We start from the raw sequence: 55,659 nt of genomic DNA, 5'->3' as shown, positions 1-55,659 counted from the left end.
GAATATCCACGACATCCCCATTATTTATTATGAAAATGGACTCGAAATCAACGCCGACGGATTCAGCCAACTGACGATGTTGATGGAGCATCCGATACTCGCCGTGAATGGGGATGAAGTATTGTGGCTTCATGAGAGTGAGCATGAGCTTCAACTCTTCCTGGAAGCCATGACCGGATACATGCATGCCAGTTCCAGAGCCATATATAACGTTGGCTCCCATAATAAACAAGTTGTCGACGATGCGCGCTACATTTCGTTCGTTCCCTGGAATGGGGGAAGAAGAGAGGATGACGGTATCGCCACGTTCTACTTTTACGTGCCGATACCCGGAGGTCGACAACCGTGATAAAGCAGCCATGGGTTCGCCTTGACTTCCAGTGCATAGAATAGCGACACGGGCCGGATCGAGCTCGCCCACTTCTTCTATTTCCACCAGCATGCCTTCTGGTATATGCAAATAGCCTTGTTCCGAAGCGATTTTGACCACATTGACCATGCTTCGACCCAATAATGCCAGCTTTCGATTCGTCGCTTCTACGGCATCAATGACTTGTTGAAGCCGGTATACATTGGAGGCAAACGTCGAGACAAATATTTTCTGCTGTGCCTTACTGAAGGCTTCTAACAGACGATCGCCCACGTGTTTTTCTGATGGAGTAAAGCCTGGGCGCTCCGCATTGGTACTCTCCGACAACAAGGCCAATACACCTTTCTGCCCGATTTCAGCCATTCTGTGCAAATCGGGGGATTGCTTATGCACTGGAGTTAAATCAAATTTAAAATCGCCCGTATGCACAATAGCGCCTGCTTTTGTTTCAAATACAACACCCAAGCAATCTGGAATGCTATGGTTCGTCTGAAAAAAGCTGATTGTGAGCGAGCCAAATGAAATGGTAGAGTCACGATCGATGGAGATGAGGGTGGACTGACGAAGCAAATTATGCTCCTTCAGCTTTAATTCGATAAGACCTAACGTTAAGCGGGTACCGTAAACAGGGACGTTTAATTGTCGCAAAAAATATGGGATACCCCCGATGTGATCCTCATGCCCATGCGTGACGATCAAGGCACGTACTTTTTCTTGATTTTCTAGCAGATAACTAATGTCCGGTATGATCAGATCAATTCCTAAATAACTCTCATCCGGAAACTTCGAGCCACAATCGATGAGGACAATTTCATCCCCATATTGAATGCCATACATGTTTTTGCCGATTTCATATACTCCTCCTAAAGCAAAAATAGAAAGAGTTTCATTCCATGCATTCATACGCAGTAATGACCTCCCTAAAGGATCTTGTGGTTACTTTTACCTATTGGAATGCTGAGTATGTATCGATAACAGGTGAGATCAAGAGGTAAAAATGGATGAATGAAGCAATCAGGAGTCGGGCACACTGGGGTAAGACTCATTTTGGAAGGGAGCAGCTCCGGTGAAAACCAAACGATTTCTTTTCCGCTTGTTTTTATTGATTGCCATTGCGGCTGGTGTGGAATGGTTTGTGTACGCGAACCAACAAGCGCAAACCGAAGCGGTAGCAAACGAGTCGCACGCTCATCATGCAGCGCCGACACTCGCTGTGACGCATACCCTTGTAAAAGATGATTTGCAACTCAAATTGGCTGTAACGAACTTTTCTTTTTCCCTCGAAAACATGGGGAAAGAAAACAAGCACGGGGAAGGCCATGTTCATTTGTACCTCGATGGCAAAAAAATCGCCAAAGTATTTGAGCCTAGCTATGTCATGAAGGATATCCCTGCTGGGAAGCATGAGGTCAAGGTAGAATTGGCACATAATAACCACGAGTCGTATGGTGTAGCAGAGAGCTTTTCCATTGAGGTAAAGCCCTGATAAGCAAGGGTAACTGTTGGGAAAAGGAAAAAAGCCGACTTCGATGCGCCTTGTGGCTTTCGAACTGTCGGCTTTTTTCGTGAATAGACTAGCGCATGAGCACGCTGACTTTTGCTTGCTGGTCTGGCAGGGCAATTACCAAGGTCGGGTAGCTGATGACTTGGATTTTCATCGAACCTGGAGCTGGTGCTTGTACCCGAACGTGTACGGCGAAGTCATGAGGGCCAGTCCGCTTGACTTGGTCCGCCACTAAACGATATCCTCCTGTAGGGCGCTGTCCTGCACCCACGACTACATAGGATTTTCCATTGGCACGAACAATAGTGTGTCCGCCATTTTTTCGAACTGTCTTCAAAGCTTCCTGAACAGCCGGTGGATAGGGAGCAGCAACGGCCTCATAACCAGCTTTGACTTGTACAGCCTCTTTCGCCACAGGCTCAGATACGATAGGATGTTGAGGTGACAAGACTTGTGTACCGGTTACTGCCAAGGTTGCGGTTAAGAGTAAGCTAGGAAATACTTGCAACATCAAGATCCCTCCAATTGATAAAAGTAATGAATCGATCATCATATAGACTGAGGTGACAGGCGTGCGTGTGAAGGATTCGCTGGAATACCTGTCCGAATCAACGCGACAAGCGATTCTACATGAACAAACCAAACGATATCAGATTGCCGAAGAGCAAGATTTAACAGCGAGATTATTGGACCCCGTTTTTATTGGCAAAGCATGGGAACAGGCAGATGAACTGGAACGAACCGTTATCCGGCTTTTCGTAACCAAAGCGACGAGAGGCTTTTTTAGCAAACGAACGTGGGAACGCGAAACGGCAAAAGAGCACAGGCATCTGTCAGTCGGCTTGACGAAATTGCGACGGCTTGGACTGATCTTGACTGTACGGAAAATGTGGAGTGAAATCGGCTATTTGATGCCACAAGAGGTTCGGGAACAGTTGACGAATCAAATGCTGCCGGAAGCCTCTCAGGCTTTCGTTTCTCTTTCAAAAACGCTCCCTTATTATATATCAGCAGGCAGAGGGATACAGCTGGATCTTTTTGGGCTTTTGTTGTTTGTTCGAGACAACCACATTCCCATTACGCAAAAAGGAAGCATTCATCGCAGGATGTCGCAAAAAATGCTGCCGCTACTCTCGTTTACAGACGAGCATGTAAAAGGAATCGTGATTCCGCCGCTCGATCAGGAACAAAGAGAGGGCTTATCCTTGACGGTTGTTCTGGATATTGCGCTTAGACTTGGCTTGGTGTATAGGGAGGAGCGAGAACTCGTACTCGATCTCCATCGAACGAAGCAATGGCTGCATCAACCGCCGCTCGTACGTTGGGAAGAGTTGTATCAACTCGTCATGGAACAATTTTTGCCGCACGGTGACTGGTGGGAATTTTTCATTCAATTGATGAAACAGGTTCCTGTCGAGCAGTGGTGTTCCATTCATGAACAATTACGCATGCTAAAAGAAGTAGGATTTCCTTTGCCAGACAATGCAGAGGAGCTGATTGTGGAGCAATGGTTGCATATACTGTTAGGCATGGGATGGATTCAGCTCGGAATGGACGAGGAGCGCGGGATTTTTTGGCGTTGGAGCAGCTTGCCGCGATTATCGTCGGAGGAAGGCTGGTTTGTGGACCCCACAGGTGCCATTACAATCCCTCCGCTTGTCCCGTTGCTGGATGTATGGGAGATCAGTCAATTTTGCCAGCTCCAATTTGATGGGCAATTGATTCGGGGTGAATTGCAAGCAAGGCTGTTGCAAGCGTATTTGGCTCAAGGAGGGACGGAGGAGCAAGTCATTGAAAAGCTCCGGGCCTCCTGTGTTCATCCGTTGCCTGAGAGCTTGGTTGAGGTTGTAAGCCAATGGGCGAGAACAGCGAGGCAGATTCAAATGGAGCCGTACTTCCTCGTGCGGACAGCACATGCCGGATTTCTGGAGGAATGGCGCGAAATACCTGACTTTCGTCCATTTCTTACCCAAATAGTCACGCCAACTACTTTTTTGATTCCGTTCTCGCAGGAAAAAGAATTAATCCGTTTACTACGACAGTTCGGTTATGAGCCGCAAGTGCTATCACATATTGCTAGTGCAAGTAAAGAGCTCCAGCCACTCCCAAACAGTCACACGGGGAATAAGGGCTTGCTACTCATCGAACGGCCTTGGGACGGTTATGCTATAGAAAACACGTTCCCTGAGCAAAATGAGCAAATCGCAGCTCTTCCCAAAATGTGGACGAAGCATTTTCAATCGTACCATCCACAATCCATGCGGGATTTGTTTAAGCGCGCAATCGAACTGAAGCTGGAAGTCGAGATTCAGCAAGGTGGAAAAGATAAGCTGCGTGGGCTACCGACAGAAGTACGCCTGGAAATGGGGTACTGGATGGTTACGATTGCTGGACAGGGAGGCAAACAGTGTTACCGTCTCGATAGCATCGAGCGAGTGCGCATTGTAGTGCCCGAATATCTGTACTAAGGGTGTGCATCGTGATACAATCAGGAATGACGTAAAGTTTCAAGCTTTGCGGCGAAAGGAGGTCTCGCTTTATGGAAACATTGGAAGCAGTGGATATGACGCAGTTGATCATGGGTTCTCATGAGCTGTCCACAATGATTAACCAATCGCGCGAGGTCTCGGAGTATCTGGAGGCCAAACGCCAAATGGAAGCAGATGAGGAAGTGCAACGTCTGCTCGTCGTGTTCGAGGCTAAGAAGGAACAGTACGAAGATGTGCAACGGTTCGGGAAGTATCACCCGGATTACAATCATATATCCAAAGAAGTACGGGAACTGAAGCGCAACATTGAACTGAGGGATTCCGTACAGGCGTTCAAGCGAGCAGAGGATGCTCTGGATGAGCTCTTGTATCAGGTGAGTAGAACCATTGCTCATTCCGTCTCGGAAACGATCAAGGTTCCAAGCAACAATCCATTTTTAGAGGCGCAGGGCAGCGGTTGCGGAACAGGCGGAAGCTGTGGATGTAGCGTGAAAAAGCCATCGTAATTTACGCTGTTCCCGATTCATTTTGGCGTAGCAGAAAGCAGTCTTCACAAAGATTGCCGCAGCAAAACTGTTTTTCGTCAGGTACGCGAAAGCGGAAGCGATATACATGCTGCACGTCATCAGAACGCACGTAAATGCATTCTGGCTGTAATTTGGTATCAGTGGTCAGGCGCTCTCCTGTTTCCATGAGCTGGTTTGTAAGCAGAGGAGCAGGGAGCGTACTGCATACATAGAAAAAGAGCTGGCCCGCATAGGTTTGCCAACTGCTATGGGTCACGATTTTTTCGCGGTGAAGCGCTTCCTCGAATTGTTGATAAAACGTAGCCAGCATAGACCACGATTCCTTTCTGTATAAGCTTTCACCAGTAAGTATACCACGATTAGGAAGGAGACCGACGGCAAAACATGAGAGAGCGACGTCTGGGGGTCGCCGTGTGGGTGAAAAACACGCGTGCCGCCAAAAATTTACGCAAATTTGGCACCATTCATTACATCTCCAAGCGATTAAATTACGTTTCGATGTATGTGGATGCCAATTTGTTGGACGAAACGATTCGCATTATGGAGAAGCTGCACTTTGTAACGAAAATTGAACGTTCCCATCGCCATGAGATCCCGGTAGAGTACAACAATGCCAGACCGGATAAGGCAAAGGAATACGATTATAAACAAGAAAAGAACCAGGTAATGGCACTAGCAGAGACCTTACAGACAGAAGAAAGCAGTCAAGCAACCGTTGGTTCGACATAGTTGTTCATAAGCTGCCATTTTTCGGCAGCTTTTTTGCTTTTGTTAAACTGGCGTACATGGTATGCTAAAGTGGAAGAAAACGAGAAGCCACGCGTATGAATGCGTTTTCAAAAGATAGAGTAGCGAAAGAAAGGTGAGCATACATGATTCATCTGGATATTAACTGCGATATGGCAGAGGGCTTCAGCAGAGGTCGACAATCAGAGGATTTGGGGATTATGAAATGGATCACCTCCGTTAATATTGCTTGCGGATTGCATGCAGGGGATCCCCATATTATTTGCAGAACAATCGAAGCTGCACTCAAGCATGATGTGAAAATCGGGGCACATCCCGGCTATGCAGATATTCAAGGCTTCGGACGTCGTTCGATGAACTTGTCTGTCAATGAAGTGTATGAGCTGGTGTTGTATCAAATTGCAGCCTTGGCAGGCACTACAAAAGCACTCGGCGGAGAGCTTCACCATGTGAAATTGCATGGCGCGCTATATAACGAAGCGGCCGAACGGCCAGAGCTCGCCGAAGCGGTTGTCCAAGCCATTGCGGATATTGATGAAGATCTGATCCTCTATGCACTCTCAGGCAGTAAGCTTGTAGAGGCTGGCTTGGAACACGGGCTTCAGGTGGCAGAGGAAGTATTTGCAGAGCGGGCTTATTTGCCGAATGGTCGATTGGCCCCGCGTGATCTGGAAGGAAGCGTGCTGATCAGCAAGGAAGAACGCATGGAGCAGACACGTCAGCTCGTTTTAAAACAAAGAGTAATGACGGTCAATGGCGAGCACATTGACTTGGCGGCCGATACCCTTTGTGTCCATCACGAGAGCCATGACGTCCTGCAATTCCTCGGCGAAGTACATAAGTGGGCAAAACAAAACGATGTGAAGATTGAACCAATCACAGCTCGATAGGTAAAAAGCCATCCAGCAATGCCATCCCATTATCGGGAAATGGACGTTGCTGAATGGCTTTTTTCATTTTTTCGTTCTTTGATTGTGCCATTATCGATCAGGAAAATGACATCAGCGAGCTTCTCGGCTTCTTCACGATCATGGGTGACCAGCAGAAAAGGGATGTTCCACATGGCGTGAAGGCGAAGCAACTCATCCTGGCATTGTTTACGCGTATCCGCGTCCAGCGCCGATAACGGCTCATCAAGGAGCAGAATGTCTGGTTCAGTCGCAAGTGCACGTACGAGTGCCACCCGTTGTTTTTGTCCCCCGGATAACTGGTGAGGATATTTTTGCATCAGATGATCGATTCCCACTGAGGACAACAATGGAGCCAAATTCAGTTCATGCCCCTTTTTTAAGCCGTATCGAACATTTTGCTCGACGGTCATGTGAGGGAACAGTGCATAATCTTGAAATAAATACCCGATGCTGCGTTTTTGTACAGGAAGCGGCTTCTGTCCTTCGCGATAAAAGATGTTCTCGTTTAATTGGATCTCGCCAGTATCGGGATGAACCAGACCTGCAATACTGTTCAATATCGTTGTTTTGCCAGAGCCGGATGGTCCAAACAGCACAGCAATTTCCTTTTGCACCGTAAAGGACACATCCAAAATAAAATCAGGCAAACGCTTCTGTATATCGAGAAAGAGCAATTCCCATTCACCTGCCTTACTTTTGATTGGCGTACCTGCGCACATTGCGACGACTCCACCAATTCAGCCAGAGAGTCGTACCCATCCCCAAGGAAACAATAATGACGACCCAAAACAATGCCTTATCCATTTGACCAGCCTCAACAGCAAAATAAATGGCGACGGGAATCGTATCGGTTTTTCCAGGGATGTAGCCTGCGAGCATCAGCGTAGCACCAAACTCCCCTAAGCCACGGGCAAAAGAAAGAACAAACCCAGCCAACAGGCCAGGCCAAGCCAAGGGAAAGGTAACGGTCCAGAATAAGCGCCATTCCGAAGCTCCCATCGTGCGTGCCGCATTCTCCAAACGACGATCCACTCCTGTGAAGGCAGCGACTGCACTTTGATACATCAGCGGAAAGGAAACGACAATCGAGGCAATAACGGCTCCTGTCAGCGTAAAGACGACGGTAATATTGAACCAATCATGCAGAACCTGACCGAGAAAACCGTTTTTCCCAAAAAGCAGCAACAGACCGAAGCCAACAACAGTGGGGGGGAGAACAAGCGGAAGCAAAAAGAAGGACTCCAGCACATTCTTCCCCCAAAAATCCTTTTGTGTCATCCACCTTGCAGAAACCATCCCGAGGATAAAAACAAAGGAGGTGGAGAGCGCAGCTACTTTAAGGGAGAGCATCAATGGAGTAAGATTGGTTTCAATCACGCTTGCCACCTCCCATTCCATTCCGTTGGTTTATTGAAACCCGTACTTCTGTAAGATCGCTTTTCCTTTGTCGCTTGTCAAGTAGGCTAGAAAAGCTTTTGCTGCATCTTGGTTCTTCGATGCGCTGACGACCGCACCTGGATAAACGATCGGCTTGTGCCATTCAGGCTTGGCTGTCGCCAATATCTTAACATCTTTCGAAGCGGCAGCATCACTGGAATAGACAATACCGACATCGGCGTTACCGGATTCTACGAAGGTCAAAACTTGGCGAACATCGCTGCCAAATACCATTTGTGCGGAAAGAGAATCCCACATTTTCAGTGTATCTAATGTTTCTTTCGCATATCGCCCAGCGGGGACTGTCTCAGGCTCGCCGACGGCAATATGCTTGATCGCTGCGTTGTTCAGTTCTTCAAAAGAAGAGATAGCGACAGCACTTTTGTTACCTGCAATGAGCACAAGCGAGTTTTTCGTGAAGTCTTGGCGTGTGTCTTTGGCGATCAGTTGCTGTTCCTCTAGACCGTCCATGTCTTTTTTACTAGCAGACAAAAATACGTCAGACGGAGCACCTTGCGTAATTTGTGTGGCGAGTTTGCCCGAGCCTCCGAAGTTAAAGGTGAGGGTCGTTCCCGGGTGTTCGGTTTCGTATTGCGATTTCAACTCATTCAAGGCATCCGTCAAGCTAGCAGCAGCAGAAATCATCAGTTCTACCTTTGCTGCATCGGTTTTGGCTGGCTCACTTGCTTGTGGTGCGGTTTGTGTTGTCGAGCAAGCAGTTAGCATCAAGCAAAATGCTGTCAATATGGCAAACCAGTGCTTCTTCATAAAAAAAACCTCCATAATTATATTTAGTTATAAGTAATTATAACTGGACATAACTAGATTATATGGATTCGTAATGAATAATCAATTGCGATTTTACGACACTTGTTTGACAATAGAGCAAAGGAGATAACGGAGGCGGGACATGAGTCAACAAAATTCTTACACCACCGAAGAAATAGCGAAAATTTTACGTATTTCCAAGCTGACGGTCTACGATCTCATAAAAAAAGGAGAGCTGCCCGCATATCGCGTCGGTCGGCAAATGCGCGTAGACGAAAGTGATCTGGAAGCGTACAAGGCGAAGGCAAAGGGAGTATACAGACAAGCCTCAGCCGTCAGCATCCCGCAGACAGAACAAGCCCAACAATCGGCACGATATGAGCAGACTGGTACAGGCCGCAATATCATTATTAGCGGGCAGGATGTGAGCTTGGACCTACTGGCGGGGCATTTGGAGAAAAAGGATGAGGCATACCGACCGCTTCGCTCGTACGTGGGCTCACTGAACAGCCTCGTGGCAATGTATACGGGTAAGGCTGATATCGTCAGCACGCACTTGTACGATGGGGATACCAATGAATACAATGTCCCGTATATTCGTCGCATTTTGTGTGGACATCGTTTTGTTGTCATCAATATGTTGTCACGTTGGGCGGGATTCTACGTTCAGGCAGGCAATCCAAAACAGATCAAAGCATGGAGTGATTTTACGAAGCCGGGCATTCGCATGGTCAATCGGGAAAAAGGGTCCGGTGCACGTACGTTGATTGAAGAGCAGTTTCGACTGGCAAAGATAGCGGGGAGTGACGTGATTGGCTATGAACGGGAAGAGTCCAATCATCTGGCAGTCGCAGGAGTAGTGGCCCGGCGCGAAGCAGATGTAGGAGTGGGCATTGAAAAGGCGGCTTCACTCGTGGGAGTGGAGTTTATCCCAACTGTGCGTGAGCAATATGACCTCGTCTTGTTGAAAAACAAGGACAACGAGCAGCTCATTCAGGCTGTTCTTGATGTTCTTGGGTCGCGTCCATTTCAAAAGGAATTGGAAGCAGTCGGGGGCTATGATCTTAGCCAGACCGGAAAAATTATGTACGAAACCTGGTAAATACTAAAGAAAGCTGCCAATCATTACGATACAATGAGTGGCGGCTTTTTTTTTTCAGCAGATACAGATCATTGTCAAATATGGCGGTTTCTCTACAGAATCTCCTGAATTTCTACTCAGTTTGACTTATATTTGCTACAATGAAACAAAAACATTTAGCGCCTGCCGCCGGGCGGTTTATTATTTGGGGGCTGTCATGAAATCACTACATAAAACGAGCTTACTAGTATGTGTGACGATCCTCATTTTTTTTGGCTCAGTTGGAGTCGTCGCGTATTGGCCAGCTATTTCTCAAATCATTGCCATGAATCATTCATCTGAGGAGGCGCAAAAGTTCGTTGATCCATTTTCTTATGATCCGCCTCTGCCGTCTTATGTTAAGGATTTGAACCCTGTCTATAAGATTCAAGCTGAATTACATACGTCCGAAGCAAAAATAACCGGAAACATGACCTTGGAGTTCGACAATCCGAAAACGCCAGATGTACGATTGTATATTTACGATTACCTTTGGAACAAAATGACGGTGAAGTCGATTCGCTACAAGGACAAGCCGCTTTCTTTTGAACGTGGTCAATCGCTGGTGAAGCTGGCAAATCCGCTTGGTAAGGAGCTTCGTGGCGCTTTAACCATTGAATTCGAGAACCCGGTTCCACGCAGGGGCACACGTTTTGGGGTGAAAGACGATATTTGGACGTTGACGACATGGTACCCGATGCTCGGTGCCCAAAACCAAAAAGGCGTTTGGTATGACCCACCGCAACGAGTTGATTTTGGTGATCCATTCGTTTACCACTATGGAGATTATGATGTGTCATTTACTTCTCCACAAGGCTACAAATGGGTCAGTTCATGGGGCAGAGGGCAAACGAAGTCAATCGGTGGCAATAAGCAGCAAGTCCATTATCAAGCAAAAAAACTGTTGAACTTTGGACTGGTGGGAAGTCCTCTTTATCACATTGAAACGATTCAATTTGCTCCGAATTTAACGGTTGACATTGCTTCCGTTGATAAAGGCAACATTGAAAGAATCAAAACCATTGCTCAATCGGTCTTTCCTACTTTCATCGATATGTATGGGCCGTTGCCTTATCCGAACGTGGCGATTGCGGAAACAAGTACGGGGACGACGTACGCCATGGAATACGCAAACCTCGCCGTATTTAAAAGAGACATGCATTACAACAATCTGATTGATCATTGGCTGCCGCATGAGGTGGGGCATCTTTGGTGGTACAACAGTGTGGCTACATTGGAGTCCTCGCATGGGTGGCTTGATGAGGGTCTGGTGGAGCTGGGTGTGTCCCATTACTTGCAGAAGCGTTATGGTGCCCAATCAGCTACGACTCTGCTGGATACGTACAACCGGGATGTCAAACGTTTACAAGAGCGTTATCCAAATGGAAAGCTCGACAAGCCATTGCAGAAGTTTTCTACCGAAGAAGAGTTTAAGCTGACCTGGTATTCACGAGGAGCACTCCTGTTCGACAACCTGCGCCGCAAAATCGGTGACGATGCCTATAAGCGATTCTTACAGCGCGTCCAGCAAAATTATCATGGCAGTGTCATTGGTGCAGAGCATCTCGATCAAGCGCTTGGGCAAACCTTGCAAGGGGAAGCCAAATACTTCACCCTGTATACCTATAGTGCAAATAAGAATGGCTTTGGTGCCGTACAACTGGAACCTTATATCACCACAATCATCAATAACATGAGCTTTTATCCAGCGATTCCTGCTCGGGTCACCCACAATACGGTTTATATTCCGTTGCGTGAGCTTGGCGAGAAAATGGGAGTAGCGATTAGCTGGGACGACAAGAAACAAATGATCCGCGTAAAAGGAAATGGACGCGAAGTATTTATAAAGGAGCGGGAGCGCTTTGCTGAAGTTGATGGCAAGCGAATAGATTTAGGCAGCCCGCTAATCGAAATCAAAGAACGTACAATGGTTCCACTGTCCTTTTTTGAAAAAGCATTGGGATATGAGACGGAGTATAATCAACAACAAAAAACGGTGAAGATTAATACCTACCCAACGATTGGAAAGGGGCAGTAATGAAATGAAAAACCTGGTGTTAGTCGGATTTATGGGAACGGGAAAAACCACGGTTGGCGCCGCACTCGCTGCCTCTTTAGAAATGAAGCATACGGACTTGGATGATGCAATCGTAGAATGGGAAGGTCGCAGTATTCCAGAAATCTTCACGGATCAAGGTGAAGCGTATTTCCGAGACGTCGAGACGAAACGTCTGGCGCAATTACTGGCAGTAGGATCTCAGGTAGTAACAACTGGGGGAGGAGCTGTATTACGGAAGCAAAACGTAGAGATGATGTTGGAGCATGGCATCGTAATCGCGCTGCATGCTACGGAAGAAGAGCTCATCAAGCGTTTGGAAAAGGATACAGGCCGTCCGTTGTTGGCAGGAGGAGTCGCGACAAGGGTAAAAACCTTAATGGCGGAGCGCGCAGGTGTATACGATTTCGCGCCCATTCAGGTGGATACGACAGGAAAGAGCCTTTCCGATATTGTACTGGAAATTAAGAGGCAAGTGGTTGAAAGAACACAGGACGGGGAACAATAGAGGGGACAGCGCTTGCGCCGTGGTGTGAACCGCGAGTAAGAAGGAGGTCAAGTGCGATGTCCTTTCAGGAATATTTAAAGTACCTGACGAAACTGTTTGTGCAGTACATGGATACTCCAAAAGATGAACGCCGTTTACGTAAGACTCCACGCGAGTCCTGGTCGTCACGCTGGTTTGGTGCCATTCCTATGTCCATACGACTGTTGTGGCGCAAATAAAATTCGTGGAACCTATCATGAACGAGACGGAGGGTGCATATGGCGAGAGTAGCGGTAGAAAATTCCCTGTCTGAAGTGTGCAAGATGCTGCGTCAAAATGGTTACGAAGTTGTTGATTTAGGCAACTGGCAGCAGGTGGTAGATGCGATTGTCATTACAGGACAGGATATCAACGTACTGGGTGATCAAAACAAAACGATTACAGGAGCTCCCGTCATTAATGCAGAGGGAATGACCGCCCATGAAATTTTTCATGCCGTTCATGAGCGTCTCTCTCCTACAGAACATCGGTGAATAGAAAACGTAAAAAACAAGCTCTCCAACCGGTTATTCGGCAGGAGAGCTTGTTTCGTTTACGAAAAATCGTCCGACGCGATGGGCATAGGAATACGGGACAAAGCGCAGACCCTCATCCCATACACCGACATAAGCATTTTGGTCATTCCATAAATGCAGGGACCCAACGACAAAGGGGGCCAAAACCTGTGACTGGTGAATCGGGACGGCTAATGTTACCGGTGAGGCATAATCTTGTTTCCACAATTGGTTCCAGGACACGTCTGTGTCCGCTGTACTCAATTGGCTGACCCACCCAATATGATCAAAAGGATCAGACTCGGCTGCGCTTAAAATTCTCATTTGAGTCAGGCGTTGACCATTTTGTATGAGCTGCTCGCCTGCAAAAGCATCGATAGCGGGCTCGCTAATTTGAAAGGAAGTGGGATACATTTCTCCTGTTTTTGCATTGACCATTTGTGTATCTGACTTCTGGGTGATCAGCCAGTAGGAAGCGAACCCGTCATAAACGGGCTCCGCCGCGATTTCCTTCGGAGCAAAGGCGTCATCGAACAAGATGTACTCCCCGACACCGTATTCCAGTAGAACAAATTTCTCATGGGAAGTGGAATCAGGTGATTCTCCTATCACCAAATACCCTACCTGCTTGTCCGCTTTTTTTATACTTACTAGCCATTGATGCTGCCCTGCACCAAGTGTTTGCACATCCGTTTTGGCGTCCTGCCATTGCTTGAATTGAGGGTCTCGGCTTGCGATTGCATCCATCCATTCTCGAATTTGTTTTTGGAACTGCTTGTCCCAGCTTGCTTCGTCTTGCGCATATGCTAGTGAGGAAAGTAGCATGAGAGACAAAAGAGCAGCGATAAAAGGGAGAAATCGTCTGGTCACAACTATGCACCACCTTTTGTAAAGGCTTAACCTATTCCTATTGTAACCAGCTATGACAAAAAGATTTGTTGCAACGTGTCTTTTCTGTTTCACATTTTCTCGTTGATCTTTTACATGATTCGCCCTGATGCGGGGAGATGTCGCATGCTTTTTGCTTTCGAAGACCGTATGAGCGGAGGAACGGAAGATAAATAGAATAAACCACCGTTGATGAACGAAACCTCGATCCGCGGCTCGTATTGCCATACCAGCTCGTCTTTGCGGCGTTGTCTCTCCTCATCTGGCGTGCTCTTTTTCCACTCTGCTAGATGAATCTCTGCACGTGGGGTGGTTTGGATTCCGTTTGTACGTAAAAAGTCGAGGATTCGTCCGCCAGACGCCCGGTATTCGTCAAAAGATGTGGGCTGTTCGACAGAAGCTGGTCCAGTTGGATCAGGCTCAGGGTGGAGGGCTTCTTGCTCGAGTGACGGCTGCGCTTCTGTCTGCTCTGCTTCTTCTTCGGTTTCGTCTGCTTTTGCCTGCTCCTTTTCTGGTTCTCGCCTTGCCAATTCTTCATAGTACGCTTCCAAGATAGCCAATTCTTCGTTCAAACGTGTGCGCGCTTCCTCTGCCCAATGCTGATCTTCTTGTTCCAATGTATGTTCGACTTCCTGTTGTGCCATTTGGAGGGCTTCCTGTATGGTTACCTTTCGATCCAACGTGTAATAGTAGTCAGGGATCGCAGGGGTCAAGGAAAGTGAAAATAAAAACGAAGTGAAATCCGTCACCAACCGCGGCTGATGCAAATTAATCCCCAGGTACAATAAAATGTCACGTCGCTTGTCACAGAGCAGAGAAACCTTCAAGTTCATCCCGAGCCAAGGAACGAGAGGGGTTGACCGACGCTTGCCAGCATTGCCTAAAAGCCCCCCTTGTTGCTCGTACATACAGACAAAGCTGCCATGCTTTTTGGTTGAAGCGAAAATTTGTTGCATACGGGTAGCCCCTAAATGCAGATGCTCGGATCGCAATCCTTCAGGCGTGCAATCCGGATGAAAAGCAAAGGTGAGCACCAATGGCTGATAAGCCAAGTTCATTTTATCCACCCAGCTCCAGTAAAAAGGGCGATTGCCGATATCTTTGTCCACCTCGACAGGGAGTTTGACTGTGAAATAATCCGGGTGAGATTCGACGATATGGGCAGAAAAAGTCGCCAAATAGCGCTCGACAAATTGTCTGACCTGTTGTTGCTGCATCAGGAGACCTCATTTCTTTTTCGTTTCCAACAAGAGTTATTGGTCAGCCGCCTCAGAAAGCGGGACGTCTTCTTTTGTTATTTTGCTTGCTCGAATCGCGTGTCCAATGTTATCGAGCTTTAGCGCCATTTCTTTGGAGGATCGAGAATCCATAATGATTTGAATCAGATTATCTTCCAAGGAGTGATTTAGATTCAGGCGTTCCACAATATCATCGAGTTCACCGATGACCATTTCAAACAGGTCGATTTTTTCATACAGTAGTTTGAGAATATGCTCCTCGATCGTTCCTGTTGTCGATAAATTGTAAATGTCCACATCCCTTTTTTGTCCCAGCCGATGGACGCGTCCGATTCGTTGCTCCACTCGCATGGGATTCCAAGGCATATCGTAATTGATGACTTGATTGCAGAACTGCAAATTGATCCCTTCGCCGCCCGCTTCCGTCGCGATCAGGACTTGTGCACGATTTTGGAAAAGATCCGTCATCCAGTCCTTTTTGCTTCGTTTAAAGCCACCGCGGAAGGGGACGGAAGTGATCCCGTGGTCGTGCAAATACTTTTGTAGATAGTTTTGTGTTGCTCGGTACTCTGTAAAAATGATCACCTTGTCGTTGATTTGTTGAATGAGCTCAACTGTTTTGGCGGCCTTGGAATGCGTCTCTATTTGTTTGATCATCTCAACTAGCTCAAGAATTTGCGCGCGCAAAGGAGAGTCCTCGCCAGTACGCTGATGCATGTTATACAGTGTCATAAACGCAGCTTCCTTACTGGAGCAGACCTCACGCTGCAAGGTAATCAGAGCGAGAGAGTTGAAGCCACCAACCCCAAATCCTGTTTGGTATTGCTCGCGGACAAAGCGGGTCACCCCTTCGTACAAGGTCATTTCCTCAGGGGTTAGGTCAATCGGGATCGACTGAACACGACGGCTGGTGAATTGGATACCGCCATCACTTCGTTTGTTGCGAATCATGACCTTTTCAATTTCTTCCCGCAATTTCTCGCTGTTTTTGGATTGGCGTTTGCCCTCTACGTAATTGGTAGAGAAGGTGGATGTATGGCCGAGGTGACCTGGCTTTAACAAATTGATGAGGTTGTACAGCTCGTCCATCTCGTTTTGAATGGGAGTGGCAGTAAGGAGCAGGCAATATTTTTTGCGGATCTCTTTGACGAATTGATAGTTGCGTGTCCGTTTATTTTTGAGTTTATGGGCCTCGTCGATGATGAGCATGTCGTAATCGATGTCGAGCACGTGACGTCTGTGCGGATCGCGTTTTGCTGTATCTATGGATGCGACAACGACTTCGTGCTGCCGCCACATATATTCTTTTTTTTGCGCGACTGCTGCAATGCCGAATTTTTGATGGAGCTCTTTTGTCCATTGAATCACGAGAGAGGCCGGAACCAGGACGAGAATTTTTTTAGCCAAGCCGCGAACCATATACTCCTTCATGATCAACCCTGCTTCGATCGTCTTTCCCAGACCGACCTCATCTGCGAGAATGGCACGACCGCGCATCTCTAACAGGACGCGTTTGGCTGTCTCCAGCTGGTGAGGAAATGGCGATAAGAGTGGAAGATATTTCAGACATTGTAGCTGGTCAAAATCGTGAACAGCCATCGCTTCCTCGGCTTCCAATGAGAGCTTGAACAGCTCCCACTTATCCCAAGGACCATCTTCTTGCATTCGTTCTGTAAGCGGATTGATCCAACTCGTATCAAATGAAATAGGAACATTCGGCATATAAGATACTCCTTTTCATAGCTCTGCCATAACTTTCATGGTTAATGCCAAAAAACTGAACGTTTATCTATTGTCAATGTGTTTTGTTAAGTTTTTCTGAATCTGACTGTTAATTTGTATATTTTCAACTTTGGACTCTCATGGTAGGATAAAGAGGTAGTACATCCACTAGTATGGAAATGTTAGCAAAAACTTATGTATGACCATGAAACAACCGCGAATGAAGGTAGTAGGGAGAGACTGCTGGAACGTTTGGCAGCGCCGAAGGAGCAAGCCGGTAACGGTGAATCTCTCAGGCAAAAGTACCTCTACTGGACGCAACTCTGGAGAGAGCTCACATTCATATGAGCCACCAAAGGGGAAACTTGCAAGTGGGAGCGATGTACCCCCACCTGATTCGCAAGGTAACTCTCAGGTACCAAGGACAGAGGAGGAGAAATGGGCACCATTATTTTGGTGTACCCGTTTTTCCCCCTCTGTTTTGTTTTGGATTCTTATTGTTCACAGGAGGTGCCACATGTCCAATTTGAAACGTACGCCACTATTTGATTCTTATGCAAAGTATGGCGCGAAAACCATCGACTTCGGTGGTTGGGATCTGCCGGTGCAGTTTACAAGCATTGGTCAAGAGCATGAAGCCGTTCGGACAAAAGCTGGTCTATTTGATGTTTCCCATATGGGAGAAGTGGACGTAAAAGGGGAAAACGCTCTTACTTATCTCCAGCGTGTGACTACGAATGACGTGTCTAAGCTGGCAGTCGGGCAGGCGCAGTACAGTGTGCTTTGTTACCCAGATGGGGGAACGGTAGACGATCTGCTTGTTTACAAGTATGCAGATGATCATTACTTGCTCGTCATCAACGCGGGGAATATCGACAAAGACTATGCGTGGCTAGAAGAACATCTGATTCCAGGCGTAACGATTGAGAATATTTCGCCACAAACAGCACAAATCGCCATTCAAGGTCCTCTGGCAGAATCCATTCTGCAAAAGCTGACGACTACAGACTTGTCTCAAATCGGCTTTTTCCGTTTTGAGCGTGATGTGCAAGTGAGCGGTATTCCAGGTTTGGTCTCCCGCACTGGCTATACTGGCGAAGATGGCTTCGAGATTTATTTGGATGCCGATCGTGCAGCAGAGCTGTGGGACATCTTGCTGGATGCTGGAAAAGAAGAAGGTCTGTTGCCATGCGGTCTCGGTGCGCGCGATACGCTTCGTTTTGAAGCCAAGCTGCCACTCTACGGACAAGAGCTCAGCAAAGACATTACGCCGATCGAAGCGGGCATTGGCTTTGCTGTCAAGGTAGACAAAGAAGTGCCGTTCATCGGTCAAGAAGTGCTGAAGGCACAAAAAGAAAACGGTGCCCCACGCAAGCTCGTAGGGATCGAAATGATCGATCGTGGGATTCCGCGTACGCATTACCCTGTCTATGTGGGGGAAGAGCTCATTGGCGAAGTGACGACGGGAACACAATCTCCAACCTTGAAGAAAAACGTCGGTCTCGCTCTCGTAAAAACCGAGCATGCAGCGTTAGGTACACCAGTAGAAGTAGAAATTCGCGGAAAACGTCTGAAAGCAGAAGTTGTTGCCGCTCCATTTTATAAACGCCCAAAAAACTAAACGATACACCACATACATCCTTTTAGAGGAGGACAACGTCCGTGAAATACCGCTACCTGCCCCAAACTGATCAGGACAAGCGCGAAATGCTGGAAACGCTCGGCATTTCAAGTGTAGAAGAACTGTTTGCTGATATTCCGGAAGAAGTACGCTTCAAAGGTGCATTGAATATTCCAGAAGCACTTTCCGAGCCAGATTTGGTGAAGTATTTTACACACCTCGCAAATAAAAACGTAAATTTTAGCACACATGTTAACTTTCTAGGTGCGGGTGTTTATCAACATTACACGCCGAGCACAGTTAATCACATGCTGCTTCGCGGTGAATTCTTTACCGCTTATACACCGTACCAGCCAGAGATCAGCCAAGGTGAGCTGCAAGCTATTTTCGAGTTCCAAACGATGGTATGTGAGCTGACTGGCATGGAGGTAGCGAACTCCTCGATGTATGACGGCGCAACTTCTTTGGCAGAGGCAGCGATGATGGCTGCTGGACACACTGGCAAAAAGCGCGTAATCGTTTCCCGCGCTGTACATCCAGAAGCGCGTGGTGTTTTGAAAACATATGCGTATGGACAAAACGTTGAGCTGGTTGAGGTAGGTATCAACAGCGATGGCGTTACGGATACAGCGGCTCTGGAAGCGCTTGTTGATGAAAATACAGCAGCGATCATCGTGCAGTATCCGAACTTCTTCGGAAACGTTGAGGACTTGGGAGCGATTGAACCAATTGCGCACGGAAAAGGCGCACTGTTGATCACATCCTCCAATCCGCTTGCGCTAGGAGTACTGGAGGCGCCGGGCAAATTGGGCGCAGATATCGTAGTGGGTGACATGCAGCCATTCGGTATTCCAGCATCCTTTGGCGGACCACATTGCGGATACTTTGCTACCACAACCAAACTGATGCGCAAAATGCCAGGTCGTATCGTCGGTCAAACGAAGGACGAAAATGGCAAGCGCGGCTTCGTATTGACGCTGCAAGCGCGTGAACAACATATTCGTCGTGAAAAAGCGACTTCCAATATCTGCTCGAACCAAGCGCTGCTCGCATTGGCTGCTTCCATTGCCATGACAGCACTCGGCAAGCAGGGTGTACAAGAAATGGCAATGATGAACCTGCAAAAAGCTCATTACGCCAAGAATGCCCTGCAAGCAAAAGGCTTGGAGATCGTATTCACTTCTCCATTCTTCAACGAGTTTGTAGTGAAGCTGAACAAACCAGTTGCAGAAGTAAACAAAGGCCTGCTGGCTGCTGGAATCATTGGAGGCTATGATCTCGGTCTCGACTATCCAGAGTTTGCAAATCATACCTTGCTTGCAGTAACTGAGCTGCGTACCAAAGAAGAAATCGACATATTGGCGGCTGAATTGGAGGCGATCACACGTGCGTAACGACCAGGAGAAAGCACTGATCTTTGAAATGAGCAAACCAGGCCGTGTGGGCTACAATTTGCCGGCATTGGATGTTCCAGAAGTAGAAGTAGCAAGCCTTTTGCCAAAGCACCTCATCCGCGAAACGCCAGCTGAGCTGCCAGAGGTATCTGAGCTGCAATTGGTTCGTCACTATACCGAACTGTCTCGTCGCAACCACGGGGTAGACAATGGCTTCTATCCGCTTGGTTCTTGCACGATGAAATACAACCCGAAAATTAACGAAGACGTTGCCCGTTACGCAGGCTTTGCGCAGACACATCCGTACCAACCGGAAGAAACTGTACAGGGCGCTTTGGAGCTGTTGTACAACCTGCAAGAAGAGCTGGGTGAAATTACAGGCATGGACGCAGTTACCCTGCAACCAGCTGCTGGTGCTGCGGGTGAGTGGACAGGTTTGATGATGATCCGCGCTTACCACGAGAGCCGTGGGGAAGCGCACCGTACCAAAGTAATCGTGCCGAACTCCGCACACGGTACGAATCCGGCATCTGCTGCTGTAGCTGGCTTGGATACCGTAACCATTGCATCCGACGAGCGTGGATTGGTTGACATTCAAGCGCTGCGCGATGCAGTAGGACCTGACACAGCTGCTTTGATGCTGACGAACCCGAACACTCTCGGATTGTTTGAAGAAGATATCGTGGAAATGGCGAAAATTGTCCATGAAGCTGGCGGCCTCTTGTACTATGATGGTGCGAATGCGAACGCGATTTTGGGAATTGCCCGTCCAGGAGACATGGGCTTCGACGTAGTGCATCTGAACTTGCACAAAACGTTTACAGGCCCTCACGGCGGCGGTGGCCCAGGTGCTGGTCCGGTCGGCGTGAAAAAAATTCTCGAGCCATTCCTGCCTACACCAATCGTAGCGAAGAAGGAAGACGGAAGCTTCTACTGGGACAGCAATCGTCCGGCTTCCATCGGACGCGTAAAAGGCTACAACGGAAACTTCGGTATTCTCGTTCGTGCATACAGCTATATCCGCACGATGGGGCCAGAAGGCTTGCTGCAAGTTTCACAAAATGCGGTGCTCTCCGCCAATTACATGATGCGTCGACTGGCAACGGCTTATCATCTGCCATTTGATCGCGTCTGCAAGCACGAGTTCGTTCTGTCTGGAGTGAACCAGAAGAAGTTGGGCGTACGCACGCTCGATATCGCAAAACGCTTGCTCGACTTCGGTTATCACCCGCCAACGATCTACTTCCCATTGATCGTTGACGAGTGCCTCATGATCGAACCAACCGAAACCGAGACAAAAGAAACGCTTGATGAGTTCATCGACGTCATGCTGCAAATTGCCCGCGAGTGCGAGGAAACGCCAGAAATCGTTCAGGAAGCTCCTCATACCACTGTCGTCAAACGCTTGGATGAAGCGACAGCGGCGAGAAAGCCAATCCTACGTTATCAACCGCAAGCATAATTCTAGATTCCAGGAAAAGTCGCCTGTTGTTACGGGCGGCTTTTCTTTCTGATTGATGCTATCATGGGGGAAGAAGAGGTAGGGGAGGGTTCGAACCGAATGAAGAGAAGGATTGTTTTTACCGGTGGTGGTTCGGCAGGTCATGTTACTGTGAATCTTGCGCTCATCCCCCATTTTATCAAGCTGGGCTGGGAAGTCGCCTACATTGGTTCTGTGAATGGAATCGAACGTGAGCTTGTCGCCAACCGTCCAGATGTCCGCTATATTGGCATTTCTTCAGGAAAACTGCGACGTTACTTTGATTGGAAAAACATGAGTGACCCGCTGCGAGTCCTCAAAGGCATTTGGCAAGCTTTTCGCTTTCTCGGCAAATGGAAGCCGGATGTGATTTTTTCCAAAGGAGGCTTCGTTTCCGTACCGGTCGTATTTGGGGGGTGGCTAAACCGTCTTCCCGTTGTCATCCATGAATCTGATCTGACACCCGGTCTCGCAAACAAGCTGGCGGTCCCTTTTTCTAATAAAGTGTGCGTAACATTTTCGGATTCGCTTTCGAAAGTACCGAGAAACAAAGGGATTCACGTTGGCGCAGTCGTGAGAGAAGAGTTGAAGCAGGGGCGAAAAGAAGCAGGCTTGGCGTACTGCTCCTTTACCACAAAAAAGCCTGTCCTGCTTGTCATGGGAGGAAGCTTGGGAGCGCGCCGAATCAACGAAGCGGTACGTCGCACATTGGATAACTTGCTGGAGCATTTTTCCATTGTACATATTTGTGGCAAAAATCAAGTGGATGAAACGATTCAGGTAACAGGCTACAAGCAATTCGAGTATGTTCAGGAGGAGTTGCCTGATTTGCTAGCGATGGCAGATCTTGTTGTGTCTCGTGCTGGCTCCAATGCCATCTATGAGTTTTTAGCCCTCCAAAAGCCGATGCTCTTGATACCGTTGTCCCGTGAAGCAAGTCGGGGTGATCAGATTTTAAATGCACAGTCCTTTGAAAGGCAGGGCTTGTGTCATGTTCTGCTGGAAGAAGAGCTAACGGATGATCGCTTTTATCAAGCATTGAATGACTTGCAAACGAACAGGGAGTCCATCTTGCAGCGGATGCGCGAAGAGAATGAGAAGAAAACAGATGCATTGGCGCAGGTCATGGCGATTTTACAGGAGACAGCTCGCTCTAAATAGCCCATCAGAGGCTTGCCGTCCCTCGTGCCAGAAGCGTACAATGAAGGCGTTGTGAATGAGGAGGTACATAGATGGAACAGTGGCGCTATATCGTGACAGAAGCCATGTCACCCGCAATGAATATGGCAGTAGATGAAGCAATTTTGCAGTTGCACAGTGAGGGGAAGGTTCCCCCGACCGTTCGTTTTTACACGTGGGACCCAGCGACACTGTCAATTGGTTATTTCCAGAAGGCCATCAAGGAAATCAACCTGGAGGAAGTTCAAAATAGAGGATTGGGCTTTGTTCGCAGAGCGACAGGGGGGCGTGCTGTTCTCCACGATCAGGAGCTAACATACAGTGTCATCGTATCCGAAGACCATCCGAAAATGCCTTCGAGCGTGACGGAAGCCTACAAAATCATCAGCTTGGGATTGCTGCACGGATTCCAAAATCTTGGACTCTCGGCGGAAATGGTCTCCTTAGCAAGTGAAGAGGAGAAGGAAAAATACAATTCTCCAGGGTCATCGGCCTGCTTTGATTCTCCCTCCTGGTATGAACTCGTGGTAGAGGGGAAAAAAGTAGCGGGAAGCGCGCAGACCCGGCAAAAGGGTGTTATTCTTCAGCACGGCTCTATCCTACTTGATATGGATGTGGATTTGCTATTCTCACTCTTACATTTCCCGTCGGAGCGGGTAAAACAACGGATGATCGATAGCTTCCGACAAAAAGCAGTGACGATCAATGAAGTAAGCTCACGGCCAATCAGTCTCCAAGAATCGATCGAGGCGTTCTCGAAAGGTTTTGCATCTGGACTGGAAGTGGAGCTGATCCCTTCAACACTTACGGACGAAGAACTCGCTTTGGCAGAAGAACTTGTGCGTACGCGCTATGCTACAGACGAATGGAATCTGCGCCGTTAAAAAAGAGTAGCTCTCTCGGATTTATGCGTATACCGGGAGAGCTTTTTTCATTACACGAGTATGTCCAGTGAAAAAAATGTACGAAATCGAATTTACGGACAGGATGATCAAATTTTTGTAACGTGTCGTTACTCTATTTGTACTTGGAGTTCGGTTATAAAGTCTTTATGGTTGGAAGAAAAAATGACTTCGTTCATGGATTGACGAATAACAAAACGTGGAAATGGCACTTACAATGTATCGCGTTCTTGGTCCACAGACATTACATAGTCAGTAGCTGTGCCTTTCGTTGGGAGGAATGGATTTTCGATTCCAATTTTTTTCGCGACCAACAGAATATCGTTATAGTCCTTCAATGTCGAAGAGTGACAGGAACCATATAATAAACCTTTTGTTTTTGAGCGATTTTTAATACTATAAATACTATTGAATATAATTACTAAATAACGGTTGAGTTGTTATACATTACATGAGAAATGAGGGTATTCATATTCTATGACAACGATAGGTATTGATTTGGGAACCTCGAATAGTCTGGTAGCTTTTTGGTGTGATAACGGTCCCGAGCTAATACCGAATGCGTTGGGAGAATACCTTACTTCATCTGTTGTAAGCATCGATGACAATGGTGAAATTCTGGTTGGCCAAATTGCAAAAGAGCGTCTCATTACCCATCCCCATGCAACTGCAGCAGCCTTCAAACGGTATATGGGTACAGAAAAGCTGTTTAAGTTGGGGCAGTATTCATTTTCTCCTGAGGAGCTGGATACTATCATTCTCATCGGTGGTGCCACCAGAATGCCGATAATCAAGTCTACTGTTAGCAAAATGTTTGGACGCTTGCCCTACTCGCAAATCAACCCAGATGAATCGGTAGCGATTGGAGCTGCGATTCAAGTTGCACTCAAGGAGAGAAACGAAGCCTTAAAGGAGATTATTCTGACGGATGTATGCCCTTATACGCTTGGAACCGATATTGTGAAAAGAACGGCAAGCGGCTTTGAGGATGGACATTATCTGCCGATCATTGAACGTAACACGCCCATACCTGTGAGCAAAGTAAAGCGTCTGTATACAGTCAATGATGATCAGACTGCGATTCTCACCGAAATATACCAGGGGGGGAGCCGCCGTGTCGAGAACAACATCAAACTTGGGGAGCTCAAAGTAGAGGTGCCAAAAGGTCCCGCAGGCCAGGAGTCTATAGATATCCGCTATACCTATGATATTAATGGGATTTTGGAGGTGGAAGTTACCATTGTCAGTACTGGCTTGAAAAAGAACATGATTATCGAGAAAAACCCAGGAAGCCTGTCACCTGAGGAAATCGAAGCTCGTCTTAACGAATTGAGAGATATCAAAATCCATCCGCGTGACAGGGCCGAAAATAGACTGTTGCTTGCTCGGGGTGAACGGATGTATGAAGAATCCCTTGGGGACAAACGCACAGAAATTGCATATTTACTGGAAAAGTTCGAAGCTGTGTTAGCCACTCAAGATCAGCAACTGATTAAAAAGGCGACTTTAGCGTTTAAAAAGCAACTGGATCATTTGGAAGGGTGGTTCGACTACTAATGGGTGTGTGGGAAGTACTGGGGATTGAACCCACAGAAGATATTCCATCGATTAAAAAAGCCTACTCCCAAAAACTGAAGGTTCACCACCCAGAGGATGATCCGGAAGGCTATCAAAGGCTAAGAGAAGCATATGACCTTGCATTGAAGGTTGCGAAAAAGGGAGCCATCAAAGAAACTGGCCCGTCGTTAATCGATGAAAACAACATCCATATCTGGCCCAATCCTCTCAACACAGTCGAGCTAACAGTTGAAACTATAGACCGACCAGAAGAGATTGACCCAGTAGATGAATTCATGGAACAAGTTGAAGAGGTGTATTCTGATTTCTCTTCCCGTATCAGCCATGAACAATGGTCAAAGCTTTTAAATAACGATATTGTCTGGAATATAAGGCTCAAAGAAACAGTAGAAGTAACATTATTGGATTTCTTGCATGAACATCGGTTTCTCCCTAAAAGAGTTTGGGAATCCATCGAATACTGTTTTCGTTGGCGTGAACTAGCAACAGAAGATCCGGATGATCGAATGGAGCATTTCACCGAAGAGTTTTACCATTTTTATTGTAGACAATTGAATGAACCTGCTCTTCGTTATACCTTTATACAGCATGCAGCCGATTTAGACTACGATGTGTTTCTGAGCAAGCGGGAGACGGCATATCAGGCACTCAAGGAAAACAATCTTGAACTGGCAGGTCAATCGATCGATGAAGCCTATGCGATGTATTCAGATGATCCTGACTTGCTGCGGCTACAGGGTGAATACTTCCTTCGAATGGGTGAAAAGGAGTCTGCTCTTGCTGCAATGGAACACGGAATCCGTATTGATCCAGATGACATCGATTGGTATCTGATTCGATCTCGGATATGGTATGAAACCCATCAATTCGTAGAAGGAAAAGACGAATGTCTGTACATCCTCTCACGTATGCCTGCCAATATGGGTACCCTGCGTCTGTTGGGGAAATGCCTCATTCAACTTGGTGAGTTAGAGAAGGCAGAGGAGAACTACTTGAAGATATTGGAGAGTTTTCCGAATGATATTGATGCCATAACCAGCCTTGCACATATCCGTTCTGAGATGGTGGAGCGGGCCAAGCGGAGGCCCTTTTTCACCAGAAGATCAGTCATAAAGAGATTGTATAAAAAGCTTGGGAAGCCAAATTTTTTTGGCAGTGTGAAACTGTTTTGGATGCAGTTGCCCAAAGCAGGTGTCGTATTCATTCTATCCTTCATTCTTTTTCTACATGTTTTGTTATCTAATCCTTTCACTAATGATTCCGGATTAACACCTATCTCCTATCTAAAAAATAGGATTCATCCTGTAGAACTATCTTCCACTGAGGTGCTGAATCAACTGGATTATTCTGATATCGCCCAAATAAAGCTTCCCAGTGTTCATTTTCTAGGAATAACAGAGTATCATTTAAAAGCCCAAACCGGTGCTATCAGTACTCGATATAATTCTTCCTACAGTAAGCAACGTAATTGGGCTCGAAGCATTCTCCCCACAGGGTGGTTTTATGTTGCTAAGCTTGATAACTCATCAATCGTTTTATTGGTCTCAGATGCCAATCAGGCAGTGCAAATACAAAAAAGTAATTTCATTGATTCGCCAGGAACAATCGTGAAAATGCCGCAAGAGTTACCTGACTATGTATGGGAAGTTTTGCAGATTACAGACTTTGGATCCAAATACAAAGATTCCAAATTTGTTGTCGATAAACTAATTGTTGTACATAATGTTACTAATGTAGTTCCCGTTAAAGCAGTGATTTATTCCGTATTGCTACTAGTTCTCTATGCATTTTTGCTTCGACTGTTTGTCAGAACCTACAAAACGGTCCGATTCTAATAAGGAGGAACCGATGGCACCCACCGTTCTTACATATAATCAGAAGGGTCACAGATTATTTCTGCGAGCTCTTTCGTCTGTTTGCTTTAGCAAAAGTGGAGCCTACTATTATGCGTTATATCATGAAAATTTAAGTAGACGAACGTGCCTATTTCTTCTTAAGGAAAAACAGATTACAGATAAGACCGCACTAATTGATACAATAAAATGGCTCATATCGGAAGGGAAGAGGGAAGAATTCAATCGTCTCCGTCATTTCTTATTTGCTTTTTCTGAATCAGAACGAACGGCATACATTCAAGCGTTGCCCGAGGACCATCAATCGAAATCTCAGTTGATTCTTGTCGATTACTATTCGAGATGTCTACCTTCAGAGGGGATTGCTGCTCATGACTATGCTTGGTGTGTCCTTTTATCCAGAGCTGGTTTGAAACTGGGTTACTTGCAAAAGGATCAGGCAATCGAATATATGTTGAGTGCTGCTAGACTGGCACAACAAGCGTATTCCGGTTGGAGTGAATATATTGCCGGTTTTGTGGCAGGAATTGATTTTTTAATTCAGGATACGTCTTTCCAAACTGCTAAAGAAAATCGAAGTTTCTACACCAAGCTGCTCGCCTCCAGGCACAGTCCCATGCGTCAAGTTGATTGGAATGTAGCTCTCAACAGTAATAAATGATCTGACCTTCGTGAAATATCAGTCCTCAATCGTACCAAGAAGATGTAGGGCTGGCTTGATTTTGAGTAAACCAAACAAATGTTCACAACATAGAGTGGTTACCAACATGTCCTCGTCGATTAACACGAGGGCGTGTTTTTAAATAGAAGTATGGGATTATATAGGAGTATTGGAATGATATGCGACGCAAATAATTGCCCATCCGTCTTACCAGTGGTTGGATCGATACTCTAACCGGCAAAGTCATCGGGGAAGAAGCTGAACTGGCAGGGGAGGGTGTTCTTGTAAAAGGAGAAGGGAAAAGCATCAAAATAGCTTCCCGCGAACAAGGAGAAAAATGGCTGAAAACACAGTTTGGTATTGATGTTTCAGGTACGGCCTTTGAATACGATGATCACAAGGACAATCTTTTAGAAGGACTTCAGACAATCAAATCCTATCGTTGGATGAACGATTCAAATAAAGGTACGCCTGCATTTGAGCTGGTTAGCCTCACGACAGATGAACAGAGTGACCGGCTCATCGACTTCGATCTGAATTTGCCAGACCAACGAAAAACAGAGCAGAAAATCAGTGTAGAGGAAGCGAAGAAAAAAGAGATCGCAGCACTCGTACCTTATCTTGACCCTGCGTTAACGGAGCTATCGCTTATCGTAGAGACTCCTGAAGAAGATATTCCGGAGTGGGTAGACAAGAACATGCTGGATAAGGAAGAGGATAATGCGTATTCATTCACTTTCCTCGGAAAACGCAACGGGGTCGAAGTATCTGACTGACCTAGAACTGGTCTACGTGTGGGAGCAGTATGATGGTCAAAGAGCTCCCGAACCGCAGTTGGTCTATCTGCAAGAAAAGTATCCTGACATATACGCGGGTGTTGAGATCAAGTGGAATTTCACAAAATTTTTGATCGAACGGAACGGTCATGTATACGGAAGATACGAAACAACGACGGAACCATTGGAAGTAGTGCCAGTAATTAACTCACTGCTTTTAAAGTAAATGAATATTTTCGGCCATTCAATTCAACATCCCCTGCAAAGGCTAAGAAATGGCCTTTGCTAAAAAAGAAGAACTAACGAAGACGTTAGTTCATTCATAGGCCGAAACAGCAGCGGCAGTCTAAGACTTTATTTTTCACATCTTAGTCCGCGGCTGTTTCTTTTATTGCACCAGTCTTAAACTTATTTTGCGAAGACTGCCGAATATATATTTGAAAAACCCCGTTAGATCAATAACTCCAGACTAAAACGTTATTTTCATTACACGAGTACACTTGTGTTGATATGCTGTTCAAACAAGTCTTGTAGCGTAAGCACGACAGGTCCTGGTTGTCCGTTGCCGACAGCGACGCCATCTACCGAGATGAGCGGCATGATTTCCGCGGTCGTGCTTGTGAGGAAGACTTCATCTGCTTGCTTTAAGAAAGCAATGTCGAATGCTTCTTCATGGACAGTGATGCCATTGTTTCGAGCCAAATCAATGACCACTTGGCGAGTAATTCCGTGCAGGATCAGATTGTCAGCCTGATGCGTATACAACTCGCCATTTTTCACGACGAACAAATTGGAAGCGCTGCACTCTGTTATGACGCCGTTGCGGTGCAGAATCGATTCTTGGGCACCTGCATCCTTTGCGTATTGTTTGACTAGAACAGCACCTAGCAGGTTGAGTGTTTTGATATCACAACGCAGCCAGCGGATATCTTCAACGAGCTGAGCTGTCAAGCCTTTCTTCATATCGGCGACAGGGCGGTCCTTACGACGGACAAAGCCCATTATCACAGGCTGGATTCCGGAGGGAATATCGTGTACACGTGGAGCGGAGCCACGAGATACTTGCAAGTAAAGGCTAGCGTCGTCATTCTCCGTGATGTTATTCTTGGTGATCAGCTGATTCGCTAAGTCTGTCAGCTCTTCTGCGCTCCATGGAAGCTCCATTTTTATTTCTTTGGCACTTCGAAACAATCGGGTTAGATGTCCATCCCATTGATACATGCGCCCCTTATAAATGCGTACTACCTCATAGATGCCATCCCCAAAGTTATAACCGCGGTCTTCTGGATGAACTGCGACTTGCCCTTCTTCTACCCATTTCCCATCTACATAGAGCATGGTACTTCCCCCTCAATGGATTCCATTCCGTTTCTTTCAAACGGTTTTTTATTGATTCCACCTTAGCAAAAGGCAAGGACATCGGTCAATTTGAAAGTCGCCTTTTCTTTATCAATAATTTTACGGAGTAAAGCCCCTTTCTATTAAGATTTCATATGGAAGGAAGTCACGCGAAAAATCGACGTTTTGGGCAGAACAAAGCGAAAGCTGTCCAGGGATGGCGCAGGATGAAGTTATTTGACTAACTATTCTGACTAGACTCAGTTTGTCGTAAACGCCCATAATAAAGAGCAAAGAGCAAAGAGCAAAGAGCAAAGAGCAAAGAGCAAAGAGCGAAGGAAAGGGAGAATGCCATGCGATCTGTCCGTCATTACGCGCTATGTGCCCTGCTTGCCTGTGGAACGATATTGTCTATACCTTTCCTTTCCCATCGTGTTCATGCAGAGGAAGCTCAAGATTGGATCGATAGTGAACGCTTGTACAGCCATGTCGAGCAATTGGCAAGAACAGCCCGTCCACCTGCTACTGAAACGGAATTTGCGGCAGCTGTCTATGTGGAAAATACACTTCGCTCTTACGGGTACAAGACAAAGCTCGATCCTTTTTCTTATTATACGTACCGAAAGCCAACGACTCTATCCCTGACGATGGAAGAATGGCCGGGTCAAAAATGGACAATAAGTGGATTTACTTTTGGGATCAATGGAACTGCGACAGCAGAGGTGGTGGATGCAGGCTTGGGTAGGGCGGTTGATTTTGCGAATGATGCCTCCCGGGGAAAGATTGCCTTAGTCAAGAGAGGCGAGATTCCGTTCGGAGAAAAAGTACGCCAGGCAGCGGCTGCCGGAGCTGTTGGACTGATCATCTGGAATGATCGGGAGGAAGGCTGGAATGCTTCCCTGGGCGAACCCTTGGATATCGCTGTTCCTGTAATCGCTTTGTCCAAAGCGGATGGTACGAAGCTCCAAAAACGCATCATGGACAAGCGGCCCGTAAAGGGAACCGTCAAGGTAGAAGGAGCCGTAACGACCAAGCAAACCTCTTATAATATCGTGGCAAGCCGAAAGCCCAATCAAAATGACACCGGGCAGGTCGTCATGGTTTCTGCTCACCATGATTCCGCCGGGTTATCAGCTGGGGCAAATCACAATGGCTCCGGTGTAGCGGCCTTGCTTGAGATAGCTCGTAATATGGCTGACAAGCCGATTGATACGGAAGTGAGGTTCGTCAGCTTTGGCGCTGTTACTTCGGGAAGCAGAGGCCCAATTGCTTATGCGAATGCCTTATCAGCCAAAGAGCGACAAGCCATGATAGCAGCCTTCTATGTCGAGGGGGTGGGTAGCCAAAAGACAGAGCTCGTTGCAACCAATCCGCTGGGTAACGAAAATCTGCCAATCCAACTCCTAAGAGCAGCGGGGTTGTCTCCTAGTGATAAGGCTGGAACGCGTGAAGGAATCGGCGCAGCAAGCGCTTTAGCCGCCGCAGGTATTCCTACGGCACTTGTGACGAGTGCGGGGACGAGACAAGCAACAGATGACTCTATCGCACAAATGGATTGGGAACAAATTGCAAAGGCGACGAAGGCGGTCCTTTCAGCGATTCACAAAATGACAGAACAAACAACGCCAGCTTATCCGATGGGTTCTCCAAATGGGGGACAGCTGTGAGCGGAAAGTGAGGCCCTGCAGTAAACGTCTCCTTCGGGGGACGTTTTTCATTTGTGGTAAAATGAGGGAGAGAAACTATGGATAGAGGAGACCTACGTGACGATGAATCCGTTGAATATTTTGGTGGTTATCCTTGTGTTCTTGGTCGTGGTCGGAATAGTGAATTGGCTCCTATAGTGCGAAAAAAAGTGGCCAAGACTCTCTCTTGACCACAGGAGCTACGAGTAAACGATCAGGTCAATTCGGTTGCTTCCAAACGTACCAGCCCATTAAGAACATGCCGCAATAGGTCGCTGCACTGGCGATTGCAGACATACTCCAGGGAACAACGAGTGTGAGAAGAGAGAATACAAATACGGTAAGCAGCATGGCGACAATCAGCGGAAGCATTTGCAGATGTTGACGTGTCGCTATTGGATGTGACAACGAATAGAGTAGGGCGGCGATGATGACTCCGCCATGCACAAATGAGAGGATAGCGAGAAGCCAATCGCCACCTGGCATCATTTGAACTAAAATTTGTTTAATGGGCAGTACAGAAGCGTGGGAATCATGCCAGTGGGCAAGAAGAATAGCTTGACCTAACAGCGTGAACAAAAGGAAGATTCCAGCTCCGATCATTGCGCCCATCCGAACCGTTCGCTCATGGGACGCACGTACTGCCAGTGGTAAAGTCGTGGCCAAGCCGATGAGAAAATGCAAGGCTAGGAAAAATACGGCGTGAATCAGCCAGTTCACATTCAGTTGATAACCCAAGCTCGGTATTGGTACATGGGATTGTGCGCTGAAAATCAATCCGAATAATAATAAACCGCCGGATAGAGATATGGCTGTTGCAGTGACAATCCATCGCCAACGATTTAAGATAGAGAAGACGGCTGCAATGGTCAGAAGGATGAACCATAGAGGAGAGAACTCCTCCAAGAGGAAATCTGCCTGTTGGCCAAGCATGACTCCTGTATACCCCAATAGCAGAATGTGGGTGATGGCAGATAGGCTAGAAGCGAACGCTTCGCCAAACAATACGTAGTACAGCTCGTACAGGGAGCGAATTTGCTTGCGATGGCAAAAGGTCAACAGCTGGACGCCGAACCAGCCGAGGCCAAGAGCCGCAAGGGCAATGCCTATTGTCCCCCAGGAACCGAAATAAGTAAAAAAGCGTAACCATTCATATCCGCCCAAGTAGAATCCACCTAACGCAGACCCTGCAAAAAGCACGGCGATATACCAAGCGACTTTGTCCATAGGCATCATCCTCACTTGCAACTTGGTACAAGTGTATGAAGCAAACAGGCTTGTTCAGAACAGATGATATTAAATAAACATAAATGTTTACAAATTATACTTAATGGAATATAATGAGGAACATACCAGTATTTAGATTATCGATGGGGTGAAACCATGAAAATTGTAGGAATAGCCGGAAGCATGAATGCCAATTCTACGACAAAACAAGCAATTCATATTGTTCTTGAAGCCGCAAAGGCTGCAGGTGCCGATGTTGAAATGATTCATCTGGCGGACTGGAAGCTGCCGCTGTACGATGATCGTGACGATACCAGTACGTACCCTGAAATTGTCCATCGATTTGTCAAAGCGGTTTCTGAAGCAGATGGACTTGTGATCGGTTCGCCTGAATACCATGGCACAATGACAGGTGCTTTGAAAAACGCCATTGACTTCCTGGAAGGGCGCATTTTGCGTGACAAGCAGGTTGCCATCATTGGTGTCGCTGGTGGAAGCATGGGTGCTACGAATACGGTCAACACCTTGCAGTTAATCATGCGCAATTTGCATGCATGGCCGTTGCCATCTAGCCCTTCCATCCCAAGTGCTTACAATGCCTTTACTCCAGAAGGCAAGCTCAAGGATGAGCGATTGCAGGCGCGCATGGAGCAGTTGGGTCAACAGCTCGTACAATATGTCCAAATGATGAATCCAACAACAGAAAAACAGCTGCGATAGGTACTTTTCCCTTGCAAATGCTTCTCATTACGCGGTATCATATTTCTACGTGCCTTTTTTGGCAAGATGAAATAACGGTTTGGAAATGAGGGGTTCACAATGCCGCCGACGCCGAGTATGGAAGACTATTTGGAACGCATTTACAACTTAATTGAAGAAAAGGGCTATGCTCGTGTCTCCGATATTGCTGAAGCGTTGGAAGTACATCCCTCTTCGGTCACGAAAATGGTTCAGAAACTAGACAAAGACAAGTATCTCGTTTATGAAAAATACCGTGGGCTTGTCTTGACGCCAAAAGGGAAGAAAATCGGGAAACGCCTTGTGGACCGTCACGCTCTTCTAGAAGAATTTATGCGGATCATTGGCTTAGATGAAGAGCATATTTATCAGGATGTGGAAGGAATCGAGCATCACCTGAGCTGGGAATCGATTACATGTCTGGAGTATCTGGTTCAGTACTTCGAGGCAGATCCAAAGCGTATAGAAGAGCTTCGTAACATTCGTTTGTTAGATGAGCAAAAAGAGGAATAGTCTATATCGTTATCGTATTATAGCGCAAGCCGATCAGGCTTGCGTTTTTTTCTTTGTGGTAACGGAAAAGCTTTCGTCTTATACATGGAAAATGGGGAGGAATTTTAGGGAGGGGAAAACAAGGTGAAAGCGGATGCAGTCTTTGAAGGTGGCGGCGTAAAAGGAATCGCTTTTATCGGTGCCTTGCGAGTCATGGAGGAGAATGGATACACATGGGAAAGACTCGCAGGTACCTCGGCAGGCTCCATTGTTGCAGCTTTGCTCGGCGCAGGCTATTCCAGCCATGAGTTGAAACCGATCTTTGAAGAGCTGGATTACCTCCACTTTCTCAAACGCTCAGGGCTGGTCAGGCTCCCTCTCATCGGACCAATCTATGAACTAGTCGTGCGAGAAGGGATTTATCGAGCAGATCGAATCGAGTTGTTCATAGAGGAGTTGTTATTACGAAAAGGGGTGCGAACATTCGGAGATCTTCCTCCTGGTAAGCTGAAGGTTGTCGCATCTGATGTCACAAATGGAAAAATGCTTATCCTTCCCGATGATTTGGCACGGTATGGCGTAGAACCCGATCATTTCCCTGTGGCACGAGCTGTTCGTATGTCTTCCTCTATTCCGTTCTTTTTTCAGCCTGCAAAGCTGACAAGTGCTGGACATGTGCATTACATCGTCGATGGCGCATTATTGAGCAACTACCCCGTTTGGTTGTTTGATGTACCGGGGACTCCGCGGTGGCCGACGATCGGTTTTCGTCTGACTGATGATCAAGACAAGAGAGAAGCGACTAGAATCAAAGGTCTTTTTTCCTTCTCCCGGGGATTGCTGGCGACTATGCTCGATGCTCATGACCGCCTGTATGTGGAAAAGGCAAAAGCCGTTCGGACGATTTTCATCCATACATTAGGGGTGAGAACCACTCAATTTCAGCTGTCAAAAGAAATCAGGCAACAATTGTTTGAGTCAGGGGAGGCAGCGGCTCACAAATTTTTGGCACAATGGGATTTTGAAGATTACGTCAAAGTGTTTCGCAATCATTCACCGAAAATACTGGTCTAACAAAAAAACAGGTCGCCGATTCAGGCAACCTGTTTTTTAGTGGGAGATATTATTTTGCGATTTTTCGTCTGGTTTCTCTTTTTGCTTCCCTTTGCTGCCTTCGATCACACGAAACGGATGATCTTTTCTAGGAGGAGTCGACTGCTTTTTCACTGCTTGCCGAGCGATGGAGGGCTTTTGCTTCACCTTGACCTTCGGTTGTCTAGGTTTGCCTGCTCCAGCGCCTTGTGAAAAGAAGGAGCCGGTTTGTAAATAGTTGCGCACGACCAAGAAAAGGACAACGGATAATCCCAAGATGACAATCGTACTGATAGGATCATTGAAGAGGGTGACCAAAAATCCGTAAATCGCCAATACAATCACGATCAGAATCACTGGTGGAATGCGGCGTAACATAGGGCTTCACCTCTATGGGAATAAAAATGCCTCACGTTATCCGGTCGTAACCATTCTTTCCTGCACGTGCTTCTGATCAAGCTCCCGCATCTTTTGGAAGGAAGCGATGGCTACCTCGACTTGGCTGTCATCTGGTTCACGAGTTGTGATCTTTTGCAACCACAATCCTGGATAACCAAGGTAACGTAGGACGGGTACATCACGGAGCTTGTTTGTCCACTGCAAAACCTCATAAGAGACGCCGATTACCAGTGGCAAAAGAACAATGCGTTGTACGACCCTCTCCGTCAGGGAGTCATAACTAAACAGGGAGTAAATCACAACACCGACGAACACTGAAAAAATGAGAAAACTGCTCCCACAACGATAATGCAGGGCGGAAAATTTTTGCACATTGGCTACTGTTAATTCTACCCCGGATTCGAACGCGTTAATCACTTTATGCTCGGCTCCATGGTATTGAAAAAGCCTTTTAATCAACGGCGTTTGTGCAATCGCTGTAATGTAGCCGAGGAGGAGCAAAATTTTAAATCCGCCTTCAGCCAACGTTTGAGGAACGCCATCCGGTACCCATTTTCCAAGTAAAAAGTCTGCCAGGAAAACGGGAACCAGTGTAAATACGAATTTCCCGAACAGGAAGGAAAGTACTCCGACAACAGCAACACCTAAAATCATGGTGAGCTTCGATGGACTTTCGGAGGCTTCTTCTCCAGACTCCTTACTGTATTGTTCAGAGGCGAAGTTGAGATGTTTGGCCCCATTGGCGCTGGCTTCGACCAAACCAACAATCCCACGCAAAAACGGAATCTTTTTTAGCGTAGTAATCCATTTATATTCGGACCTTGGGGATTCAAAATACTCAATTTCATGATTTTTTTTGCGAACAGCTGTAACGGTCGTGGTTTTGCCACCGAACATAACACCTTCGATGACGGCCTGACCGCCGTAGCTAGGTACGTTTTGTTGCGCCAATTCAATCACCATCCTTACCACTATATTAACGGAAATGGCGACTTGAAGCTACAAGGAGTTCGTATTTTTCCAACAAATGTAAAGCGGAAGTGAAAAGCTTAGAGGAAGAGCATACTAGAGAACAGAGGTGATGGAAATGGAAATAAGCAAGACAGGACGAAGGCACAAGCAAGCACGCATATCCCATACAGAAGAAGGCAGGCAAGGGAGTAAAAGAGTGTCCTTCTCGAAGATTTTGGAGATGGCATTCTGGGGAACGATTATTTGGGGGCTCGTTCGATTGATGGCTCACTTTTTGCACATGACCCCGTACGGAGTCGGAGCATTTGCACGTCCCTTTATCGGTATCGAGGACGAAAATACGTTTGCGAGCGTGTGCCTTGGTGGTATCGTGCTGTTCGTTGAAACTTTCGTTGCTTCATTTGTATTCAGCTTGCTATTTAGCCGGATCCGTGCGTGGTGGTTGGGGCTCGTCTACGGGGCGGTCATGTTAGGGATAGCGGGTTTCTTCTTTCATATCGGAAATTGGGAGGTTGCCACCTTCAGTACGGAAGGCGCTTGGTATTTGACGTTTGGCTTGTTCATTGGGATGACAATCATGCTCGAGCAATCAGACGAGAATCATGCATGGAATGAGTACACAAGGTAGGAGGATTTCTCCGTTCCTTGTCAAAATGGATGTAACAATGTTCGAAATGTTGCTTTGGCGAATGACTACTTTGGATTCAGAGCGGCTTGTGGTAAAATGTTTCATTAATAAAAAAACTTTTATAGGGAGAGGGATGGTCGATGACTTCCGTCTTGTTATTGAACGGGCCCAACCTGAATTTATTGGGGACGAGGGAGCCGGATGTTTACGGAAGGGAAACGCTGGAGGATGTGGTGACAATCCTGACGGGTGTTATGGATGAGTTGGGCGGAAAGCTTGAGCATCTCCAATCGAATCATGAAGGTGTCCTCATCGACGCGATTCATCAAGCGAGAGGTGTCCATGACGGCATCCTGATCAATCCAGGCGCATTCACCCATTACAGCTATGCGATCCGAGACGCTTTGGCCAGTGTAGCTCTTCCGACGATTGAAGTACATATTTCCAATATTCATACACGGGAACCATTTCGCCATCACTCAGTCATCGCACCTATTACGATTGGACAAGTTGTCGGGTTGGGGATCGATGGATATGAATGGGCGTTAAGAGCGCTCGTCCGTAAAATCGAAAAAAAATAAAAGCTTTCAAAAAGGGGAAAAGGCTGCCATGAAACAACGTCTGCATAAATTGCGCGAGGCACTTACACAAGTGGGAGCAGAGGCGTTTATTACCGAAAAAACAGAGAATCGCTTCTACTTGAGCGGTTTCACCGGATCAACGGGATGGGTAATTGTCACGGAAACAGAAGCGTTTCTCGTCACTGATTTCCGCTATGTGGAACAAGCCCACGAACAAGCACCTGAATTTACAGTGATCAATAACGAAAGAAAAGCTGTGGAAGCGATGGCAAAGCTTTTGCAAGAAAAAGGGATCAAGCGCTTGGCATTCGAGAGCAGCGTGTCCTTTAGCACGTATCAGGAATGGAACAAAGGATTCAACGGAGTAGAGCTGGTGCCAACAAGCGGTCTGCTTGAAAAAATTCGCATGTTTAAAGACGAATCCGAGATGGTTATCATTCGTGAAGCGGTTCGTATCGCGGAAGCAGCATTTACGCATATTCAAGGCTACATCAAGCCAGGTGTGCGTGAATCCGATGTTGCCTTGGAATTGGAGTACTTCATGCGCAAGCAAGGTGCGACAGGCTCTGCTTTTGATATTATCGTAGCGTCAGGTGTGCGCGGCGCTCTGCCACATGGACGTGCGTCCGAGAAAGTGATTCAGGCAGGGGAAATGGTTACACTCGACTTTGGTGCTGCTTATCAGGGCTATCATTCCGATATCACACGCACATTGTCTGTGGGAGAGCCAGACCCGAAAATGCGTGAAATCTACGATATCGTTCTGCGTGCACAGCTGGCAGGTTTAGAAGCACTGAAGCCAGGTGTATCCGCAAAAGACGCTGACGCAGCAACGAGAGATCTCATCACAGCAGCAGGCTATGGGGATGCCTATGGACATAGCGCAGGTCATGGTCTCGGATTGGAAGTTCACGAGCTGCCAGGGCTGTCGACTGTGAGCACCTTCGTATTGGAGCCAGGTATGCTCGTAACGATGGAGCCAGGCATTTACGTGACAGGACTTGGTGGCGTTCGAATCGAAGACGATGTGTGGATTACAGCTGATGGCCATGAGAACCTGAACAAGTCTACGAAAGAGTTGCTCATTTTGCCTGTGTAATTTATACTTATTCTGTTATTGATTGATTTGGGAGGACTACCATGATCTCTGTAAACGATTTTCGTACCGGTTTGACAATCGAAGTGGATGGCAATATTTTTACCGTGCTAGAATTCCAACACGTAAAACCAGGTAAAGGTGCGGCATTCGTTCGCTCCAAACTGCGCAATCTGCGTAGCGGCAACACAACAGAAATGACCTTCCGCGGCGGTGAAAAAGTTAACCCTGCCCGCATCGAATCCAGCACGATGCAATACCTGTATGCGAGCGGAGACGAGTACACTTTCATGAATACTGAAACATATGAGCAAATGACGTTCACTCGCAACCAAATCGAGCGTGAGCTGCGTTTCCTCAAAGAAAACATGAACGTGCAAATCATGCAGTACAACGGAGAAACAATCGGTATTCAATTGCCGAATACGGTTGAACTCGTTGTAACTGAATGTGAGCCAGGTGTAAAAGGTGACACTGCTTCTAACGTAACAAAGAAAGCAACCTTGGAAACTGGTTTCGTAGTAAACGTTCCTCTCTTCGTAGAAGAAGGAGAGCGTCTGATCATCGATACTCGTACGGAAGCATACGTTTCCCGCGCGTAAAAGTACGGATTGCAAGAAAAAGCTGTGCCCAAATGGGTGCAGCTTTTTTTATTTGCTTCTCCTATCGATGTAGGATTGTAAAAATTATGCAATTCCACTACATTTAGTAGTACAGAGAAATAGTAATGTGGAGGGGCATGGCTTTGAGAACGGAACAAGAAATGATGAACATGCTGATTGATTTCGCTAGGAAGGATGATCGAATCCGCTTGGTAACCTTGGAAGGGTCACGCACGAACAAAAATATACCAGCTGATCCTTTCCAAGATTATGATGTTTCGTATTTTGTGACTGAGATGGCTTCTTTCAAGGAAAATGATCAATGGCTCGATGTTTTTGGGAATCGGATCATGATGCAAAAACCGGAGGATATGGAGCTTTTTCCGTCCGAGTTAGGGAATTGGTTTTCCTATCTCATGCTATTTGAGGATGGAAATAAAGTGGATCTGACGCTGATCCCGATAGACGAGACAGAGCAGTATTTTGCAGAAAGCGACGGTCTGGTTGAGATTTTGCTAGATAAAGACGAGCTTATCAAACACGAGGTGCTCCCTTCCGATCGCCAATATTGGACCCGGAAGCCAAGTGCCAGAGAGTTTGATGACTGCTGCAATGAATTTTGGATGGTATCTACTTATGTTGTCAAAGGTTTGGCGAGAAAAGAAATTCTGTTTGCGATTGACCATCTCAACGAAATTGCCCGACCAAATTTGCTCCGCATGATGGCTTGGCAAATCGGATGTGAGAAAGGATTTACCTTTAGTGTCGGGAAAAACTACAAATTTATCGATCGCTATCTTCCAAAAGAAGATTGGGAAGCGTTACTATCCAGCTATAACGAAAACGGCTACCCGCTGATGTGGGAATCGTTATTCACTTGCTATGAGCTATTTCGAAAGTACTCCAAAGCGGTGGCAGAAAATCTCGAATATCCGTATCCAGATTACGATGAAGCCATTACCAAGTACGCGGAACATATCTACCATTCATGGAAGTAATGGATGGAACCCGACCGCCTTATTCAGGGCGGTTTTCTTATGTTTTGTAGACGCTCGACCAACAAAGCTGGCGAGAAGAAAAAGCACAGAACTCGTAGACCTTGACAACGCCTACCCAGTCGGAACTTAAAAAAGGAGACCACGCTTGTCGAACACTTCTTCTTTGAAATTCTTCCGCCCGTAGGGTGGCTTTGGCTCGACGGTCCCCTTTTTTAAGTGTAGACGGCCAGTGAATCCCCCTTGCTGGCGTGTCAGAGTCGAAGAGCACTGTGCTTTTTCTTCTCCTCAACAATGTTGACTCAAACTTTTTTTTAAAAATGCATTCATTTTTGGAAAGAAAATACAAAATGATCCGTTAATCCATATGAACCTGCCAAAATGAACGCTGCGCAGCGAACTTTTTTAAAACGGGAGGACTTCCTTTGCAGGATGATTGGTTGCTTATTCAACAGGTACAAACAGGAAATCGCGATGCCTACGCGTACCTGGTCGACAAGTACAAGGATCGATTATACAGCTATCTTTATCGTATGACAGGACAACAGCAGGATGCCCAAGACCTGACGCAGGAGGCTTTCATCAAGGCGTACTGTCAGTTGGACAAATATAGGCCGACCGATGCTTTTTTGGCTTGGCTGTATCGGATTGCGTCCAATTTGTGCGTCGATGCGTGGCGCAAGAACAAGCGCTACCTTAAAACGCCATTGGAAGAAACCAGACTGATTGAAACAGATACACCCGAAAAAGCTTATTTGGAAAAGGAAAAGCAAGACGCCTTGCAACAACAAATCATGGCGCTGGGTGAGGAATACCGCATTGTGTTTCTGCTGAAATACATGGAGCAGTTGAGTTACAAGGAGATTAGCGAAATTCTGCATATCCCGATTACAACCGTGCAAATGCGCATTCATCACGCCAAGAAAAAGCTCCGGGCAAGTATGGCGCAAGAAAGGTCAGGAAGGGGTGCTATCTATGAACTGCTCCAAAACTGAACAATTGCGCAAGTATTTGGTTGGAGAATTATCCTCTGACGAAGCCAGGCTGATGGAACAACACGTGGAAACGTGCCTGTGCTGTCAGCGGCAGATGGTGGAAGAAGATGAGAGCGGTGAGGACTATTCGAGCCTGCGAGTCCCCAGTACGTTGCCAATCGACTTTACTGCTCAGGTAATGATGGCATTAGAGACCGTGCGTACTCCTACACCAAAACCAAATTGGAAAAAGAGGAGTGTAACTATTTTGAAAAAAACCGCGTTAGCCGTAGCGAGTGTTACAGCGATTATTACGTTTGGGTCCATGGTGTCACCGACTTTTGCGAGCTATGTAAACAGTGTCATTCAGTCCATCCAAGGCATAGACACCGGAATGAAGAAGGCAGCCGAAAAAGGCTATGCCCAAGCCATCAATAAGAGCGCAACCGATCAAGGAATTACATTGAATGTGAAAGAAGTAGTTGCTGATCCGGTGCGAATGGCTATCTTCGCTCAAGTCGTCGATCAAAATGGCAAGCGGATCCCGTTTGAACCGGGTAAAATCGATGTAAACCTCACGTATAAAACGAAGTCAGGTGAAGAGCTCAATCCAGATGGAGGGGGCTATAGCATCGGGGAGGAAGGCGAATATCTTGTCATTAGTCATGATATCTTCCAATTCCTAAAAGAAAGTAAGACGCAACTGGATGAAATGGTTGTTGGCGTCGACGCAACGATGCTGGATGGAAAAGAAGGCAACTGGAAGATGGAGTTTCCAGTGGATTTGAAAAAGGCGAGAGCGGCAGCAAATGAAACTACGATCGGGAAAGATTTCATGACCCCGCATGGAATTAAGGTAGCGTTGCAAAACATTAAGACTGTGCCTAGTGTTAGTTTGATTGAATTGGAGACAACGTGGACGGAAGAGCGAGTGAAGCAGGTTCAAAAAATAAAAGAAGAAAATGGTTGGGTCGTAAAGGAAAACGCACCAGATGGGTTCACGGATGCAGAGCGCGTGGAGAGATATTTCGTAGACATCGGATTGGCCTATGAGATCTTGGATGAAAAAGGAAAAGTGGTAGCGGGATGGGATGATGCCCTTGCCGGGGATGAAATCAATCAAATTCGCAAAAACACGGTATCTCCCGGTTACCGAGGACAGCTGCATGACGAGGGGAAACGATATACGAAGCTGAATGGCATCGCGCCTTTGGCTGACGACCAAACGTATACTTTCAGGCTGCACTCCCTGTACCTGTTTGAGCCGGCGAAGTTTCAAGCAAGCATACCTGTTGAGAAGCTGGGCAAGGAAAAGGTAACCGTAATGAGTCATGACAGCACGTACACCTTTTCAGGCGTTACGTTGAAAACGACGGAGGGCGAGGAAAAAATAGGGGAACATACGTACAAGGGGAAAGGTGCGATTATCCCGTACACGGCTGTTCTTCCAGAGGGCGTCATCAGGGCAATTGAATGGAATGCGCAAGGTGATGCCAAGCAAGATTACAAATTGCTCGTCAGACAATCATTCAAGAGAGACAAGGACGGGCGTGTACATGTCAGCGGTACGTTCTTTATCCGTGACATAGAAAAGCTGCCGAAAACTCTGAATCTGGAGCATTTGATGCAATTGCGTCAGTATCAGGGAATGAATTGGGAAGTCCCATTCCAAACGACTGGCAAACGCTAAATCAAAACGAAAACAAATCCCCCTCCTATACCAAAAAGAGGGGGATTTCACATGTTATCTGCTTCCAAACCACTCCCACAGCTTCAACACAAACGCTGTAATCCCGGCAGCCATCAAAGGTCCGACGGGAATGCCTCGGAAAAACACAATACCGATGATCGACCCAATCACCAGCCCGACAACCATTTGCGGTTCAGACCTCAAGAGGTCAAGTCCTTTCCCATTCATCCAGGTGGCAATCGCTCCACCAGCTAGTGCTGTCAGTCCGACTACCGTCGTGAATAGTGGGGTGACGTCCTTCCACGATATTTTTTCGCTGGCGAATGGAACCAGTACGGAAATCGTCAAGAAAAGCAGGCCTAGCTCCAGCCCACGGCGTTCCACCGTCGGGAAAAAACGCTCCAGTGCCGTTAGCTTCAACACCAACAATATACTTGCGGCAGTCGCAATAATCGGTGATCGCCCAATAAGACCGATAACGATTAGGATGACCAGCATTACTTCTCCAGACATCATTGGCATCAAAACCCCTGTCCCTGTTCTCTTTTCACATTATGAGACAAGGTGTGGGAGTATGCGTTTCTCCTTGATGTAGGGAACGATTTGATACTGATCCACTTGAGCACAGTACCGTATGTCGCTTGCGAGATGGTGCTGGATGAGCCTTTTTCCTGTTGTCGTGTGGGGTAACAGCTCGCTCAGTTTTCCCGCGTAATAAAGGTAGCTCGTCTTTAGCACTTCACCCAGATCACAGATTTGGATGCTCGGTAACGATTGTTGTGCCTGTGCAATCATCAAGCCGGCAGCCAGACCGTCTTCCAGAGCGAATTCCGACCGGGTACCTGCACAGTACAGGGTTATGTCGAGATGATAAGAAAGAGCGTGCCGAATGCATGCAGTGGCATTCAAGAAGCAGCCGATCAAGAGAGCAGTGGCACGTTCTGCTTTTTGGATCGCACGAGTCCCGTTCGTCGTGGTGAGAATAAGCTGGCTCCCCGTTTTCCCCAAACCTGCGATTTCGGTTGGTGAGTTATTGCAGTCGAATTCGGGGATTTTCTTACAGTGGCGTTCCCCGGCCAAAATACAGTCGTTAGTGCGTAGGGAGTTTGCTTGCCCAATGGTTTCGACCGGGATGACGCTACGAAATCCATTACCTAATGCGGTGACAATCGTACTGGAGGCACGAAGCACATCGATGACGATGACTACATGATTGCTGATCTGTTCAAAACGAATTTCTTCCACGGTCGGCACCACCTCTATTCGCACGGAAAACACCTCCCTCTATCCATGATTAGGGCTGTATCGCCGCGCAATCCGCGCCGTAGCGTCTCCAAAGAGAATACATCCGTATAGGCAATATTTCCGAGGTTCACGTCGCTGCCAATGGCCTTGATGAAGCAGACCTGTTGATCCTTTTGTGGTGCTTCCCAGATTAGACGGGAGGCCTTTTCTTTGGCCGCTGCAACAATGTCTAAAACGAAGGAATCGTCAATCTTGCCATCCCCGTCACACACGCCGACGGTACCACTTTCTCTCGCTTCTACAATCACGTGACTGGCACCATTGTGCAGGTCAAAGCTAAGCGTCTCCAGCAATTCCTCTCGACAAGTGCGATAGTCGGCAGCTTTTTTTCCGACCTCTGTGTAGACCACTAGATCATTGTCTAACGCGTAATTGATGGCTTCCTGTCGCTGTGCAAAGGATAGAGGGAACGTTCCATCGGATATTTCCACCGCAGAAAAACCGAGAGAGCGAATCAGCTTCATATAATCTGCAATTGAATTGTGGCGAATGGCGATTTCAAAAAAAGTTCCTCCTGGCATGATGTGTACACCAAATTGTTTTGCAAGGGTCAGTTTTTGGTTGAGTATCTCGAGGGGGTACAGAGCAAGGGTGCCAAAACCGAGTTTGTATAGATCGATATAGGGAGCAGCCAGCGCGAACAAGTCGGAATATGCAGTAAGTCCAAGGCCTTTGTCAATCACCATGGTTAAGCCCTTCACACGGGGCTTCTCTCGTATTTGCCCGGACGGGTTTGCCCAGCTATCAGGTAAAAACGATTGATCACACTCTACCATCGGCAAGTTCCTCATTTCTTCTAGGCGTATGGTTCAGTGTATGCCCAGTGAAGGGGAGGAGTGAGGGCAAAAGCCTATAGGGATGATTCAAAAAGTGCTGAAATGATGTGGTACAGGCATAGAGTGAAAGGAGGGGAGGACGAGTCGGGATGTTGGAAAAAGCGATTATGGGTATGGCAGCACTTAGGGTCTTTTCAGGCAGTATCGAGATCATTGCAGCTTTGCTCATTTTAAAAGTGAACCAGGTCGAAAAAGCTCTGCTCATTAATTCAGGGCTTGCGATTGTTGGGCCAATTATCTTGATCACCACAACGACAATCGGTTTGTTAGGCATGTCGGATCGGGTTAGCTTCGCCAAAATAGCCTGGATTCTGGTGGGGATCTCGTGCATCTTGATTGGCGTCCGCAAATAATTACCCATATCCTTCCATTCGTAAATGGCATCACGATGGGGAACGATAAGTGGGAGAGATTGGATGGGAGGGAATGTGGATGCCAGAATCATTGGCGAATCGAATCGCATACTTGCAAGGGTTGGCAGATGGATTGGAAGTGGGGGAGAAAAGCCCCGAAGGAAAAATTATGGTAGAGATGATTGAGATTCTAAATGAGGTGCAGGGTGAGCTACGAGAGCTTCACGCGCGAGTGGAAGAGGCGGAGGATTATGTGGAGGCCTTGGATGAAGACTTAGAGGACATTGAGCTGTATCTTTTTGATGATGATGATGACTTGTATGAAACCGTTGTCGATTGTGAGGATGATGACGACGAGTACGCGACTTTCTACGATTTGGATGATGATGAAGACGCACAACAATACGAAGCACAAGTAGATCCCCATCTCGATACGACTTACGAGTTTGCATGCCCTAGCTGCCAGAAAGAAATCTATCTGCACGAAGGCAAAGATGAGGAAGGTTTCAGACACTATGTAATAGAGCCGGTGGATAACAAGAAATCGGATAATCGATGATTCCAATAGGAAAAGCTTGCACTCGTCTTTCTAGCACGAGAGCAAGCTATTTTTTTTGCATAAATCTCGTCCACCTCTGCATAGGATGGAGGTAAGTCAAAGTGGACAAAGGCAGAAGGCTGCAAAAAGGAGGGTACCTGATGAATGAGATCTTGACGATATTGCCAGCAACTTTACGAACGATTTTGACGGCCCTTCCTATCGCGGTAAGAGAGAATCTGGAAGAGATTCGGCTTCGGCAAAACCAGCCGCTAGAAGTCCGGTTTGGCCAACAATCCAGCTATGTGACATCGTCGGGGCAAATCACCTCGATACCCGCACAAGGATGGCTATTTTCAGCAGAAGAGGCAGCAAAACTCTTAAACCAGGTCAGCCAGCATTCTCTTTATGCCTTGGAAGAAGAGTTGAAAAGGGGTTACATCACGGTAGTTGGCGGTCATCGCATTGGCATTGCGGGGAAAGTGGTGCTGGACAAAGGAGAAGTGAAGGGAATCAGAGATGTGACCAGCTTCAACATCCGGATTGCCCGCGAGAAAAAGGGCGCGGCCAAAAAGGTCATGTCGTATTTGTTTGAGGATGGCAAATTGCAAAACACGCTGCTCATCTCCCCACCCCAATGCGGGAAGACAACCTTGTTGCGTGATATCGCACGAACCATCAGCTACGGGAGCGAGTGGTCTTCAAGTCGCAAGGTAGGAATTGTGGACGAGCGTTCTGAGTTGGCGGGATGCTTGCAAGGAGTTCCTCAACGAGATGTCGGTCCGCGAACGGATGTGCTGGACGCTTGTCCAAAAGCTGTCGGGATGATGATGCTGATTCGCTCCATGTCTCCTGATGTTCTGATTGTGGACGAGGTAGGAAGAGCGGAGGATGGCGACGCAGTCTGGGAAGCGATTCATGCTGGTGTAGCCGTCATTTGCTCTGCGCATGGAGCGAGCGTCAAGGAAGTTGCCGAACGCCCTATGTTAGGCAAGCTGATTCGATATGGTGCCTTTTCCCGCTATATCGTACTCAGCCGCGCAAAAGGTGTCGGAACGATCCAGGCCATCTACGATCAAAGCATGAACCTGGTTGAAAGGGAGAAGGCTGCATGGTCAAGCTGATGGGAGCCGTACTCATCCTGTTTTCGGCGTCGATGGTTGGTTGGCAGATCGGCAAGTATTACGCGAATCGTCCCGTTCAGCTTCGGGCTCTGCTCGTTGCTCTACAAATGCTCGAAACGGAAATCGTGTTCGGGATGACGCCATTACAGCGAGCGTTTGTGAAGGTCGGTCATCGCGTTTCCGAAGAGGTAGGGAAAGTATTTCTTCTGGCCGCGGAATTCCTACAGACAGAAAAGGCGCATTCGGCTGAGGAAGCCTTGCAACAAGCAATGAATAGACTCTGGACCCAAACCGCCTTGCGCAGACAAGAGCGAGAGGTGCTTGAGAGTCTAGGTCAGGTACTCGGATCATCCGATCGGGAAGACCAGCAAAAGCATTTGCGCCTAGCTGTCACCCACCTGCGAGGGCTGGAAGAGGAGGCTCGTGCGGAACAGGAAAAGTACGAAAAAATGTACAAGAGTTTGGGCTTTTTAGGTGGACTCTTGGTCGTCATCCTGATGTTCTAAAGGCGAGGTGTTCACAGTGGATTTTGATTTGACACCTGTTTTCCAGATAGGAGCAGTAGGTTTCATTACAGCCATCCTGCATACAGTCCTGAAGCAGGCGGGCAAGGAAGATATTGCGCATTGGGCAACTCTGGTCGGATTCATCATTGTCCTGTACATGGTGTCCCATTACATCGGTGACTTGTTCTCCGAGGTAAAACGCGTCTTCCTGTTCAACTGAGGAGGGGCTCCAGATGGAGATTGTACAAATTGTCGGACTAGGACTGGTGGCTACGATTCTCGCGCTAGTCATTAAGGAACAGAAGCCGATGTTCGCCTTTTTGCTGGCGATCGCGAGCGGGGTCATCATCTTTTACTTTCTCGTCGGAAAAATAGCAGAGGTTATTCGGATTTTGGAAAGACTGGCGGTTCAAGCAGATTTGAACCTTGTGTTTCTGGAAACGATTCTAAAAATCATCGGAATTGCCTACATCGCTGAATTCGGTGCACAGATGACCCGAGATGCTGGACAAGGTGCGATTGCTTCGAAAATCGAGCTCGCTGGAAAAGTCCTCATCCTGGTTATGGCTGTACCGATCATCCAAATCATTATCGAAACAGTGATCGACTTGTTGCCGGCATAAGGGAGGTGGGATGTCCATGGCACACACTTGCAAGCTGATCCTGTTCTGGTTCCTGTTCCTTGCCTTGTTTCCAGTTGCCGTGTCAGCTACTGCGACACCCGCTGTGGCACCCGCAGCCGGTCCAATCAATCAAATCGTGCAACAACAGGTCGATCACTTGCAGCTAGACCGAGTCGAACAGTATTGGAAACAGTTGTTACGCGACTATAAAGGGTACTTGCCCGATTTGAAATCGGAAGGCTTTATCCAAATCCTCATGCAGCAAGGTGACTTCAGTATTTCAGGAGTCCTGCAAGGAATGGGCAAGTTTATCTTTCATGAGATTTTGATGAATGGCAAGCTGCTCAGCTCCATCATTATCATTACGGTCTTCGCGATGATTCTCGAAACGATGCAGAACGCCTTTGAACGTAATGCGGTATCGACAGTGGCGTACTCGATTACGTATCTCGTCTTGATGGTACTTGCGATCAACAGCTTTCATGTCGCCATTACCTATGCAAAAGACGCAATCGCGAACATGTCTGATTTCATGCTGGCCATGATCCCACTGGTAATCGCGCTACTTGCTTCGGTAGGCAATCTGGCATCCGCCACAATGTTTCACCCGCTGATTATCTTCATGATCAACACGAGCGGCATGATGATCTCTTACGTCGTGTTCCCGCTTCTGTTCCTCTCTGCGATGCTCTCTATCGTCAGCCTGTTTTCAGAGAGGTACAAAGTCACGCAGTTAGCGACCTTGCTACGCAATATTGCAATGGGTGTCCTTGGTTCATTTCTGACGATCTTTCTCGCCATCATTTCCATACAAGGAGCGACTTCAGCCGTTGCGGACGGGGTCACTCTCCGAACAGCGAAATACATCACGGGCAATTTCATCCCGATAGTAGGTCGTGTGTTCTCCGATGCGGCAGATACCGTACTCAATGCCTCGTTACTGGTCAAAAATGCCGTAGGCTTGGCGGGTGTTTTGATCCTGATCATGCTATGCGCGTTTCCGGCTTTGAAGATACTGGTACTGGCTCTGATCTACAATCTGTCATCTGCCGTACTCCAACCGCTAGGAAACAGCCCAATCATCAGTGCGCTAGGTACGATTGGGAAAAGTCTTTTGTTCGTCTTCGCTGCTTTGGCAACGGTCGGCTTGATGTTCTTTCTGGCGATTACGATCATGATTGCGGCGGGCAACATCTCCATGATGGTTCGGTAGGTGATGAGATGACGTGGTTAACCCTGTGGTTGAAAAAAATTATCCTGCTCGTCCTTTTGGCTGCCTTCCTCGATCTGATCCTGCCCAATACGACACTGCAACGCTACGTAAAAATGGTGATGGGCTTGATTCTCTTGCTGACGATCATTTCTCCCGTGTTCAGTCTGTTCAGCCTCTCGCAGGAAGATCTGGCCTTTCGTCTGGATCGATACCAACAAGAGCTGAACAAGCCTGCTTCGGCAGAATGGAAACGCATCACTGACAAGCTGCTCGGTCAACAGAACCAACAGATGACGGCTTACGTTCAGTCACAGGTAGCGTCCTCGGTAAAAGCCAGTGTCAAAGAGCAGTACGGCGTAACTGTCGATGATGTCACGATTACCGTCAATCAGCAAAATCCGGAACAGCCAATCCTTGAACGAATCGAGCTGGTAGTCAGTGACGCGAACAAGGAAGAGCAAAAAGGGCAGAGCACGATTGAACCGATTAAGCCTGTCCAGCCTGTTGAGATCACGATTGGCAAACCCATTGAAATGCAACCTGATCCCAAAGCAGATATGGCTGCAACAGCTCATTATGACAATCCACTTTACGCGCAAATCACAAACGATGTCGCCAAAGAGTGGGGGCTATCGAAGAGCCAGGTCGTCATCAAAGACGAATCGAGAGAAAGAGAAAAACAGTAGCGGGTACAGTCAGTGAAGCGAGGTGAAAACAATGAACCAATTGTGGGAAAAGCTGAAAAGTCTGCTCATGAAGAAACAAGGCGAGACGATGCAGGAAGAAAAGAAAATCGTGGTGGGGAGCAAGGGGAAAAACCAAAAGCTAAAGCCGCTGCATTATTTCATCGTCATATTAGGAATTGGCGTTGCCATCATGATTCTGACGGACTTCCTCAGAGTGGAAAAAGACCAGCCACTCGGATTTGGAGATATAGGGAGTGAGGCGCCAGGTCCTCCTGGTGGCGATGCAACTTCCCAGGTGTTGGGGGGATCACCGACTACAGATATCATTGCAGAGTATGAAAACATTTACGAGACACAGCTTCGTGAGATCCTCGCTTCCGTTGTCGGTGTCGGTGAAGTACAGGTCATGGTCAATCTGGAATCAACACCAGAGCTGGTTGTAGAAAAAAATCGCAACATTCGTTCCTCAACCAATCAGGAAATGGACAAAGAAAAGGCAACCCGCAATCAAAATGACCAGTCACGAGATGAGCAGGTCGTCATCGTGCAAGGCGGCAAGCAAGATGCCCCTGTTATTGTGAAGACGTTGAAGCCGAAAGTCCGCGGGGTCCTGGTAGTAGCAAAAGGGGCCGATAACATCCAGGTTAAAGCGTGGATCACTGAAGCCGTTCAAAAGGTTTTGGATGTTCCCGCTTATAAAATATCCATTTTGCCCAAAAAAGGGTAGGAGGTAATGGCGAATGATTCTGCGAAAGCAAACGGTTTGGTTGTTGACAATGCTTGCTGTCATGGTTGTGCTCTCTGGATATTACTTGGTGAAGGGACCGCAAGATCAGGTCCCAACATCAGGACAAGAGCACGCTGTCCAGAAGCAAGAGCAAATTTCCGGTGTGGTGGTTGAATCCAAGCAAGTAGATCACGCCCCACAAGCAACGCCTGTCGATCAAGCTCCAAAGGCAAACCCTGTAGAAGGAAAAACTGGCACGCAAGGAGCGAAGACTCCTGCTGCACCAGAAGCAAAACCAGCGACATCGAACACGGTCGTCCCAGTAGCAGAAACGGCGAGTGAAATCTTCCAAGGTTTCAAAATGAAACGCGAAGCCATGCTGGCGCAACAAAAAGACGAACAGCTAGCAATCGTAAACAGCACGGAGTCCTCTCCGCAGGCAGTCGCTGAAGCGATGGCCAAGTTTGAAGAACTGTCCAATATGGAAAGTGCTACGATGACTGCAGAAGAAATGCTCAAGGCAAGCGGCTATCAGGATGCGGTCGTTACTGTCCAAAATGACATTGCGACAGTCATTGTACAAAAAGATAAATTGAGCGCAAACGAGGTAGTGGAAATCATTGCCAACGTGAAGCAACACTTGAATATCCCGGCGACAAACATTAACGTACAATACAAGGCATCCTAATCAAGCTACGGCACTTTCTCGTTATAAGGGATAGGAGAAACGGGCATGATGGTAAGGATTTTCTCGCTTCTGTTAGAAAAGAAGCGGGGAAATCCTTTCTTGACGTGGTTTAGGCAACAGGCTACCATGGATTTATGGTTTGCCAAAAGGATACATACTGGACTTCACGAACCTCTATTGAAAGAAAAGAAGGAGTGCTTGTTCGTAATGAAAATGCATGAAATCCGTGAAATTATTAAGTTAATTGATCAATCATCCATTCAAGAATTTAACTTGGAAACAGAAGGTGCCAAGGTGTCTCTGAAAAAATCCAATGGTACGGAAACGATTGTCGTCACGCAACCAGCGGTTCAAGCGCCTGTTGCAGCACCCGTAGCACATATCCCGGCTCAGCCAGTTGTCGCGGCAGCGCCAGTCGCAGCAGAAGCTCCGAAAGCAGCAGCTGTACAAGCAGCGGATGACGCAAATCTCCACAAGATTGTATCTCCAATGGTAGGGACTTTCTATAGCGCACCAGAACCAGGCAAGCCGGCTTATGTACAAGCTGGTGACAAAGTGAATGCGAGCAAAGTTGTTTGCATTGTGGAAGCCATGAAACTCTTTAACGAAATCGAAGCAGAAGTAAGTGGAGAGATCGTGAAAGTGCTCGTAGAAGACGGCCAATTGGTTGAGTATGGCCAAGCATTGTTTTTGGTGAAGCCAGAATAAGGTGGGGGAGAGCGGAATGTTTCAAAAAGTATTGATTGCCAATCGCGGGGAGATTGCCGTGCGTATTATCCGTGCATGCCGCGAGCTGGGCATTCGTACGGTCGCCGTCTACTCCGAAGCGGATCGTGAAGCGCTTCATGTGAAGCTGGCCGACGAAGCTTACTGTATTGGTCCCAAGGCATCCAAGGAAAGCTATTTGAATATAGCAAACATCATGAGTGTAGCGACCAAGGTAGGGGCAGATGCCATCCATCCTGGTTATGGCTTCTTGGCAGAAAACGCCGATTTTGCCGAGATTTGTGCCGCATGTAATATTACCTTTATCGGTCCAGACCCAGAAGCCATTGTGAAGATGGGGGACAAGTCCACAGCGAAGGATACGATGAAAACGGCAGGTGTACCTACTGTACCAGGTACGGAAGGGCTGATCGAAGATGTGGCTGACGCTGTCGTTACCGCAAACAAGATTGGCTATCCTGTCATGGTCAAAGCGACGGCGGGTGGCGGCGGACGTGGTATGCGCGTAGCCGTTGACGATGAAGATTTGGAAAAAGCGATCCGTCAGGCGCAAAACGAAGCGAAAACGGCTTTTGGCAATCCAGGTGTTTACTTGGAGAAGTTCGTAGAAGGCCCGCGTCATGTGGAAATTCAAATCATGGCTGACAAACATGGCAATGCCGTATACCTGGGTGAGCGCGACTGCTCTATCCAACGCCGTCACCAAAAGCTGATCGAGGAAGCGCCATCTCCGGCATTGAGTGAAGAGCTGCGTCGACAAATGGGTGATGCTGCTGTTGCGGCGGCAAAAGCCGTTTCTTATCACGGTGCGGGAACTGTCGAGTTTTTGTTGGACAAACATGGAAAGTTCTACTTCATGGAAATGAATACGCGTATTCAGGTAGAGCATCCTGTAACCGAGCTGGTGACTGGCTTTGACCTGATCAAGGAGCAGCTGACCGTAGCGGCAGGCCAACCATTGTCCTTTACGCAAGAGGATATCGTATTGGATGGCTGGGCTATTGAATGCCGTATTAATGCTGAGAATCCTGCGAAAAACTTCATGCCTTCGCCAGGTCGTATCACGGAATATTTGGCGCCAGGCGGCTTTGGTGTGCGCGTAGACAGTGCAGCGTATGCAGGATATTCCATTCCACCTTACTACGACTCGATGATCGCCAAGCTGATTGTGTGGGGCAAGGATCGTAACGAAGCGATTGACCGTATGAAGCGTGCGTTGGGTGAATTCGTCGTAGAAGGTATTACGACAACGATCCCTTTCCATTTGAAGGTATTGGAGCACGAAGTATTTGTCAGCGGGCATTTCGATACGAAATTCTTGGAAACCTACGACTTGAACCTGGATGAAGAGTAAGTAGGGCTGATTTGTAAAAATACGGTGTGCTTGGTATAATGAATTACAAATTAGAGGGAGGTGCGAAGCATGGAAGAGTTTACTCCAGACTTAGATAGAACAGAACTTGGTAAAGTCCAGATCGCTCCCGAAGTGTTGGAAGTGATCGCCGGCATGGCTGCGTCCGAAGTAGAAGGTGTAGCGCAAATGAGCGGCGGTTTCGTAGGAGAAATAGCTGAACGATTAGGCCGTAAAAATATAGCACGTGGTGTGCGTGTAGAGGTTGGCTCCCGCGAAGCGGCGGTGGATGTTTCGATCATTGTCAAATACGGACATCGCATCCCGGAAGTCGCTCGAAATATTCAAGATAGTGTACGCAATGCGATTGAGAGCATGACAGGTCTTTCTGTAGTGGAAGTAAACGTACATATCGTTGATGTTGAATTGAAAGCAGAAGAAAAAGTACCGGCTCCAGTACCGGTTGAAGAACACCAGCGCGTGCGCTAACAAGCAGCGGATGGATGCCCCCTACGAACAGGGGGCATTTTCCTCATTTGAAAACGTGATTTTTGTTTAGGCGTAGAGCATACATTCATGGAGTTTTCTGGAGCGTGCCGTGTTTGTCTCCTTTTTCAAACATGGCTGAAAGGAGAGGTGCTTGTGAACTTGTTTGACCGCTTTATCTTGACGATTTATAGCTTTGCGCTCATTGTTTTGTCCTGCATCGCGATAGCAGCGACCAGCGGATTGATCTCGCAAGATTTTTTCCGCCCATATGTGGATCAGATGCTGGCGGGTACGAACATCACCTATCTCATTGTCGCGATCATTTTCCTCGTAGTCAGCCTTCGCTTCTTTTTCAGTTCTTTCCGCTCTAACAAGCCTAAAGTAGAACGGGGAATCCGTCAGCGCAGTGATTTGGGTGAGGTCAACATTACGATTCAGACGATCCAGACCATTGCAGAGCGTGCCGCCCGCCGAGTAAAAGGCGTGCGCGATCTGAAAACGACAGTCAAAGCACTCGAGAGCGGCAATATTATCACCCTGCGTGTTTCGGTAGATGGAGAAACGCCATTGCCTGAACTGACACAGAAGCTACAGGCTGACGTGAAGGAGCAAGTCGAGGGGATTGCTGGTGTTGTCATTTCTGAGGTGACCATTGTCGTGACGGAAGTAGCACAGCAGGAAAACTACTCGTCTCGTAAACGGGTGGAATAGAAGGTGAAGTAAATGATGCGGGAGTTAATGTGGGAACACAAGGGGAAGCTAATGGGGGTTTTTGCCGGACTTTTTTTAGGCATCATCTACCTTCTCGTGGGATTTTGGGATACACTGGTTTTTGTTGTGTTTGTCGGGACCGGTTATTATATTGGACGAAAGCTCGATCATAAAGAAGACTTGCGTGAAATACTCGACAAGATTTTGCCAGGCAAGTTTCGGTGAAAGAAGCAAAGGCCGAGCTCATTTTAATTAGTAGGTGAATGAATGGTATGAAACGAAGAACAGCACGAGAAAAAGTAGTTCAATGTCTTTTCCAAATTGATATGGCAGAGGTTCCGCTAACAGATGCGGTTGCTCTCGTCATGGAAGAATCCGAGGAAAATGCACAGTATTTACGTTATCTCCTCGATGGTGTATTGAAAAACTTGACTGAGATTGATGCAGAAATCAAGAAGTATCTGCGTGGATGGCAATTGGAACGCATCGCCAATGTAGATCGCGCTATTCTTCGTCTGGCTTTTTACGAGATCATGTTTGAGCAAGACACACCTGACAAAGTCGTGATGAACGAAGCGATTGAGGTCGCGAAGCTGTTTAGCGACGAGCAGTCCCACAGGTACATTAACGGTGTATTGTCGAGCTTCTTGCAATCACGTGAAACCAAGCAGGCGTAATAGGTAGGAGATACAAGCATGAGTAAGGTAATGTTGGGAATCGACACGAGCAATTACCGGACATCACTGTGCTTGGCTGAGGAAGACGGCCGAATTGTCGCAGAAGCAAAACGCCTTTTGAAAGTAAAGGAGGGCAAGCGCGGACTGCAACAATCCGAAGCCGTCTTTCAGCATGTGATGAACCTGCCGGAATTAAGTGATGAGATGAAGTGGAAGGACTACGAGATTGCAGCGATTTGTGTAAGCGAGAAGCCACGCCCGCAAGACGGATCGTATATGCCTGTATTTAAAGTAGGAGAAGGCTTGGCGAAATCGTTGGCGACTTATTTGCGCGT

The 55,659-nt window shown here is 47.3% G+C and carries 63 protein-coding genes, 2 pseudogenes and 2 riboswitches (2 of these 67 only partly in view); of the genes and pseudogenes, 49 read left to right on the top strand and 16 right to left on the bottom strand.

Annotated features, from left to right (window positions below):
• A protein-coding gene (locus tag HP570_RS13755; RefSeq protein ID WP_173604292.1) for a ribonuclease J crosses the window boundary here: on the bottom strand, nt 1-1,273 show its 5' portion. 395 nt of this gene lie to the left of the window's left edge; only the first 1,273 of its 1,668 coding nucleotides appear in the window; its start codon is at nt 1,271-1,273; its stop codon lies off the left edge, out of view.
• Between the two features lie 163 nt (nt 1,274-1,436).
• Between HP570_RS13755 and HP570_RS13750 the strand changes: the two genes are divergently transcribed.
• On the top strand, nt 1,437-1,856 hold the full coding sequence (locus tag HP570_RS13750) for a thioredoxin domain-containing protein (RefSeq protein ID WP_173626059.1): 420 nt from the start codon (nt 1,437-1,439) through the stop codon (nt 1,854-1,856).
• 88 nt (nt 1,857-1,944) lie between these two features.
• Here HP570_RS13750 and HP570_RS13745 read toward each other — a convergent pair whose 3' ends face one another.
• Nucleotides 1,945-2,385 carry a protease complex subunit PrcB family protein gene (locus HP570_RS13745; protein WP_173604290.1) on the bottom strand — a complete coding sequence of 147 codons (441 nt, stop codon included), beginning with the start codon at nt 2,383-2,385 and terminating at the stop codon, nt 1,945-1,947.
• 61 nt (nt 2,386-2,446) lie between these two features.
• Here HP570_RS13745 and HP570_RS13740 point away from each other — a divergent pair, with 61 nt between their 5' ends.
• Together HP570_RS13740 and HP570_RS13735 are read left to right on the top strand one after the other, a co-directional pair.
• Nucleotides 2,447-4,342, top strand: a complete 1,896-nt coding sequence (locus HP570_RS13740; protein WP_173604289.1) for a hypothetical protein — start codon at nt 2,447-2,449, stop codon at nt 4,340-4,342.
• A gap of 71 nt (nt 4,343-4,413) precedes the next feature.
• Nucleotides 4,414-4,869 (top strand): YlbF/YmcA family competence regulator, encoded by a 456-nt coding sequence (locus HP570_RS13735; protein ID WP_012685982.1) that lies wholly within the window; start codon nt 4,414-4,416, stop codon nt 4,867-4,869.
• A gap of 1 nt (nt 4,870) precedes the next feature.
• On the opposite strand, the gene HP570_RS13730 is transcribed toward HP570_RS13735, so the two are convergent.
• Nucleotides 4,871-5,200, bottom strand: a complete 330-nt coding sequence (locus tag HP570_RS13730) for a hypothetical protein (RefSeq protein ID WP_173626058.1) — start codon at nt 5,198-5,200, stop codon at nt 4,871-4,873.
• Nucleotides 5,201-5,274: 74 nt separating this feature from the next.
• Here HP570_RS13730 and HP570_RS13725 point away from each other — a divergent pair, with 74 nt between their 5' ends.
• The gene (locus tag HP570_RS13725; RefSeq protein WP_007725782.1) at nt 5,275-5,619 is read left to right on the top strand and encodes a YlbG family protein; all 345 of its coding nucleotides are present in this window, start codon (nt 5,275-5,277) and stop codon (nt 5,617-5,619) included.
• Between the two features lie 143 nt (nt 5,620-5,762).
• Nucleotides 5,763-6,527: a LamB/YcsF family protein gene (locus HP570_RS13720; RefSeq protein ID WP_016739869.1), complete on the top strand. Its 765-nt coding sequence runs from the start codon at nt 5,763-5,765 to the stop codon at nt 6,525-6,527.
• A 29-nt stretch (nt 6,528-6,556) separates the two neighbouring features.
• Here HP570_RS13720 and HP570_RS13715 read toward each other — a convergent pair whose 3' ends face one another.
• From HP570_RS13715 to modA, 3 genes are read right to left on the bottom strand one after another with little or no spacing between them, the layout of a single operon-like run.
• Entirely contained in the window at nt 6,557-7,222 is a 666-nt protein-coding gene (locus HP570_RS13715) for an ABC transporter ATP-binding protein (RefSeq protein WP_173626158.1), read from the bottom strand.
• Between the two features lie 16 nt (nt 7,223-7,238).
• Nucleotides 7,239-7,925: a molybdate ABC transporter permease subunit gene (modB, locus tag HP570_RS13710; protein ID WP_173626057.1), complete on the bottom strand. Its 687-nt coding sequence runs from the start codon at nt 7,923-7,925 to the stop codon at nt 7,239-7,241.
• 30 nt (nt 7,926-7,955) lie between these two features.
• Nucleotides 7,956-8,753 (bottom strand): molybdate ABC transporter substrate-binding protein, encoded by a 798-nt coding sequence (gene modA, locus HP570_RS13705; RefSeq protein WP_173604286.1) that lies wholly within the window; start codon nt 8,751-8,753, stop codon nt 7,956-7,958.
• Between the two features lie 142 nt (nt 8,754-8,895).
• Between modA and HP570_RS13700 the strand changes: the two genes are divergently transcribed.
• From HP570_RS13700 to HP570_RS13680, 5 genes are all read left to right on the top strand, one after another.
• Complete coding sequence (locus HP570_RS13700; RefSeq protein ID WP_173626056.1) at nt 8,896-9,855, top strand: helix-turn-helix transcriptional regulator; 960 nt, start codon at nt 8,896-8,898, stop codon at nt 9,853-9,855.
• 196 nt (nt 9,856-10,051) lie between these two features.
• Nucleotides 10,052-11,911, top strand: coding sequence for a stalk domain-containing protein (locus HP570_RS13695; protein ID WP_173626055.1), 1,860 nt, complete (start codon nt 10,052-10,054; stop codon nt 11,909-11,911).
• 4 nt (nt 11,912-11,915) lie between these two features.
• Nucleotides 11,916-12,437, top strand: a complete 522-nt coding sequence (locus HP570_RS13690; protein WP_012685990.1) for a shikimate kinase — start codon at nt 11,916-11,918, stop codon at nt 12,435-12,437.
• A gap of 56 nt (nt 12,438-12,493) precedes the next feature.
• Nucleotides 12,494-12,655, top strand: coding sequence for a YqzE family protein (locus HP570_RS13685; RefSeq protein WP_007725773.1), 162 nt, complete (start codon nt 12,494-12,496; stop codon nt 12,653-12,655).
• A gap of 39 nt (nt 12,656-12,694) precedes the next feature.
• On the top strand, nt 12,695-12,949 hold the full coding sequence (locus HP570_RS13680; RefSeq protein ID WP_012685991.1) for a YkuS family protein: 255 nt from the start codon (nt 12,695-12,697) through the stop codon (nt 12,947-12,949).
• A gap of 33 nt (nt 12,950-12,982) precedes the next feature.
• Here the strand turns inward: HP570_RS13680 and HP570_RS13675 are convergent, their stop codons facing one another.
• The 3 genes from HP570_RS13675 to HP570_RS13665 form a co-directional block, all read right to left on the bottom strand.
• The gene (locus HP570_RS13675) at nt 12,983-13,840 is read right to left on the bottom strand and encodes a hypothetical protein (RefSeq protein ID WP_012685992.1); all 858 of its coding nucleotides are present in this window, start codon (nt 13,838-13,840) and stop codon (nt 12,983-12,985) included.
• A gap of 110 nt (nt 13,841-13,950) precedes the next feature.
• Nucleotides 13,951-15,075 carry a YqhG family protein gene (locus HP570_RS13670; RefSeq protein WP_173626054.1) on the bottom strand — a complete coding sequence of 375 codons (1,125 nt, stop codon included), beginning with the start codon at nt 15,073-15,075 and terminating at the stop codon, nt 13,951-13,953.
• A gap of 36 nt (nt 15,076-15,111) precedes the next feature.
• Nucleotides 15,112-16,818: a DEAD/DEAH box helicase gene (locus HP570_RS13665; protein WP_173626053.1), complete on the bottom strand. Its 1,707-nt coding sequence runs from the start codon at nt 16,816-16,818 to the stop codon at nt 15,112-15,114.
• Between the two features lie 221 nt (nt 16,819-17,039).
• Nucleotides 17,040-17,135, top strand: a riboswitch (glycine riboswitch).
• A 1-nt stretch (nt 17,136) separates the two neighbouring features.
• A riboswitch (glycine riboswitch) is annotated at nt 17,137-17,256 on the top strand.
• Nucleotides 17,257-17,335: 79 nt separating this feature from the next.
• Between HP570_RS13665 and gcvT the strand changes: the two genes are divergently transcribed.
• The 11 genes and pseudogenes from gcvT (at nt 17,336) to HP570_RS29630 (ending at nt 28,488) form a co-directional block, all read left to right on the top strand.
• Entirely contained in the window at nt 17,336-18,439 is a 1,104-nt protein-coding gene (gene gcvT / locus HP570_RS13660; RefSeq protein ID WP_173626052.1) for a glycine cleavage system aminomethyltransferase GcvT, read from the top strand.
• A 41-nt stretch (nt 18,440-18,480) separates the two neighbouring features.
• Nucleotides 18,481-19,833 carry an aminomethyl-transferring glycine dehydrogenase subunit GcvPA gene (gene gcvPA / locus HP570_RS13655; RefSeq protein WP_087343812.1) on the top strand — a complete coding sequence of 451 codons (1,353 nt, stop codon included), beginning with the start codon at nt 18,481-18,483 and terminating at the stop codon, nt 19,831-19,833.
• Nucleotides 19,826-21,295 carry an aminomethyl-transferring glycine dehydrogenase subunit GcvPB gene (gene gcvPB / locus HP570_RS13650; RefSeq protein ID WP_173626051.1) on the top strand — a complete coding sequence of 490 codons (1,470 nt, stop codon included), beginning with the start codon at nt 19,826-19,828 and terminating at the stop codon, nt 21,293-21,295. The genes gcvPA and gcvPB overlap by 8 nt, the downstream gene beginning before the upstream one ends.
• A 99-nt stretch (nt 21,296-21,394) precedes the next feature.
• Nucleotides 21,395-22,474 carry an undecaprenyldiphospho-muramoylpentapeptide beta-N-acetylglucosaminyltransferase gene (locus HP570_RS13645; RefSeq protein WP_173626050.1) on the top strand — a complete coding sequence of 360 codons (1,080 nt, stop codon included), beginning with the start codon at nt 21,395-21,397 and terminating at the stop codon, nt 22,472-22,474.
• Nucleotides 22,475-22,545: 71 nt separating this feature from the next.
• A complete protein-coding gene (locus tag HP570_RS13640) occupies nt 22,546-23,376 on the top strand; it encodes a lipoate--protein ligase family protein (protein ID WP_016739882.1) in 831 nt (276 codons plus the stop codon).
• Nucleotides 23,377-23,871: 495 nt separating this feature from the next.
• Nucleotides 23,872-24,081: pseudogene (locus HP570_RS30115) on the top strand (Hsp70 family protein); the annotation flags it as partial.
• Between the two features lie 39 nt (nt 24,082-24,120).
• Nucleotides 24,121-24,951, top strand: a pseudogene (locus HP570_RS13635) (Hsp70 family protein); the annotation flags it as partial.
• On the top strand, nt 24,951-26,807 hold the full coding sequence (locus HP570_RS13630) for a J domain-containing protein (RefSeq protein WP_173626048.1): 1,857 nt from the start codon (nt 24,951-24,953) through the stop codon (nt 26,805-26,807). The pseudogene HP570_RS13635 and the gene HP570_RS13630, both read left to right, overlap by 1 nt.
• 13 nt (nt 26,808-26,820) lie before the next feature.
• Nucleotides 26,821-27,486: a DUF1266 domain-containing protein gene (locus HP570_RS13625; RefSeq protein ID WP_173626047.1), complete on the top strand. Its 666-nt coding sequence runs from the start codon at nt 26,821-26,823 to the stop codon at nt 27,484-27,486.
• A gap of 194 nt (nt 27,487-27,680) precedes the next feature.
• Nucleotides 27,681-28,262 (top strand): hypothetical protein, encoded by a 582-nt coding sequence (locus HP570_RS13620; protein WP_173625721.1) that lies wholly within the window; start codon nt 27,681-27,683, stop codon nt 28,260-28,262.
• Nucleotides 28,207-28,488: a thioredoxin domain-containing protein gene (locus tag HP570_RS29630; RefSeq protein ID WP_254495260.1), complete on the top strand. Its 282-nt coding sequence runs from the start codon at nt 28,207-28,209 to the stop codon at nt 28,486-28,488. Before HP570_RS13620 ends, HP570_RS29630 begins: the two co-directional genes overlap by 56 nt.
• A gap of 260 nt (nt 28,489-28,748) precedes the next feature.
• Here the strand turns inward: HP570_RS29630 and dat are convergent, their stop codons facing one another.
• Complete coding sequence (gene dat / locus HP570_RS13610; protein ID WP_012686000.1) at nt 28,749-29,600, bottom strand: D-amino-acid transaminase; 852 nt, start codon at nt 29,598-29,600, stop codon at nt 28,749-28,751.
• Nucleotides 29,601-29,953: 353 nt separating this feature from the next.
• Between dat and HP570_RS13605 the strand changes: the two genes are divergently transcribed.
• Nucleotides 29,954-31,267, top strand: coding sequence for a M28 family peptidase (locus tag HP570_RS13605; protein WP_173626046.1), 1,314 nt, complete (start codon nt 29,954-29,956; stop codon nt 31,265-31,267).
• Nucleotides 31,268-31,504: 237 nt separating this feature from the next.
• On the opposite strand, the gene HP570_RS13600 is transcribed toward HP570_RS13605, so the two are convergent.
• A complete protein-coding gene (locus tag HP570_RS13600; protein WP_173626045.1) occupies nt 31,505-32,512 on the bottom strand; it encodes a hypothetical protein in 1,008 nt (335 codons plus the stop codon).
• Nucleotides 32,513-32,668: 156 nt separating this feature from the next.
• Here HP570_RS13600 and HP570_RS13595 point away from each other — a divergent pair, with 156 nt between their 5' ends.
• The 3 genes from HP570_RS13595 (at nt 32,669) to HP570_RS13585 (ending at nt 34,816) form a co-directional block, all read left to right on the top strand.
• On the top strand, nt 32,669-33,232 hold the full coding sequence (locus HP570_RS13595; RefSeq protein ID WP_064199875.1) for an NADPH-dependent FMN reductase: 564 nt from the start codon (nt 32,669-32,671) through the stop codon (nt 33,230-33,232).
• 99 nt (nt 33,233-33,331) lie between these two features.
• Complete coding sequence (gene mntR, locus HP570_RS13590) at nt 33,332-33,763, top strand: transcriptional regulator MntR (protein ID WP_012686004.1); 432 nt, start codon at nt 33,332-33,334, stop codon at nt 33,761-33,763.
• A gap of 123 nt (nt 33,764-33,886) precedes the next feature.
• Nucleotides 33,887-34,816 carry a patatin-like phospholipase family protein gene (locus HP570_RS13585; protein WP_012686005.1) on the top strand — a complete coding sequence of 310 codons (930 nt, stop codon included), beginning with the start codon at nt 33,887-33,889 and terminating at the stop codon, nt 34,814-34,816.
• 36 nt (nt 34,817-34,852) lie between these two features.
• Here the strand turns inward: HP570_RS13585 and HP570_RS13580 are convergent, their stop codons facing one another.
• A complete protein-coding gene (locus HP570_RS13580; protein WP_012686006.1) occupies nt 34,853-35,212 on the bottom strand; it encodes an ABC transporter C family protein in 360 nt (119 codons plus the stop codon).
• Nucleotides 35,213-35,248: 36 nt separating this feature from the next.
• Nucleotides 35,249-36,196, bottom strand: coding sequence for a DUF1385 domain-containing protein (locus HP570_RS13575; RefSeq protein ID WP_050763827.1), 948 nt, complete (start codon nt 36,194-36,196; stop codon nt 35,249-35,251).
• 124 nt (nt 36,197-36,320) lie between these two features.
• Here HP570_RS13575 and HP570_RS13570 point away from each other — a divergent pair, with 124 nt between their 5' ends.
• The 7 genes from HP570_RS13570 to HP570_RS13540 all read left to right on the top strand — a co-directional run bounded on the left by HP570_RS13570 (nt 36,321) and on the right by HP570_RS13540 (nt 42,771).
• Nucleotides 36,321-36,833, top strand: a complete 513-nt coding sequence (locus HP570_RS13570) for a YqhR family membrane protein (RefSeq protein WP_173626044.1) — start codon at nt 36,321-36,323, stop codon at nt 36,831-36,833.
• A gap of 140 nt (nt 36,834-36,973) precedes the next feature.
• On the top strand, nt 36,974-37,414 hold the full coding sequence (aroQ, locus tag HP570_RS13565; RefSeq protein ID WP_012686009.1) for a type II 3-dehydroquinate dehydratase: 441 nt from the start codon (nt 36,974-36,976) through the stop codon (nt 37,412-37,414).
• Nucleotides 37,415-37,442: 28 nt separating this feature from the next.
• Nucleotides 37,443-38,513: a M24 family metallopeptidase gene (locus tag HP570_RS13560; protein ID WP_012686010.1), complete on the top strand. Its 1,071-nt coding sequence runs from the start codon at nt 37,443-37,445 to the stop codon at nt 38,511-38,513.
• A gap of 41 nt (nt 38,514-38,554) precedes the next feature.
• Nucleotides 38,555-39,112 (top strand): elongation factor P, encoded by a 558-nt coding sequence (gene efp, locus HP570_RS13555; protein ID WP_012686011.1) that lies wholly within the window; start codon nt 38,555-38,557, stop codon nt 39,110-39,112.
• A gap of 143 nt (nt 39,113-39,255) precedes the next feature.
• Entirely contained in the window at nt 39,256-40,110 is an 855-nt protein-coding gene (ant(6), locus tag HP570_RS13550) for an aminoglycoside 6-adenylyltransferase (protein ID WP_173626043.1), read from the top strand.
• Nucleotides 40,111-40,532: 422 nt separating this feature from the next.
• Nucleotides 40,533-41,102 carry an RNA polymerase sigma factor gene (locus HP570_RS13545; RefSeq protein WP_173621546.1) on the top strand — a complete coding sequence of 190 codons (570 nt, stop codon included), beginning with the start codon at nt 40,533-40,535 and terminating at the stop codon, nt 41,100-41,102.
• Nucleotides 41,083-42,771, top strand: coding sequence for a DUF4179 domain-containing protein (locus HP570_RS13540; protein ID WP_173626042.1), 1,689 nt, complete (start codon nt 41,083-41,085; stop codon nt 42,769-42,771). Before HP570_RS13545 ends, HP570_RS13540 begins: the two co-directional genes overlap by 20 nt.
• Before the next feature lie 54 nt (nt 42,772-42,825).
• Here HP570_RS13540 and HP570_RS13535 read toward each other — a convergent pair whose 3' ends face one another.
• Genes HP570_RS13535 through comA form a run of 3 tightly spaced genes read right to left on the bottom strand, consistent with a single transcriptional unit; the run spans nt 42,826 to nt 44,852 of the window.
• Complete coding sequence (locus HP570_RS13535) at nt 42,826-43,287, bottom strand: DUF441 domain-containing protein (RefSeq protein ID WP_048035783.1); 462 nt, start codon at nt 43,285-43,287, stop codon at nt 42,826-42,828.
• Nucleotides 43,288-43,323: 36 nt separating this feature from the next.
• Nucleotides 43,324-44,040, bottom strand: a complete 717-nt coding sequence (locus HP570_RS13530; protein WP_173626041.1) for a 2-phosphosulfolactate phosphatase — start codon at nt 44,038-44,040, stop codon at nt 43,324-43,326.
• Entirely contained in the window at nt 44,031-44,852 is an 822-nt protein-coding gene (comA, locus tag HP570_RS13525) for a phosphosulfolactate synthase (RefSeq protein ID WP_064199883.1), read from the bottom strand. Before comA ends, HP570_RS13530 begins: the two co-directional genes overlap by 10 nt.
• A gap of 149 nt (nt 44,853-45,001) precedes the next feature.
• Between comA and HP570_RS13520 the strand changes: the two genes are divergently transcribed.
• From HP570_RS13520 to HP570_RS13440, 17 genes are all read left to right on the top strand, one after another.
• On the top strand, nt 45,002-45,265 hold the full coding sequence (locus HP570_RS13520) for a YqhV family protein (RefSeq protein WP_007725730.1): 264 nt from the start codon (nt 45,002-45,004) through the stop codon (nt 45,263-45,265).
• A 79-nt stretch (nt 45,266-45,344) separates the two neighbouring features.
• Nucleotides 45,345-45,824, top strand: a complete 480-nt coding sequence (locus HP570_RS13515) for a CD1247 N-terminal domain-containing protein (protein WP_173626040.1) — start codon at nt 45,345-45,347, stop codon at nt 45,822-45,824.
• A gap of 140 nt (nt 45,825-45,964) precedes the next feature.
• On the top strand, nt 45,965-46,927 hold the full coding sequence (gene spoIIIAA, locus HP570_RS13510; protein WP_087343770.1) for a stage III sporulation protein AA: 963 nt from the start codon (nt 45,965-45,967) through the stop codon (nt 46,925-46,927).
• Entirely contained in the window at nt 46,915-47,433 is a 519-nt protein-coding gene (gene spoIIIAB, locus HP570_RS13505; protein WP_012686020.1) for a stage III sporulation protein SpoIIIAB, read from the top strand. The genes spoIIIAA and spoIIIAB overlap by 13 nt, the downstream gene beginning before the upstream one ends.
• 16 nt (nt 47,434-47,449) lie before the next feature.
• The gene (gene spoIIIAC / locus HP570_RS13500; RefSeq protein WP_007725726.1) at nt 47,450-47,653 is read left to right on the top strand and encodes a stage III sporulation protein AC; all 204 of its coding nucleotides are present in this window, start codon (nt 47,450-47,452) and stop codon (nt 47,651-47,653) included.
• 13 nt (nt 47,654-47,666) lie between these two features.
• Nucleotides 47,667-48,056: a stage III sporulation protein AD gene (gene spoIIIAD, locus HP570_RS13495; protein WP_005827266.1), complete on the top strand. Its 390-nt coding sequence runs from the start codon at nt 47,667-47,669 to the stop codon at nt 48,054-48,056.
• Between the two features lie 16 nt (nt 48,057-48,072).
• Nucleotides 48,073-49,269, top strand: coding sequence for a stage III sporulation protein AE (spoIIIAE, locus tag HP570_RS13490; RefSeq protein WP_012686021.1), 1,197 nt, complete (start codon nt 48,073-48,075; stop codon nt 49,267-49,269).
• An 8-nt stretch (nt 49,270-49,277) separates the two neighbouring features.
• On the top strand, nt 49,278-49,955 hold the full coding sequence (gene spoIIIAF, locus HP570_RS13485) for a stage III sporulation protein AF (protein WP_012686022.1): 678 nt from the start codon (nt 49,278-49,280) through the stop codon (nt 49,953-49,955).
• A gap of 31 nt (nt 49,956-49,986) precedes the next feature.
• Entirely contained in the window at nt 49,987-50,682 is a 696-nt protein-coding gene (gene spoIIIAG, locus HP570_RS13480) for a stage III sporulation protein AG (RefSeq protein WP_012686023.1), read from the top strand.
• Between the two features lie 13 nt (nt 50,683-50,695).
• Entirely contained in the window at nt 50,696-51,370 is a 675-nt protein-coding gene (locus tag HP570_RS13475) for a SpoIIIAH-like family protein (RefSeq protein ID WP_012686024.1), read from the top strand.
• Nucleotides 51,371-51,577: 207 nt separating this feature from the next.
• Nucleotides 51,578-52,078 carry an acetyl-CoA carboxylase biotin carboxyl carrier protein gene (gene accB / locus HP570_RS13470; protein WP_012686025.1) on the top strand — a complete coding sequence of 167 codons (501 nt, stop codon included), beginning with the start codon at nt 51,578-51,580 and terminating at the stop codon, nt 52,076-52,078.
• A gap of 16 nt (nt 52,079-52,094) precedes the next feature.
• Nucleotides 52,095-53,450: an acetyl-CoA carboxylase biotin carboxylase subunit gene (gene accC / locus HP570_RS13465; protein ID WP_012686026.1), complete on the top strand. Its 1,356-nt coding sequence runs from the start codon at nt 52,095-52,097 to the stop codon at nt 53,448-53,450.
• Nucleotides 53,451-53,519: 69 nt separating this feature from the next.
• Nucleotides 53,520-53,936, top strand: a complete 417-nt coding sequence (locus tag HP570_RS13460) for an Asp23/Gls24 family envelope stress response protein (RefSeq protein ID WP_012686027.1) — start codon at nt 53,520-53,522, stop codon at nt 53,934-53,936.
• 153 nt (nt 53,937-54,089) lie between these two features.
• Nucleotides 54,090-54,647 carry an alkaline shock response membrane anchor protein AmaP gene (amaP, locus tag HP570_RS13455; RefSeq protein ID WP_041749379.1) on the top strand — a complete coding sequence of 186 codons (558 nt, stop codon included), beginning with the start codon at nt 54,090-54,092 and terminating at the stop codon, nt 54,645-54,647.
• Nucleotides 54,648-54,659: 12 nt separating this feature from the next.
• Nucleotides 54,660-54,872: a DUF2273 domain-containing protein gene (locus tag HP570_RS13450; protein ID WP_012686029.1), complete on the top strand. Its 213-nt coding sequence runs from the start codon at nt 54,660-54,662 to the stop codon at nt 54,870-54,872.
• Between the two features lie 47 nt (nt 54,873-54,919).
• The gene (gene nusB / locus HP570_RS13445) at nt 54,920-55,324 is read left to right on the top strand and encodes a transcription antitermination factor NusB (RefSeq protein ID WP_041749380.1); all 405 of its coding nucleotides are present in this window, start codon (nt 54,920-54,922) and stop codon (nt 55,322-55,324) included.
• Between the two features lie 18 nt (nt 55,325-55,342).
• A protein-coding gene (locus HP570_RS13440) for a tRNA (adenosine(37)-N6)-threonylcarbamoyltransferase complex transferase subunit TsaD (RefSeq protein WP_012686031.1) crosses the window boundary here: on the top strand, nt 55,343-55,659 show its beginning. The gene runs 646 nt beyond the window's last position; the window shows 317 of its 963 coding nt (coding positions 1-317); it begins with the start codon at nt 55,343-55,345; the stop codon falls past the right edge of the window.

It is taken from the genome of Brevibacillus sp. RS1.1 (assembly GCF_013284365.1).
In the GTDB taxonomy this organism is placed as follows: Bacteria; Bacillota; Bacilli; order Brevibacillales; family Brevibacillaceae; genus Brevibacillus; species Brevibacillus brevis_D.
This window is presented reverse-complemented; position numbering and strand designations above follow the sequence as displayed.

What these genes read in the sequence shown, in the direction of transcription:
- HP570_RS13560 (WP_012686010.1), top strand. Translation starts at nt 37,443, where the DNA reads ATGAAACAACGTCTGCATAAATTGCGCGAGGCACTTACACAAGTGGGA.
- HP570_RS13515 (WP_173626040.1), top strand. Translation starts at nt 45,345, where the DNA reads ATGCCAGAATCATTGGCGAATCGAATCGCATACTTGCAAGGGTTGGCA.
- HP570_RS13475 (WP_012686024.1), top strand. Translation starts at nt 50,696, where the DNA reads ATGATTCTGCGAAAGCAAACGGTTTGGTTGTTGACAATGCTTGCTGTC.
- HP570_RS13630 (WP_173626048.1), top strand. Translation starts at nt 24,951, where the DNA reads ATGGGTGTGTGGGAAGTACTGGGGATTGAACCCACAGAAGATATTCCA.
- accB (WP_012686025.1), top strand. Translation starts at nt 51,578, where the DNA reads ATGAAAATGCATGAAATCCGTGAAATTATTAAGTTAATTGATCAATCA.
- HP570_RS13570 (WP_173626044.1), top strand. Translation starts at nt 36,321, where the DNA reads ATGGAAATAAGCAAGACAGGACGAAGGCACAAGCAAGCACGCATATCC.
- HP570_RS13450 (WP_012686029.1), top strand. Translation starts at nt 54,660, where the DNA reads ATGATGCGGGAGTTAATGTGGGAACACAAGGGGAAGCTAATGGGGGTT.
- spoIIIAG (WP_012686023.1), top strand. Translation starts at nt 49,987, where the DNA reads ATGAACCAATTGTGGGAAAAGCTGAAAAGTCTGCTCATGAAGAAACAA.
- gcvT (WP_173626052.1), top strand. Translation starts at nt 17,336, where the DNA reads ATGTCCAATTTGAAACGTACGCCACTATTTGATTCTTATGCAAAGTAT.
- HP570_RS13595 (WP_064199875.1), top strand. Translation starts at nt 32,669, where the DNA reads ATGAAAATTGTAGGAATAGCCGGAAGCATGAATGCCAATTCTACGACA.
- HP570_RS13625 (WP_173626047.1), top strand. Translation starts at nt 26,821, where the DNA reads ATGGCACCCACCGTTCTTACATATAATCAGAAGGGTCACAGATTATTT.
- HP570_RS13680 (WP_012685991.1), top strand. Translation starts at nt 12,695, where the DNA reads ATGGCGAGAGTAGCGGTAGAAAATTCCCTGTCTGAAGTGTGCAAGATG.
- HP570_RS13645 (WP_173626050.1), top strand. Translation starts at nt 21,395, where the DNA reads ATGAAGAGAAGGATTGTTTTTACCGGTGGTGGTTCGGCAGGTCATGTT.
- HP570_RS13690 (WP_012685990.1), top strand. Translation starts at nt 11,916, where the DNA reads ATGAAAAACCTGGTGTTAGTCGGATTTATGGGAACGGGAAAAACCACG.
- HP570_RS13720 (WP_016739869.1), top strand. Translation starts at nt 5,763, where the DNA reads ATGATTCATCTGGATATTAACTGCGATATGGCAGAGGGCTTCAGCAGA.
- HP570_RS13670 (WP_173626054.1), bottom strand. Translation starts at nt 15,075, where the DNA reads ATGCAGCAACAACAGGTCAGACAATTTGTCGAGCGCTATTTGGCGACT.
- HP570_RS13460 (WP_012686027.1), top strand. Translation starts at nt 53,520, where the DNA reads ATGGAAGAGTTTACTCCAGACTTAGATAGAACAGAACTTGGTAAAGTC.
- spoIIIAA (WP_087343770.1), top strand. Translation starts at nt 45,965, where the DNA reads ATGAATGAGATCTTGACGATATTGCCAGCAACTTTACGAACGATTTTG.
- HP570_RS13735 (WP_012685982.1), top strand. Translation starts at nt 4,414, where the DNA reads ATGGAAACATTGGAAGCAGTGGATATGACGCAGTTGATCATGGGTTCT.
- mntR (WP_012686004.1), top strand. Translation starts at nt 33,332, where the DNA reads ATGCCGCCGACGCCGAGTATGGAAGACTATTTGGAACGCATTTACAAC.
- spoIIIAE (WP_012686021.1), top strand. Translation starts at nt 48,073, where the DNA reads ATGGCACACACTTGCAAGCTGATCCTGTTCTGGTTCCTGTTCCTTGCC.
- HP570_RS13580 (WP_012686006.1), bottom strand. Translation starts at nt 35,212, where the DNA reads ATGTTACGCCGCATTCCACCAGTGATTCTGATCGTGATTGTATTGGCG.
- HP570_RS13640 (WP_016739882.1), top strand. Translation starts at nt 22,546, where the DNA reads ATGGAACAGTGGCGCTATATCGTGACAGAAGCCATGTCACCCGCAATG.
- modA (WP_173604286.1), bottom strand. Translation starts at nt 8,753, where the DNA reads ATGAAGAAGCACTGGTTTGCCATATTGACAGCATTTTGCTTGATGCTA.
- efp (WP_012686011.1), top strand. Translation starts at nt 38,555, where the DNA reads ATGATCTCTGTAAACGATTTTCGTACCGGTTTGACAATCGAAGTGGAT.
- spoIIIAF (WP_012686022.1), top strand. Translation starts at nt 49,278, where the DNA reads ATGACGTGGTTAACCCTGTGGTTGAAAAAAATTATCCTGCTCGTCCTT.
- HP570_RS13540 (WP_173626042.1), top strand. Translation starts at nt 41,083, where the DNA reads ATGAACTGCTCCAAAACTGAACAATTGCGCAAGTATTTGGTTGGAGAA.
- HP570_RS13575 (WP_050763827.1), bottom strand. Translation starts at nt 36,196, where the DNA reads ATGGTGATTGAATTGGCGCAACAAAACGTACCTAGCTACGGCGGTCAG.
- HP570_RS13730 (WP_173626058.1), bottom strand. Translation starts at nt 5,200, where the DNA reads ATGCTGGCTACGTTTTATCAACAATTCGAGGAAGCGCTTCACCGCGAA.
- HP570_RS13665 (WP_173626053.1), bottom strand. Translation starts at nt 16,818, where the DNA reads ATGCCGAATGTTCCTATTTCATTTGATACGAGTTGGATCAATCCGCTT.
- comA (WP_064199883.1), bottom strand. Translation starts at nt 44,852, where the DNA reads ATGGTAGAGTGTGATCAATCGTTTTTACCTGATAGCTGGGCAAACCCG.
- HP570_RS13745 (WP_173604290.1), bottom strand. Translation starts at nt 2,385, where the DNA reads ATGTTGCAAGTATTTCCTAGCTTACTCTTAACCGCAACCTTGGCAGTA.
- nusB (WP_041749380.1), top strand. Translation starts at nt 54,920, where the DNA reads ATGAAACGAAGAACAGCACGAGAAAAAGTAGTTCAATGTCTTTTCCAA.
- HP570_RS13535 (WP_048035783.1), bottom strand. Translation starts at nt 43,287, where the DNA reads ATGATGTCTGGAGAAGTAATGCTGGTCATCCTAATCGTTATCGGTCTT.
- HP570_RS29630 (WP_254495260.1), top strand. Translation starts at nt 28,207, where the DNA reads ATGCGTATTCATTCACTTTCCTCGGAAAACGCAACGGGGTCGAAGTAT.
- spoIIIAD (WP_005827266.1), top strand. Translation starts at nt 47,667, where the DNA reads ATGGAGATTGTACAAATTGTCGGACTAGGACTGGTGGCTACGATTCTC.
- HP570_RS13605 (WP_173626046.1), top strand. Translation starts at nt 29,954, where the DNA reads ATGCGATCTGTCCGTCATTACGCGCTATGTGCCCTGCTTGCCTGTGGA.
- HP570_RS13700 (WP_173626056.1), top strand. Translation starts at nt 8,896, where the DNA reads ATGAGTCAACAAAATTCTTACACCACCGAAGAAATAGCGAAAATTTTA.
- HP570_RS13520 (WP_007725730.1), top strand. Translation starts at nt 45,002, where the DNA reads ATGTTGGAAAAAGCGATTATGGGTATGGCAGCACTTAGGGTCTTTTCA.
- HP570_RS13685 (WP_007725773.1), top strand. Translation starts at nt 12,494, where the DNA reads ATGTCCTTTCAGGAATATTTAAAGTACCTGACGAAACTGTTTGTGCAG.
- aroQ (WP_012686009.1), top strand. Translation starts at nt 36,974, where the DNA reads ATGACTTCCGTCTTGTTATTGAACGGGCCCAACCTGAATTTATTGGGG.
- HP570_RS13725 (WP_007725782.1), top strand. Translation starts at nt 5,275, where the DNA reads ATGAGAGAGCGACGTCTGGGGGTCGCCGTGTGGGTGAAAAACACGCGT.
- dat (WP_012686000.1), bottom strand. Translation starts at nt 29,600, where the DNA reads ATGCTCTATGTAGATGGGAAATGGGTAGAAGAAGGGCAAGTCGCAGTT.
- spoIIIAB (WP_012686020.1), top strand. Translation starts at nt 46,915, where the DNA reads ATGGTCAAGCTGATGGGAGCCGTACTCATCCTGTTTTCGGCGTCGATG.
- HP570_RS13695 (WP_173626055.1), top strand. Translation starts at nt 10,052, where the DNA reads ATGAAATCACTACATAAAACGAGCTTACTAGTATGTGTGACGATCCTC.
- HP570_RS13600 (WP_173626045.1), bottom strand. Translation starts at nt 32,512, where the DNA reads ATGGACAAAGTCGCTTGGTATATCGCCGTGCTTTTTGCAGGGTCTGCG.
- accC (WP_012686026.1), top strand. Translation starts at nt 52,095, where the DNA reads ATGTTTCAAAAAGTATTGATTGCCAATCGCGGGGAGATTGCCGTGCGT.